The sequence below is a fragment of the Mobilicoccus sp. genome, from assembly GCF_032060985.1.
Classification (GTDB): Bacteria; Actinomycetota; Actinomycetes; order Actinomycetales; family Dermatophilaceae; genus Mobilicoccus.
Genome location: NZ_DAMBGD010000019.1, coordinates 28116 through 85786, shown reverse-complemented (window position 1 = coordinate 85786; position 57671 = coordinate 28116). Strand labels below are relative to the sequence as shown.

The window sequence follows — 57671 nt, the reverse complement described above, 5'->3', positions numbered from 1 at the left end:
CGGGGTGGCGTCGGCTCGGGGGCGCGTGACACCTCGAGCCGCCTCCCGGTCGGTCGACGGGTGGGAATGCGGGGGCCCCCGCCGCCCTTACACTGCACGAGCGATCCACCGGAAGAGGAGCCATGCCCACCTACGCCTACGCCTGCACCACCTGCCCGCACCGTTTCGACGTCGTGCAGTCGTTCACCGACGACGCCCTCACGACGTGCCCCGAGTGCGAGGGACGTCTGCGCAAGGTCTTCAACTCGGTCGGTGTCGTCTTCAAGGGGTCCGGGTTCTATCGCACCGACTCGCGGAGCAACGGCGCGAACGGCACCTCGACGACCGCGGGCGACAGCTCCTCCACCACCTCGAGCTCCGCGAAAAACGCCGCGTCCTCGAGCTCGTCCGACTCGACCGGCAACAGCTCCGGCGCGACGAAGACCGCCGCGGCAGCACCCTCGGCCGCAGCGAGCTGACCCGGCCGCCCTCGCACGGCGACGATCCGCCCGCCTCGTCCGATCCCGACGGACCGACGGGCCCCGGGCAGCGCAGACTGAGCGGGCCACCCAGGCCGCGCCCGAGGGTGGCCCGTCGCCCCCGGGGCGTGTGACCCTCCTGATCCGCTCACCCGCGCCGAGCGGATTCCTCGCCTCGACGGCGTCGGCGTCCCCATCCCGAGGGAGCGGGCGGTGTCATCCACAGGTGTCGCCGGGATCCGGGCGTGAGGACGGGGGGCCTCCTACCGTTTCGGTCATGCCGTCCGCACCGACCCTTCCATGGCTCACGTCGGCCCCACCCCCGGCGACCCGCCGCGTGGGGGCGCCGCGCCGTCGCCTGTCGGTGCGCAAGGTGCGACTCGCCGCCGCGGCGGTGTGCGCGTTCCTCGCCACGTGGCTGCTCGCCGGTCTCCTCGCCCCCGACCCGCCGCCGCACGTCGTCCTCACCCCCGTTCGCGATCTGCCGGCCGGGCACGCGCTCGTCGCGGGAGATCTCATGCCGGTGCGGGTCACCGACGACCTCCGACCCGCAGATGCACCGTCGGACGTGACGGCCGCGGTGGGTCGGCGCCTCGCCCGTCCGGTCCTCGCCCGCGAGATCCTCACCGCTTCCGCCCTCACCGTCGTCACGGCCCTCGCCGCGAACGAACGCGCCGTCCACGTGCCGATCGCCGACCCGGGAGCCGTCGCCACGCTTCACATCGGCGATCGCGTCGACCTCGTCGAGGGTGCGGCCGGACGCGTGGTCGCGGCGTCGGCGCGCATCTTGTCGGTCGACGACATCACCACCGACAGGGGCGGGCACGGTATCGTCATCGCCGTTCCGTACGACAGGATCTCGGGCCTCGTGCCCGCGATGGGCGCCGAGGGCCCTGGCGTCACCCCGGTGCTGCGCGACGCCCGAGCCGCAGGCGCGGCTCGGTGACCGGCAGCACCACCACCTCCCGCCACGCTCGCGGGGCACCCACGTACCCACCCATACAGAAGGGATCGCCCGCCCGTGCTCACCGGCTTCAAGGAATTCATCCTCCGCGGCAACGTCATCGAACTCGCTGTCGCCGTCGTCATCGGCTCGGCCTTCCAGAAGGTCGTCGACACCGTCGTCACCAACCTCGTCACCCCGGTCATCAACGCCGCCGGCAACCCGCAGACCGAGGGCCTCGGCTTCCACCTGCGGCCCGACATGCCGCAGGCCACCTACATGGACGTCTCCGCGATCATCAACGCGCTCATCGTCTTCCTGCTCACGGCCGCGGTCGTCTACTTCGTCTTCGTCCTGCCGATGAACAAGCTCGCCGAGCGCCGCAACCGCGGTGAGGAGCCCGAGGCCGAGCCCATCTCCGAGGATGTCGCCCTCCTCCGCGAGATCCGCGACCTGCTCGAGTCGCAGCGCGGCACCGGCACGAGCACCGACCGACGCTGAGGTTCGCGAGGAGCGAGCACGCCCCTCCCCACGCGCGACGAAGGCGCCCACTGATCTCAGGTGGGCGCCTTCACCCGTGTCGGCGCTCGGCGTGGGCGGGTCGATGGCTCGACCCTGGTGGCCGGTCCGGCGAGGTCACCGGGCTCCTCGACCGCATCACCGGTGGTCCCGCTCTCCGGCAGTGTCGAGCCCCGGTGGTCGGTCTCCCGGGTGCTCAGTCCCAGTGCGGAGGCCGCTGGTCGAGGATCCAGCGGTCGCGGTCCTCCCGATCGCGCCAGTCACCCCAGCCCTCGTCGGTGTCGTCGCGGGTCTGCTCGGGCGTGGCCATGCGCGGGCGGCGGGAGGACCGACCCGTCGACGTGCCGTCGCTGTCGGAGGCGGCATCGTCGCCGCCCCGCTCCTCGTCAGCGCCGACGACGGGCTCCTCACTCATGCCCGCCCCGCCCCCTGCCGACGACGGCGCAGAACGGTGCGGGCGTCGACGGCGCGGATACCGGCGCGGATCATCGGGACGGCGGCGCCGGCGACGGTGAGCAGGTCGGCGCTCCAGACGCGGACGACCTCCCAACCCGCCCGGTCGAGCAGCTCGGCCCGCACACGCTCGCGGTCGCGGATGTCGCGGATGGCCGCGTGCTCGCGCCCGTCGACCTGGACCGCGACGACGGGGCGCGGCGCCTCGGGCTCGGCGACGGCGAGATCGATGCGGCGCGGGCCGGTGCCGAACCGCGGGTGCACGACGAGCCCGTCCTCGGTGATCGCGGCCGACAGCCCCCGCAGGAGCAGGGCCGTCTCGCTCGCCGCGGGGGGCTCCGATGCCGGGGTCGCGGTGGGGTCGGTGCTGCCGGGCTTCTCGGAGACCTCGGCCTGGTGATGCTGAAGCCCGATGTGGGAGAGGAAGTCCCGCAGCAGCGCAGCCCCGGGCGTCGAGGGTCGGCGCTCGCCGAAGTCCGTCGGCGAGATCTCGCTGACGACGGTCGCGCGACGGCGAGCGATGGCGAGCGCGGCGGCGAGGGCACGGTCGCCGCCCTCGGCGTCGAGACGACCGAACCGGCGCGGCAACGATCCGTCCGGCCCGGGACCGTAACCGAGCGCGAGGATCACCGCGTCGCGGCGCTCCCCCACGACACGGTCGACGTGGACGATGCGTTCGGCGTCCGAGCCCGTCGTCGTGAGCCAGGCGCGCAGCTCGGTGTCGAGCTCGGCGGCCGTCTCCATGGCCGCCCGCAGCGCCTCGGCCCGGGCGCTGCTGAGCGTGACGACGAGCAGCGACTCCTCGTGACGTTCGCGCAGGTGCTCGCGCACGAGGCGGATGACCGTGGTGGCCTCGGGGCTCTCGAGCGCGGGGGCGTCGAGCATCACGTCACCGTCGCGGACGGGGACGGTGAGACCTCCCCCGTCACCGTCGTCGGTGCCGTCGCGGCCGGCGACGACGAGCGTGAGCGGCGAGGTGGGCGAGGTGCCGGGGGTCGTGAGCAGTGCACTGTCGTACACGACGTGGTTGGCGAACGAGAGCAGAGACTCGTCGACGTCGGCGTGCACCGTCGTGAGACGTCGGACGCCCAGCACGTCGGTGGCGGCGTCGAGCAGCGTCGGGCCGGAGGCGACGGGGACGGCGTCGTCGGGGTCGGCCTGCTCACCGAGCTGCGCGGACGCCGTGGCGTACGGCATCGGCGCGGGCTGCCGATCGTCGCCGACGACGACGACATGACGCCCGCGTGAGATCGCGGAGACGGCGTGGGACACGAGCATCTGGGCCGCGTCGTCGACGATCACGACGTCGAACCATTGCCCGAGCGGCACGAGCGAGGCCACGACCTGCGGACTCATCGCCCAGCACGGCTTGACGTCGAGCAGCAGGTCGGAGGCCTGCGCGAACAGTTCACGGGCCGGAACCCCGGTGCCGGTACCCGAGGCCGCGTATCGCACGATCTGCTGCGCTCGCTCGTGCCCCGAGGCCGCGTCGTGCAGCCGCTGGGCGACCGCGACGCGCACCTCGTCGCGGGAGGCGCGCACGTGGTCGTGGTCGAGGCGTACGTACTCCTCGACGAGAGCGCGCAGCCGATCGCCGTCGTGGGCGCCGACGCGCGGGTCGTCGAGGGCGATCTGCGACAGGAGCGACCGCCACCAGATGCGTTCGATCTCCGCGGGGATCTGGGCGGCGGGCACGTGGCGCGAGGCGAGATCGGCGACGGCGGGCTCGAACCCGGCCGCGAGGGCCCGGTCGAGCGCCGGCGCGACCCTCGGCAGCACGGCGATGCGGTCGGCGTGGGCGGCGAGATCGTCGACGCGTGCGACGAGTTCGTCGACGGTGAGGGTGAACAGGTCTCCCCCGGCGGACGTCGTCTCCAGACGCTCCGAGAGCCACCGGAGGTCGGCCTCGAGGTCGTCCCACAGCGTGCGCGACGCGTCGAGACCGGCGGGGACGCGGGGCGGGTCCTCGGTGCCGCTCCACGCGACCCACGCGGTGCGCTGTTCGTGCGCGGCGCTCAGCAGGTCGTGCAACTCGTCGAGGGGGGTGTCGGGGTTGAGCAGCGACTCAGCACGTCGGCGCAGGTCACGGCGGGTGCGCCAGCTGATGAACAGGCCTCTGTCCTGACGGTACTGCCGGTCGGCGGTGGCGCCGAGGAGGTAGTCGAGCGGCTGCAGATACACGTCCTCGGGCAGGACCTGGAGGGTCTTGCGGACCCCGAACATGAGGTCGAGCGCCCCGTCCCAGTGGTCGGGGGTCTCGGCGGGCGGGAGGCCGGCGTCGACGAGCGTGGCGTCGAGGGCGGTGCGAGCCTCGGCGAGACGGCCACCGGCGAGGTCCTCGACGATGCGACGGGCCTTGGCGGCCTCCTCCTCGGACACCACCCAGGCGCGGTACCACGGGTCGGCCGGCCAGTCCTCGCTCCACCCGTCGGCGGCGGCGACCGACGCGAGCAGCTCACCGACGACCTGCACCTGGTCGGCGTCGAGGCCCGTGAGGGTGGCCGGGTCGAGCACGACCTCGGAGGTGGGGCGGACGGGCAACTCGCTCTGCGCGGCGAGCGCCTCGCGGATCTGGAACACGCTGACGCCCCAGGGAGCGCGCTCGGCGTGCACGGCGGACAGTGCGCTCTCGACCTCGGCGCTGACGTCGCGGAGCTGTTCGCGCAGGCCACGGGTGTCGGGTTCGCGAGCCGGTCGACGTCGGTCCAGTGCCGTGACGACCTCGCGGGCGACGGTCTGGGAGTCGGGCAGGTCACCGTGGGCGTCGAGGACGAGGCCACCGAGACCCGCCTCGTCGAGCTGGGCGGTGACGGCCTCGAGCGAGCGGCGGGCGGAGGCGACGTACAACACGCTGCGACCCTCGGCCGCGAGCGCGGCGACGATGTTGGCGATCGTGCGGCTCTTGCCCGTGCCGGGACCGCCGACGAGCGCGACGTCGCGTCCGCGCCGCGCGTCGATGACCGCGCGGGACTGCACGGAGTCGGCGTCGAGGGCGAGGAGTTCCTCGCCGGGGTCGAGGGGGCCGTCCTCGGCGGGGCCGTCGAGCCTGGAGGCGCCGGGCACCGCGGCGAGCGCGGCGAGCACCGGGTGGTCACCGAGATCCATGCCCTGCTGGGTGAGGTCGGAGACCATCGGCAGCTTGGTGTAGGAGAACGTCGAGACGACGCGGCGGTCGTGGACCGTGAACCCGGGGATGAACGAGCACACCCGGGACAGCTCGCGGAACACCCGGATGGGGTCGAAGCGTGTGGACACGGCGGCGAGGGACGCGAGCGCGACGGGGTCGAGGTCGACGCCCTGTTCGTGGCTCAGGTAGTTGAGCAGCACCGGGTTGACCTCGACGTCGGTGCCGAGGTCGAGGTCGAAATCGGAACCGGCGGCGTCGACGGGGTGGATCTCGCAGCGGCGCAACAACACCGGCGCCTGCGGGGCGCGCGGGCCGGGCACGTCCCACGTCGCCATGCCGAGCGCCATGAAGCAGGTGACGAGACCGCGTTCGTGTCGCAGCTCGAGGCTCTTCTCACGGATGGCGTGTGCACGACGACGGGCCTCGACGAAGGCGCTGCGCTCTCGGACGAGGTGAGAGAGGCGCGTGGAACCGCCGGCCATGAGCATCGAGACGCCGCCGGGGTGCACGGTGGTGAGGTCGAGGGTGCCTGCGGGCAGGTCGCGGTACCAGAGCAGCGTGTTGGGGCCGCCGAGGTCGGCGAGTTCGTGTCGCCACCCCTTGACGACGTCCGCGACGATCTCGTCGCGGAATCCGCCGGCAGGCGTGCGGGCGCCGCCGCCGTCGGCCGACCTCGGGGTGGCGGAGGCGGACCCCGTGGACGCGGTCGCCACCTCGGGACTCGAGTCGCCGCCGTGCGCAGGGGTGGCGTCGGCGTTCCCGGCCTGCGCGGGCGTGTGCGCTCGCGACGGCGCGCCGGTGGCGGAGGGCGGCGCAGGGGACGGGCCGACCGGGGTCGGCTCGGGCAGGGAGGGGCTTCGACTCACGCCTGCGATGGTACCGGCGGGGGCTGACAACCCTTTCCCCTCCCGAGTCAACGTCGGGTAAGGAGCTGGTGTGGGAAAACCCTTACCTCAGAGCGTCATCGCAGGTCAGGGCATGAAGACGACGGCATCGCCGACGGCGCGCTCACGCCCTCCCGCGGGGGTGTTGGCGAGTCGGCCGCGCATGGCCATCGCCGTGGACCCGCCTCCGTCGAGGTTCACCGCATCGACGAGGCCGAGCGAGGCGGCGATGCGGGCCTCCTCGGCGAGGGTCACGCCCACGCTGCGGGTGGAGCGTCCGTCGATGGTGACGAGGGCGACGGACCCACCGGGGGTGCGTCCGATGAAGGTCCGCGGCTGTCGGGAGAAGAAGCCGCTCGTGGACTGGGGCGCGACGATCTCGCCGTCTCGGATGAGGCGGTAGCGGCCGACGACACCGAACGTCGTCGACCGCAGCGCGACCGGCGAGCCGTCCTTCGCGGTGAGCTGTTCGCGGTAGGTGGGGCAGCCGGTGCCCGCGACGCGCAGGAGTTCGGCGGCCTTGGTGCCGGTGGCCTGATAGGAGACCTGCGCCGGGGTGATGCGTACGCCGCGCCGGGGCTGCGCGGAGACGACGCACCCGTCCCGCCCGACGACGACCTCCGCGCCCGGCCCACTCGGGGTGCGGGCAGCGTAGTGCGGGGTGAAGCGCACGAACCGGCCCGGAGTCCCGCACTGCGCGGGGTCGACGTTCTCGCACCCGGGCGGCGCGGCGAGCGGGGTGTTGACCGCGTCCATGCGCAGCTCTCCCTGCTGGCTCGACAGCCTCCCGGTCCACCGGAAGTCGTCCATCCGCAGCTGTTTGGTGCGGGAATCCATGAGGACGCCCATGTGCCCGGCCACGCGCTGCGGCTCGGAGATGACCGTGCCGCCGTTCACGGCGAGGCCGACCATGTCGCCCGGGGCGGTCGCGCGCCCCTGCGAGAAGTAGCTGCCGTTGACGGCGACGAGCGAGCCGCTCCAGAGACCCAGCGTCGAGACCCCCTCGCGTCGGGCGATGTCGGTGCCGATGGCCGTGCGCAGCTGGCCCTTGGCCGACGGGGCGATCATCGCGACCTGCACCCGCCACGGACCCCGCTGGGTCGTGCCACGGGTGGCGTTCGTCGCGGGCTTGTCACCCCGGACGATCGACGTCACCGAGACCCCTGGTGCCAGCCTCGTCACGCGTCGGGTCTCGGGGAGCCCGGGATCGCCGACGTCCAGCCGCGGGGACGCCTTCGTCGCCGTGCGGGCGGCGGGGCGGGGTGCGGCCTCGGCCATGGCGACCGGAACGAGCATTCCGGCGGCCACGAGTGCGGCGATCGACACCGGGACGACGCCCCGCGACCGGGACGGCACGCGTCCGTGGGCATCGAGGCGACGGCCCGTGGCGTCGACGTCGGCGATGGGCGGAGTCTGACGGGTCATGCGGGTGCCCCCTGGGGTCGATGTGGCGCACCGGTTTTCCCCGCCGGTGGCGCTTCCACCGTAGAGGGCAGGATGGGGTGTGGGTGGTCGGCCACGCAGGCCTCCGCCCACGGGTTGCATGCATGGCGCCGAGGGCCGCCGGCCGCGACGTCGCACCCGCGGCGGTCGACGAACCCAGAACCCAGAGCCCAGAGCTGAAGCTCAGAGCTCAGAGCTCAGAGCGGGTGGGCGGGTCGGCGCCGTCACGGGACACGGTGATCGCCGCGCAGCGGGTGGCACGCTCGACGGCGGGCAGGACGGCGGCGAGATCGGCGCGGCGGAGGGAGGCGGCGGCCTCCCGGCTGCCGAGGAACCCGGCGTCGAGGAGCCCCGAGATCAGCCCCGACATGAACGCGTCCCCCGCCCCCACGGTGTCGGCGACGACGATGTCGGCCACCGGCGCGACGTCCGCCCACTCGTCGCCACGCGGGACGTGGACACGGGCACCGTCGGCCCCACGGGTGACGACGACGAGCGCGGCGCCCAGGGCGGCGAACCGTCGCATGACCGCATCGGCGTCGAGGGTCGTGTGCGCGTCGTACAACCAGGCGAGGTCCTCGTCACTGGCCTTGACGACGTCGGCGACCCCGACGAGCGCCTCGACGCGGGCGCGGGCCTGCGCCGGGTCGCCCATGAGGCTGGGGCGGGCGTTGGGGTCGTAGGAGACGGTGCCGCTCTCGTGGGCACGGCGGGCGGTGTCGAGGACGGCGTCGGCGCCCGGGCCGAGGGTCGCGGCGATGGAGCCGGTGTGCAGGTGCCCGATGGGGTCCTTGTCGAGTGCGACGGCGACGTCCCAGACGAGGTCGAACTCGTAGGTCGCGGCGCCGTCCTCGTCGAGGGTGGCCGTGGCCGTGGACGTCGACGGCGCGGAGGCGGTGCCGCGCGTGAGGGTGATGTGGGGTTCCCGTTCGAGGTGGGCGCGGATCGCGTGGCCGTGCAGGTCGTCGCCGAACCGCGACGCGAAGTGCACCGGGTGCCCGAGCCGCGCGAGCCCGATCGCGACGTTGAGGGGGCTGCCGCCGGGGTGCTCCTCCACGCTCCCGTCGGTGCGATGGACGATGTCGACGAGGGCCTCGCCGACCACGAGAGTGCGCTGAGTCATCGCGTCCTGCCTCCTCGACGAGGAACGTGTGGTCGCCTCCGACACTACGGCGCGGGCGTGACCCGGGCGACGGAGGCGACGGCGCGGCGCCTCTCGTCCTCGAGGCGTCGGGGCGTTGAGGCGTCGAGGCGTCGAGGCGGTGCGAGGGCTGCTGTCCGTGCGTGACCACTCTCGTCCCCCGGCGGGCAGCGAAGCCTGACGTGCGGGCTCCTGATCGAACGACGGCACTCCCCCTCGCACCCGCCACCCCGACGGCACCGTGACCGACGTTGTCCCCGCTCGTGAGAAGATGGTCCGCGCGGCGCAACCACCGCCCGCCCAGCCCTCGTAGCTCAGGGGATAGAGCACCGCTCTCCTAAAGCGGGTGTCGCAGGTTCGAATCCTGCCGGGGGCACACAGTGGATCGGCTGGTCAGGACGCATGCGGCGGCATGACCGATCCGCCCCTCATGGGGCCTGCGAGCCCCGCTGTGGCCCATGCCGCCGGGCGAGCGCCCCACGGCGTCGAGATCGTCGGGGACCGGCGGACACGTCGAGCGTCATCGCCGACGAGGCGTGGCCGAGCATCCGCTGCCCGGCCTCGACGTTCGCGCCCGCTGCGATGGCCAGAGACGCGGCCGTGTGGCGCCACCCCAACGCCCCCGCCATGAACACCTAACCTCGCGCTTTCACGCGGCGTCGGTTTGAGTGGTAGAACAGTGCAGAAAGGTGCCCTTGACCTGGGAGGATGGTGATTGTCGAAGTCTCCATCAAGCAGGACGGAAGGGCACCCTTCAGGTGAAGAAGCGTAGCGGGTTCTACCCGATGGTGAAGGTTGGGACGGCGCCGGTGACGGCGGTAGGTGCCGCCGGTGGGGTGTTGTTGACCGGCACGGTGGCCGCCAGTGGCTTGGATCGGGCGTTGAGTGCGGCGTTGGAGCCGTTTCGCTCGCCGTGGGCGCGTCATGGTCCGGGCAAGGTGTTGACCGATTTGGCGATCACGCTGGCCCTGGGCGGGGACGCGTGCAGTGATGCAGCGGTGTTTCGGGCCGAACCGGGGGTCTACGGGCCGGTCGCCTCGGACCCCACGATCTTGCGCACGATCACCGCTTGGCTCGCGACGCCGACCGCGCCCTGGCCGCGATCGCTGCCGCTCGCAAGGCCTCCCGCGCGCACGTGTGGGCCGCTGCCCGGGCGGATGCTCCCAGCCATGAGATCGATGAGCGGGCGCCGCTGGTCATCGATCTGGACGCAACGTTGGTGAGCGCGCACAGCGAAAAGGAGCAGGCCGCGCCGACCTACAAGCGGGGGTTCGGGCTCCACCCGTTGTGCGCCTTCGTCGATCACGGACCCGCCGGTACCGCAGAAGCGTTGGCGGTCCTGTTGCGCCCGGGCAACGCCGGGTCGAACACCGCTGCCGATCACATCAGCCTGACCCCTCAGGCGCTGGCTGCCGTGCCGGGGATCCACGCCTCCCGGCCGGGACGAAAGGTGTTGATCCGCACCGACTCCGGCGGTGGCACCCATGCCTTCATGGACTGGCTGGCCCGCCGCGGCCTGCAGTACTCGATCGGCTTCGTGCTGCCAGCGGACATTCCCGCCCAGTATGCGAAGATCTCGGCTGCGGCGTGGACCCCGGCCTACGACCCCCAGGGCCGTGCGCGTGAAGGCGCCGACGTCGCCCACATCACCGGCCTGCTGGACCTGAACGGCTACCCCGACCGGATGCGAGTCATCATCCGCCGGGAACGTCCCCATCCCGGTGCGCAACTGCCCGCCCACCTGTCATTGAATCTCGGCGAACATCACCGGGACGCCTCTTTGAGTAGTATGTTAACAGCTCTGACGCCTGCTGGGAAACTCTCAACAAGCTCTAGTACGAATGGAGTCGTGCGCATGGCGATTGCCGCCAGACCGTAACAAGCGACTCACCCTTGCTTGGCTGGCATAGAGAGAGGGACAGACTGTCCGACATTGCAGTGGCCCACCCGAGCCCTCAGGTCCAAGAATCGCGCGCGGCGCACCGACCACTCTCAACACTGCTCGCCCATGAGCCTCTTCGCCAGCCGCCAACCTAAGGATACTGCCCTGCGGAACGAACCCAAGACGCCAGAACGCACGGAGCACGAGCGCATTCGGGCGAGCTTTCTCACAACGCTCATCAGTTGCTCCACATGTTTTGTTGCCATCTTGATTTTCATCGGCGCAGCTACATTCTGGACGCAACCAGGCCGCACCTTGAGCCCCTTGCGACTAATTGATGAATGGCTGGCCAGTGCTGGACGACTCTCCAACTTCCTGCTCGAACGAGTGGACCCAGTTTCCACGTCCATCTCGACCGCCACACTTGCTACGGCCTTAGTGCTTGCATGTGCCTTTAGCCGAAAGCCCGACAGCCTCCTCATGCCCACGGAGGTGATTCGCCTCCAATTCCTTGAAACTGTTACCAGCGCAACGAGCTTAATCGCCGGAAGCGCTCTTGTCGTCTGCAGCGCCTTACTCACGTTTGGCGGCACAGATACGACTGTCGGCGCTGGCGTCTCTTTTGGCTGCGGCCTACTGACCCTAAGCCTTGGCACCCTTGTCCCTGTATCTCCACGCTACTGGGAGAGGGCCATCGAGAACGAACGACGCGCATTAACCAGACTGGAGAGGGGGCGCCCTCATAGTGCGCAAGCAATGGTAAGCATCACGACATGGCTGCAACTCATGTTCATAAATGCTTTGCTGAGAACCGCCTGGCTGGTAAGCAGCTTCCATCTAATAGCCGCGCAGCACGGGCAGCACTTGCACTGGACTCCCGTAATTGGCATTGCCATCCCGCTAGCACTCGGCACGGGCCTCGCGTGGGACCTCTCTATAACGTGGGCAAGACTCTACCTTTCAACAACACTGCTTACCGACCGCTGGATCGCAATTCCGATCTATTTGATTTGGGCATGCGCCATCTCACTCCTCTCGATTTCAGTCATTCGGATCGCAATGCAAACTACATGGTTAATAGGCCTCTTCTTGGGTGGATGCCTATCGGTGCCATTCATAACTAACATTGCACCGATTCTCGGACAGTACTGGAAGATGCTCCATGCAGCTCGCTTTGATTCTGCAATTCGAGATGCAAGAACCCGGATATCACGATTCGAAAGCCTTCAGCGACTGACTCAAGGCGAACAGGACACTCCAGCTACGCGGACTGTGAACCAGGACGCTCATGTTCTGAAGCGGTGCGGGGAATCATTTGACGCTGAAGGGATCCCAGAAGCCGCTGAGTGTAAGCGCCGAAAACGTTCACTCACGCGCAGGCGAGTCTATTCTTGGCTTATGCGCAGAAGGAGCCGATGACAGTGTATAACGAAGGCCTTCTGCGTGGCATCCGCAGCTGGGTTCACGATTATGTGCGACCTACACACTTCGGAGGATCCTCATGCAAGACCCCCAGGCGGTCGTCGATGACACAGTCGCGGGCAGCGCGATGTGATGGCGGACGGCTCTTACGGGCGTAATAGGAGCTGGGGGCGATCCGAATTCCGGCCTCTTTCAAGGTCTCGCAGATCGGCTCGACCCCGTGCTCGTCACGGTGCTCGTCGATCAAGGTGTCCACGTCTACAGCCGGCGGTCGAGCTCCGCCTGAGCGAAATACGCACTCGCCTGGCGAAGAATCGTGTTCGCACGCCGTAGTTCGCGGTTCTCTTTTTCCAGTTCGGCGATCCGTTGCGCGCCAGTGGTGGTCATGCCGGGGATCTGGCCCTCATCGATCCGGTCGCGCTTGACCCAGTTCCGCAGCGTGTCGGGGTTGATCCCGAGCTGCTCGCCGACCTGCCGACTCGCGCGGGAGACGGCCAGACCGGGCTCGTCGATCAGCTGACGCACCAGCCGGACAGCTCGCTCACACCGCTCATCGGGATGCTTCTTTGGTGCAGGCATGTCTCCATCCTCCTGGTGAGATCAAGCCCTCCACCCTTCCCGGGGCGATCCAGTCCGGCCAGTCGTTCCACAGCCAGACGTCGTCGAACTGCTCGGCCCACAGGGGATCAGACCGCAGGTACTGCAGCAGCAGCCGCTCGAGCATGCTGCCCTTGTCCCGCTCGGACGTCGCCATCTCGCGCAGCTCGTCCAGCACCCCGTACACCGTCGTCGACATGCGCCCATTCTGCCCAGGGGGCGGATGCCCCCAGAAACCAACATGCCTCGCACTGCAGGGAGGTGGCGCCCGTGAGGACTTTCTGTACGGGTTTCAAGGCGCCGCTAACGCGGCGCGGCGGCCCGGACGGACGCTGCGCTGCGGCCTGCGGCCGTTCTCGCGCCCACCCGGGCCGCACACACCAAAGGGGCCACTCATCAAATGACGAGAGGCCCCTTCGTTCGTTAGCTCAAGGAAGCCAGTGAGCTGCCAATTGCTCCAGCACCCGCCGCCCAAGATTGCTGCGATACATAGTCCCAGAGAGAACCCCCGAGAACACGTTCCCAGCTGATTGCGCGACTGCTTTTGACCCTCTTGATGTTCCTAAGCTGACGACCACTCATACGCTTCCCCTTTCGACTCTTACCGTTGGACCTACTGTTCAGACGGTTCCTGACAAAGAGGACGACGAGCGCCGCGAGCATCAGACCCGCCAACAGGCCTCCTGCTTGAGTACCCAAGGACTCGAACCCGGACCACTGGCTGCCTTCAACTAACGACAACACCTAGAGTACGACGAAGTCCAGGCGTTTGGTAGCCCCTCTTCCAAGGTTCCCGGGCTTCGCAGCCCGGACCCGCGACCCGCCGCGATTCGCCGACAGGCGGTCCAGCGTCTCGCCGCTTTCTACAGGTCGGCGAATCGCGCCGGACTGAACCGCGTGCACCTCAGAGGCAACCCGCGGTTGTGGCACATTCGTGGCACACGAGGTCGAGAATCAGCCCGATCCAGCGTCAGGCAACGAAAAGCATCCATGCAGGTCAGAGCCCGTTCCACGGCCTTGACCGGGCGGCCCGATGGCACTCCTAAAGCGGGTGTCGCAGGTTCGAATCCTGCCGGGGGCACACAGTGGATCCGCTGGTCAGGACGCATGCGGCGGCATGACCGATCCGCCCCTCATGGGGCCTGCGAGCCCCGTTGTGGCCCATGCCGCCGGGCGAGCGCCCCACGGCGTCGAGATCGTCGGGGACCAGCGGACACGTCGAGCGTCATCGCCGACGAGGCGTGGCCGAGTATCCGCTGCCCGGCCTCGACGTCAACGCCCGTCTGGGTCGCCGATGAGGCGGCCGTGTGGCGCACGTCGTGAACGCGGACGTCGTGAACCTCCGCCGCGGCACATGCCGATTCGAAGACACGCCTCCGCCAGGTGTCGAGGCGCAGCGGACCGCCCTCGGTCGAGCCGGACACGAGATCTTCCCCGCTCTTCCATGCGCAGGCGTCGCCGGGTGGCCCATGAGTACCGGCGGCACGGGGACAGGCAGAAGAGCGGCAGTCGCAAGAAACGATCAGGGCTGCGACTCGGCCGAGCGGACGAGGTCGCCCACCGCGATTCGCGCCGGCAAACCAGGCGCTTCCGGGTCCATACGGTAGGCGGTGCCGTCCACGACACGGTAAACGCCCGAGAACAGCCCCGTGATCGCCCATTGCCCCGTCGCCTTCCCACGCTCGAACTCGAAGGGGACCAAGAACAGCACCACCTTCTGCCCCGGGACAAGGGAGGTGCCGAGGCTGCCGTCGCCCAGCTCACGCACGGTCACGCGCGCAACCTCAGGCCCCTTGACCCTGGTTTCCACCACCACATCACGAAGGGTGAAAGGGACTCCGTGAATCACTTCGACCCTGGACTCCTCGACAGGGGTGCCGACCACGATCAGCTCGCTCGCCTTCGACATCTGGGCCACGGAATCCGGCACGAACGGTCGACTCACCTCGGGAAGACGTCGAGACGCACTCGCCTCGGGCACCACCTTCACCGCAGACGGGTTCGCCTCTGCCGGCATCGTCCGGCCCGCGATGCCGAACGCCCCACCCACCAGCAGCAATGCACTCGCCCCGAGCGCAACGTGAGTACGCATACCACAAGACTACCGCCTCTGCAAGACACCAGCCAGGCGTCATGGAGCACACCATCGGCCAGGCGCGGCTCTTGCACCCCACGGGGTCTCGGCCTCTCCCCCGGTGAGAGCGCAGGTCGGTTCTCTCCGACCGTGCACATGAACCGGCGCCTGAAGCCCACGTCCCCACTCCGGCAGTCGCCGCCCGGCTCCGACTGGCACCTCGAACGGCCCGGCACCAGACGCCGGCACGGCCTGCGCGGCAGCCCCGTCTTCGACCGGACACATCGGCGCCGGACTACTACTCTCGGGTCATGGCGAACCCCTCCCAGTCCCTGTCCCGCGACATCGCGGCCGAACCGGCCCGCGTGTGGTCGGTCCTCACCGACCTCGAGCGCGTCCCCGAGATCATGAGCGGCGTCTCCGGCATCGAGCGGCTCGACGACGGGCCCTTCCGCCTGGGCACCTCGTGGCGGGAGACCCGCTCCGCGGTGGGCCGGGACGGAATCCACGAGCGCACCGTCACAGAGCTCCAGGCCCTCGGCCTCATCCGCGTCGAGGAGAGCGACGGCACCACGCGGTCCGCGACCACCTACAAGCTCGAAGCGCTGCACCCCGGCACCCGTCTCACGATCTCTCACGAGGACGAGCCGGGCGACGAGGCCGGAACCCTCGCCAAGGTCGCGATGAAGGTCATGGCACCCGTCGAGCACCAGCGGGCCAAGCGGTCTCTCACCTCCCACATGGACGACATCGCCACGGCTGCGGAGTCGCGGGACTGACGAGCGCGGCACCGACGGTCACCGCACCGGGCTCGGGACCCGGCGGAACGGGTCCGGGACGACACCCACCCGGGCAGGGGCCTCACCCCGAGGACACCGGGGCGAGGGTGCGTCGCATGACGGTGTTCCGCTGCCCCTTGGCGCGGATGAAGTCGAACCCGGCTCGCTCGTACACCGACCGGGTGCCGTTGTACAAGAAGGACGACGAGGTCGGCTTGTCGGTTCGGGGGATGTGGGGGTACCCCTCCACGATGCCCCCGCCGTCCGCGGCGATCATGTCGAGCGCACCCTGCAGGGCGGTCGTCACGAGGCCGTGCCGCCGGTAGCGCTTGTCGACGAAGATGCAGGTGATGCGGTAGTCGGGCTCGACCTCTCCGGCGGCTGCGAGATCCTTGAGGTACTGGGTGCGGTGGTGAATGGTGGGCAGCTGCTCGGGCGTCCCGAACTCGGCCCAGGCGATGGCCTCCTCACCGTCCTCCCCCTCGCGCACCACGAGTGCGGCACGAGCGACGCCCTCCTCGACCAGACGTCTCTTCAGGGCCCGGTTGCCCTCGGCACTCTGACCTCGCTCGGCACAGTCGGGGTGGAACCAGATGCACCAGCAGCCGCCGAAGATGCCGTTGTGGCGATCCACGAGCGCCTCGAAGAGCGGCCACGTGTCGGTCGTCAGCGCCGTGATCGTGGTCGGGCCCGGGTCCGTGGTCACCATGTCGGCGACTGTAGCCCGGATCACACCCTCGGCGGGCCGACATGCCACCGGACCGCGGCGGCGTCACCCGTGGGCCCGATCGCCGCGCCGGACGCCAGGTCTGACGCGGCGCCGGGTGACCGGGGCCCCGGTCAGACCTGGATGACGTGCGCGTCGGGGATCGCCGTGTAGCGGCCGGGGGTGCAGGTGAGAAGGATGATCTGTGCGCCTCCCCCGACCAGCGAGAACGCCGCGCACACCCGCTGCAGTCGCTCGGGGTCGGAGTACCCCATCGCGTCGTCGAGGATGACCGGGGCACCCTGCCGGGGATCCACGAGCGAGGCACACGCGAGGCGGGCGAGGATCGACATCTGCTCCTTGGCCCCCGAGGACAGCGCCTCGTAGGGGATGCGCTCCTCACCGAGGAGGCGGGCGTCGATGGTGAGCCCCGGGCCGATCTCGACGTCGAAGTCCGGCCCGTACACGACGCGGCCGAGGCGCGACACGGCCCGACCGAACGGCGCGACGTACGTGCTGCGGACCTCATCACGGTGGCGTGTGAGGGTCTCGTACAAGGTGCGCGCCGCCTCGGCACGCCGCCTCAGTGCCGCGAGCGACCGCTCGGCCCGGGCCACGTCCGACTCCGCCTCGGCGAGACGATCGGCGCGCCCCTGCTCCCCCGCGTGCCGCAGACGCGCCTCGATCTCGATCTTGTCGTCACGAGCCTGCGAGAACCGCCGCCGCATCGACGACGCCGCCGACAGCGCACCCTCGAGGCGCACTCGCAGGCTGTCCGGATCGAGCCTCGCGACCTCCGCCGCGACCTCGACCTCCTGGGCTCGCGCGCCCTCGAGCGCGGCGCGGGCATCGACGACCCGGGCCGAGAGGAGATCGTCACCCTCGTGCTCGCGCGCACGGGTCAGCCGTTCGGTGACGGCCGCCAGCGTGCATCGGGCGGACTCGACGGCGACCTCCGCCCGTGCCACCCGCAGTCGCGCCGCCTCGACGCCTGCCCGCACGGCCTCCACCTCCGCGTCGGCGGCGGCGATCGCCGCTTCCGCGTCGGCCTCACGCACGCGGGCCTGCGCGGCGACGGCTCGCAGCACCGGCCCCGACTCAGCCATGGGAACCGGGGCGGACGCCGGACGGTCAGCCCCCGCGCGGGCTCCGGCCCCCGGGTCGTGGGCACCGACGGTCTCGCTCGGCGCCATGCCGTGCGCAGCGACCGGCGCGCGACCGGCGGCACCACTGTCGCCACCGACGGTCGCGAGGATCCACGCGGTGATGCGGGCTGCGGACTCGGCCGTCACCTCGGCCGGCGACGACGCGATCAGCACGTCGAACGCGGGCGAGGTCGACATGCCCGGCTCCCTCACCAGGACGACGCTGCTCGTGGCGGAGGAGGTCGCCTCGTGCGCGGAGGCCACCGGGGATGTCGCCGGGGTCGAGGAGGTGGCGTCGCCTGCGTCGGTGGGATCATCGGACACACCCGCGCCGCTCCCGGGGCCGCCTGCCACGACCGGGGCCTCGCGGCGGCGCGTGACCAGCTCGACGACGTGCGCGTGCAGACGCTCCCCTCGGTCCCGCAACGCGTCGACCGTCGACGCCCCGAGGACCGCCGCCACCTCGGCCTCGGCGTCCGCGCAGGCCACCTCGGCTTCGGCGGCCCGCCCGGCCGCGGCCCGCGCGGCGGCGAGATCGGGCACCCCGGCCTCCGCGAGAAGCTCGGCGAGGACACGCTCGGCACGGGCGACGACCTCGGCCCGCTCGTCCGCTCCGACGGCGGGCTCGATCGACACCTCGATGAGACCGGGGACCTCGATCCGCACCGGTCCTCCGACGACCCCGTCGAGCCCGGCGCCCACCTCGTTGCGTCGACCGTCGACGACCACCTCGACGTCGGTGTCGTCGACACCCGCCACCGGAGCGATCCGCCACGTCGGACTCCCCGCACGCCACTCGGCCCGCGCGATGTCGAGCGCCCGCTCGGCCGCCTCCAACCGCGTCAGCGACCCGTCGAAGCGCGCCGCCCGGGCCGCGTCCCGCGCCGCGCGACGGCGGACGAGTGCCTCCTCGAGCCGCCGCAGACGAGCGCCGAGCTCGACGAGATCGGCGAGATCGCCGACGAGGGCGAGATCCGACTCTGCGCCCGACGCCGCGCGCCGCGCCGCCCGCTGACGTGAGCGTGCCTGCTCGGCGGCGGCGAGCGCCGCGGCGAGCGACGACTCCCGCGGATCCACGTCCGCGCGGCACGTCGCCAGCTCCTCCTCCGAGCCGGCGAGCGCTCCCGCCGACCGCGTGACCTCATCGGCCAGCTCGCTCCGTCGGCGCACCGCCTCGGAGGCCGCCTCGTAAGCCTGGCGGGCCACGGCGGTGCGCGTCGCGAGGCTCTCGGCCTCGCGAACCACCTGTTGTGAGGCCTCCCACTGCTCCCGCAGCTCAACCGCGGCCACGTCGGTGGAGTCGAGCTGCGCAGCCAACCGGTCGACCTCGCCGACGGCGCTCGCGTGTCGCGCGACGTCCTCCGCGACCTCGTGGACGGCGGCGGCGGCCTCCTGCCGACTCGTGCGGGCCGACTCCAGGCGGATCTCGGCCTCGCGGTACGCACCCGTCGGCCGCCCCGTGGCGGTGAAGAACTCGCGGTAGACCGCCTCGGCCGCCTCCACGAGGGAGTCCCCTTCACCACCGGCGGAACCCGCCTGCCCCGCCGCCTCGTCGAGCGCGGTCGACAGGGCCGCACTCTCCGAGAGGTCGGTGGCGGTGAGCGGCGTGGCCTGCATGAGCCGCAACGCGCTCCACAGATTGGCGTCGGTGGTCTCGGCGAGGATCTCTCGGACCCGGTCGTGTGCCGCGGAACCGGTGAGCTGCTCGAGGCGGGGGGCGTGCACCGTGAGCACCGTGGAAGGCTTGCGGAACCACTGTTTGCGGTAGGTGAACCGATAAGGACCACTGCTGATCTCGGCCTCGACGGCACTGGACACGTCGCGGCCCACGGGTCGCATCGCGAGCACGTGCCGCTTCTTGGAGGAGTCCTTCTCGTCCAGCAGGAGGTCGAGGGCCTCGATCATCGTGGTCTTGCCCGCCTCGTTCTGCCCTTCGACGACGACGATGCCCTCGTCGGGGAAGTCGATCCGACGGTCGGCGACGCCCTTGATGTGGCTGAGGGTCATGCGGTGCACCCTCATCGCGCCGCCCCCAGCCGGTACAGCAGCGCCAACGCGTCTCGGGCCGACTGCTCCCCCTCCCCGCCGCCTGCCCGGGCGAGGAGTTCCTCGACCGCGCTGCTCACGAAGCCGCCGACCCCGAGGTCGGTGAGTTCGCTGCCCTCGACACGAACGGCGACGTCGTCGTGCCCCGCCCACGTGAACCGGGCCGCGAGACTGTCGTCCCAGCGTTCGAGGAGGTCGTCGAGGCGGGCCTTGTTCGCGAGCGACAGCGTGCCGACGAACGCAGTGCGCACCACCGTGCGGTCCTTGGGGTCGAGTGCGGCGATCTCTTCCTCCAGTGCGTCGAGGTCCTCGCCGGTGTCGAGGTGGCGCCGCATCGTGGTGAATCTCCACGTGCCCACGTGGTGCTCTCGCACCGCATGGGCGCCGCTGCTCGCGTCGGCGTCGACGACGAGGACGTCGCCGGGCACCTCGTCACGGAACGCCGTGACCTCGGGTGAGCCCGAGTAGTGCACCCGACCGGTCCGCCCCACCGAGAGCCGGGAGTGCCGGTCCCCGAGCGCGACGTGATGCAGCCGGTCGGCCTCGATCTCAGACTCGAGGGCGGCGAGGGAGAGACGGGCGGGATCGTCGTCGTCGGGGCTGAGGACGTCGAGGGGTCCGTGGGCGAGCAGGAGGCGCGTGACCCCCGGGTCGGGCTCCCCGGCCTCGCGCAGCGCCTGCGCCGCGAGGTCGGTGAGTGCGGGCTTGTGGAACCACGGTGCCGCGACGATCTCGACCCCCGTGGCGACACGGTGCACACCCGCCCGGTCGAGGACGACGACACCGGGCGGGCAGGCGCGCCGGAACGCCGCCGAGGTGTAGACCGAGGCCGCGTCGAGCGGATCGTGGTTGCCGGGCAGGAGGTAGACCGGGCACCCGATGCTTCCCATCGCCTCCAGCGACCGCGCCACCGTGCGGGTGGAGACGAGGTTGGACTCGAACACGTCGCCGGCCACGAGGACGAAGTCGCACCGCTGCACCCGGGCCACCTCGCCGATCGCGCGCACCGCGTCGATGCGGGCTGCGGTGTACCGAGCCTGGGCCTCGCCCTCGAGGAAATAGCGCGTCATGCCCAGCTGCCAGTCACTCGTCTGGACGAACCTCACCATCGACGCCACCTCCTCTCGCCTCGTGTGGCCCCGGCACCACTCAGGCTAGAGGGACCCACCGACAACACGTGCGACCTGCGGTTTCGGCACCCGACGCGTGTCGAGGCCCGACGGATCACGGTCGACCGTAGGTGACGTTCGAGGACCAGATGCGGTGCAACCCGGTCGTGCGCCCACGGCGGGGAGCGTCGTACATCCGCCCGTGGCCCGCGTAGATCCCCACGTGATGCGCCGGCGAGCCGAAGAACACGAGGTCGCCCGGCTTCGGTGAGCGCACCCGCCTCACCGCCCGCTGCTGCTGCGCCGCCGTGCGCGGGAGTGAGACGCCGGCTCGGCCGTACACGTGTCGGGTGTATCCGGAGCAGTCGAAGCCCCGCACCGACGTGCCACCCCACACGTAGGGGATCCCCGTGAGCGAGGCTGCGGCGTCCAGGATCCGATGCCCACCAGGCTTCTGCGCGCGTGGGCGTGACGACCTCCGCTCGGCGCTCGGTGCAGTTCGCCGCGTGGTCCGCTCGGTCCGACCGTCCGGCGTCGCCACCGTCTCGGCCGCGGCCGTCCTCGGCTGCGCGCTCGTTCGAGGTGTGCTCGTCCGCGCGCGTGCCGCCTCCCGTTCGCGCCTCGCCTCCCGCTCGCGCCTCACCTCCCGCTCGCGCGTCGCCTCCCGTTCGCGCGCCGCCTCCCGTTCGCGCCTCACCTCCCGCTCGCGCCGCGCCTCCGTCGTATCGGGCGACTCCGGCGTACGGGACGTGGGGTCGGAACGGGGTTCCTCGCGGGTGGGCGTCGCCGCCGCGTCATCCGCCTGGTCAGGAGTCGGCGGCGTCGGCGGAGTGGGGGCGGGTCGCTCAGGGCGTCGCAGGACCTCGGCAGGCCCCGGTTCCTCGAGTGGGCGGGGTTCGGTGAGGTCGGGCTCCCACCCGACCTCGGGTGCCGCCGCGTCCGCGACGCCTCCTCCCGGCGACGACCCCGCCGGCGCCTGACCGGATGTCCCCACTCCGTCGCCGGACGGCCACGCGGTGCCGTCGGGCATGGTCGGGGGCGGCGTGCTCGGCCCCGGTGCGCCCGCGCTCGGAGGGGTGGGGTCGGCGCGCGCCGGCGCGACGACCGCATCGAGAAGGCCGCCGGTGAGCAGCAGCACGGCGCCCGCCCGCACGGCACGCACGCCCGGCCCGGGCGAGCGCGGAGGGCGATGGCGCCCGAAGTACGGCGTCGACATGTGAACCTCCCCACGCCGGAGTGCGTGCGGGCGGCGAAGCGACCGTCGTCGACCCCGCTGCGAACCCGCACGGCCCGTCGAGAGGAGGCTCGGCCCCCACTCTGCCGCGGCGTGACACGGGAGCCGTCGACGGTGGCAGGACGGGCACGGCCGTGACGGAGTCACCGGGACGGCGACGCAGGAAACGTACCGAGATCGCCGCGCCCGGCATCGGGCGCGATCCCGCCCTGTGGAGGACGACGCGCACCTCCTGTCGCCGCAGGTCAGCACCTGTGGACGAGGACCAGACCCATATCCGAGGCGACCGTTCGCCGGGCTCCCCCGGTCGGCTCGGCTCTCAGAGGACCCGCCCGAACAGGTGCCCGGCCTGTTCGCGGTCGAGGGTCACCTCACCGTCGGGACCGGTGAGGGTGACGGCGTCGCCGTCGGAGGCGACACCGACCTGCACGCCGGGCATGACCCCGGTGTCGGTCATGCGGGCGAGGAGGTCGTGATCCAGCTGCAGCGGCTCCCCCACGCGCTCGAGGACGAACTGCTCGACCGGACCGGCGGTGAGCGAGACCGTGTCACCCGAGCCGGCGGACGGGGACAGTCCCAACTCCTCGAGACCCGGCACGGGATTGCCGTAGGGGCTCACCTCGACCTCTCCGAGGAGGCGGAGGATCTTGCGCTCCACCCGCTCGCTCATCACGTGCTCCCAGCGACACGCCTCGTCGTGGACGTAGGGGTATTCCAACCCGATGACGTCGCTGAGCAGCCGCTCGGCCAGCCGGTGCTTGCGCATCACCCGGGTCGCGAGCAGACGGCCCTTCTCCGAGAGTTCGATGCTGCGATCGGGACGGACGGTGAGCAGGCCGTCACGCTCCATCCTCGCGACCGTCTGCGACACGGTGGGCCCGGAGTGCCCCAACCGGTCGACGATGCGGGCACGCAGCACCGGGATCCCCTCTTCTTCGAGCTCGAAGACGGTCCGGAGATACATCTCGGTGGTGTCGATCAGGTCGGTCACGGCCCCAGCATCGCATCCCGCGGGGGCCCAGACACCCGGCGGAGTCCCTCACCGTGGCCCCGCGCCGACGACGCGCCACCCGCCCCCCGCGTCCCGACGGGGCGCCGATCCCGAGCCCTCGACCGGCCCCGTCGTCCCCGGCGCGCCCGTGGTCAGGAAAGTCTTGTGAGGCGGTGCTCCTCGGCCTAGGATCGAGGTCGGCTGGCAGCCGGTGCGGAACCCCCGACCGCATCGTCACGAGTCCAGCCGATGCATGACGCCGACACCCCCTGGTCGGCGATCCGCGCCAGCTTCCCCCGGGCGGTCGCGGAGACGGCGAGGTCGTTCCCCGACGGCCTCGCCGTCGGCATTTCTACGGTGCGTTCCGAACCACCCCGTGGCTGCGCGCCCGCTCGCGCCCGGGGTGTGCGCGCACCCCGGGCCGCCCGCGGGGCGTTCCGCACGTCGACACCCGGTCCCATTACGCTGGGCCGACATCGCACGTCCGTTCCAGGAGGCTCCGCCGCATGGCCCGTCAGAGCTCGGTCCGCACGCTCGTCACCTTCGGGGTGAAGTACGCCCCGCTCGCGTACGAGGGGCTGAGGCGCGGCCGTGGCCCGGCCACCCCCTTCGCCGAACGCCAGGTGAGCCGTCGCGCGGCGCGCGGCATCGCCATGGAGCACGCGGCGCATCTGGTCGACGGATCGGTGCTGCCGGTCTACGACGGCGACCTGCGCGTCTGGGTGGTCTTCAGCGGCGACCGCCCGGTGGGGACACATCCCGTCGTCACCACGCCCGTCGAGGACCTTCTCGCCCACTACGACCTGGCCAAACGCCTTCGACCGGCACACGTCAGGCGACGCCGCCTCCCGGTGCCGCGCCGCGCCGGCCGGGCCCCGGGACCCGAGCAGGTCGCGATCAGCGACCAGCCCGACGCGTGATGCCGGACACGTCGTCGGCAGACTGAGCACCATGACCACACCGGGTGAGCCGCCCCCCTTGACCGGGACCATGCCGCGGACGACCGCCATCGCGGAGGCCGATCCCGACGGCGGGGTGCTGCGGTACCGCGGCGTCGACATCCGTGAGCTCGTCGGGGTCGTCCCGTTCGACCGGGTCTGGGGGTTGCTCGTCGTCGACGACCTGCGCCATCGCCTCCCGCCCGCCGACATCTTCCCGCTGCCGGCCCGCACCGGCGACATGAGTGCGGACGTCGTCAGTGCGCTCGCCTCGGTCTCGCCCGTGTGGGGTTTCGGGCCGCTGCACGACATCGACGACGCGACCGCGGTCGACCACCTCGCGCGGGCCTCGGTACTGATGTTGTCGTTCGTCGCCCAATCCGCCCGTGGACCGGACCTTCCCGTCGTCCCCCAACGTGTCGTCGACACCGCGGGCTCGGTCGCGGAGCGCTTCCTCGTGCGGTGGCGCGGCGAGGCCGATCCGCGTCACGTCGAGGCCCTCGACGCCTACTTCGTCACCGCCGCCGAACACGGGTTCAACGCCTCGACGGCGACGACCCGGCTCGTGGCCTCGACGGGCGCCGACGTCGCGACGTGCCTCGCCGCCGGCATGAGCGCGATCAGCGGACCGCTGCACGGCGGCGCCCCGGCACGCGTGCTGCGGCTGTTGGAGGCCGTCGCCGACCTCGACGACCCGACGCCCTACCTCACCGCCAGACTCGACTCCGGGCGCAGGATCATGGGGTTCGGGCACAGCGTCTACCGCGCCCGCGACCCGCGCGCCGACGTCATCCGAGAGGTCTGCCGCCGCCTCGACGCGCCGCTGTTCGAGGTCGCCGACGCCGTCGACCGCACCGCCACGGCCCTCCTCACCGAACGCCACCCGGGCCACGACCTGCACACCAACCTCGACTTCTGGGCGGCGGTCCTCCTCTCCTTCGCCGAGGTGCCGCCCAATGCGTTCAGCTCGCTGTTCGGCTGCGCACGCTCGGCAGGATGGTCGGCGCACATCCTCGAGCAGAAGCGCCTCGGCATCGTGATCCGGCCCTACGCGCAGTACGTGGGCCGCCCACCACGTCCGGTCACCGACGTCGCAGGATGGGAGGATCGACCCCCACCCCCCACGTCCGAAGGACCGCCGTGAGCGACATCCCCACCATCCCGCCAGGTCTGCTGCCCACCGACGGACGCTTCGGCAGCGGCCCCAGCCGCGTGCGTGGCGCGCAGGTCGAGCGCCTCGTCGAGGTCCAGCGCACCGTCCTCGGCACGTCGCATCGCCAGGCGCCCGTACGGCGCCTGGTCGGGGAGGTGCGCGAGGGTCTCGCGTCGTTGTTCTCGCTGCCGGAGGGGTATGAGGTCGTCCTCGGCTGCGGCGGGTCGACGGCGTTCTGGGACGTCGCGACGTTCTCCCTCGTGCGGGAGCGCGCCCAACACCTCGTGTTCGGGGAGTTCTCCGCCAAGTTCGCCGCCGCGACCAGCGCGGCGCCCTTCCTCGCCGACCCCGCCGTCGTCCGGGCCGAGCCCGGCTCCCTGCCGACGCCGCACGCCGACGACGTCGACGTGTACGCGTGGCCGCACAACGAGACCTCGACAGGCGTCATGGCCCCCGTCGCGCGCGTGCCCGGGGCGGTCGACGATGCGCTCGTCGTCATCGACGGCACCTCCGGTGCGGGTGGCCTGCCGGTGGACCTGTCGCAGGCCGACGTCTACTACTTCGCTCCGCAGAAGGGCTTCGCCTCCGACGGCGGGCTGTGGTTCGCCGTGTTGTCCCCCGCGGCGCTCGAGCGCACGGCCGAGATCGCCGCGTCCGGCCGGTACGTCCCCGCGTTCCTCGACCTGTCGACCGCCGTGGCGAACTCCCGCAAGGACCAGACGTACAACACCCCTGCCCTGGCGACGCTCGTCATGATGGCCGACCAACTCCGGTGGATGAACGCCCAGGGCGGACTCGCGTGGTCGAGCGCACGCACCGCCGACAGCGCCTCCCGGCTCTACGGCTGGGCCGAGCGCTCGGCCTACGCGACGCCGTTCGTCGCGGAGCCCACGTGGCGTTCGAACGTCGTCGGCACCATCGACCTCGACGACGCCGTCGACGGCCCCGCCGTCATCGCCGCGCTCCGGGCGAACGGCATCGTCGACGTCGACCCCTACCGGAGCCTCGGCCGCAACCAGCTCCGCGTCGGGATGTTTCCCGCCGTCGACCCCGCCGACGTCGAGGCCCTCACCGCCTGCATCGACCACGTCGTCGTCGCCCTCTCCTGACGAGGCGCTCACCTCACGTCCCGAGCACGCGCCCTGGGTCTCTGGGCCCTGGGGTTCTGCAGCCCTGCGACCCACAGGCCGCGGCCGCCCCGGCCCGGACACCCACGACGCCGCCCGCCGGATCGCGATGATCCGGCGGGCGGCGTCGGTCGGGCTCGTCGAGGGGCCGGCCGGGCAGGGAGCGGAGCTCAGAAGAGCGGTGCCACCACCACCGCGACGATCATCGCCACGAGGGCGACGAGCACGACGAGGCGTCGGGTACGAGGAGTCATGAGGGCAAGCCTGTCACTGCTCAGTGGGGGCCGAGCAGGAGGGTCTTGATCGGGTCGATGGCGAAGTACAGCACGAACAGCAGCGAGATCAGCCACATGAGCGGGTGCAGCGTGCGCGCCTGGCCGCGGGCGATCTTGATGGCGACGTACGCGACGAACCCGGCGCCGATGCCCGCTGTGATCGAGTACGTGAACGGCATGAGCACGATCGTGAGGAACGCCGGGATGGCGATGTCGATGTCGTGCCAGTCGATGCCGACCACCTGCTGCATCATGAGGAAGCCGACGATGACCAACGCCGGCGTCGCGGCCTCGTACGGCACGACGGCGACCAGCGGGGACAGGAACATCGCGACGAGGAACAGCAGGCCGGTGACGACGCTCGCGAGGCCGGTGCGCGCCCCTTCCCCGACGCCCGAGGCGGACTCGATGTAGGCGGTGTTGCTCGACACGCTGCCCATCCCGCCCGCGACGGCGGAGAGGGAGTCGACGACGAGGATCCGCTGGCTGTTCGGCGGGTTGCCCTCCTCGTCGAGCAGCCCCGCCTCGGCGCCGATGGCCACCATCGTGCCCATCGTGTCGAAGAAGTCGGCGAGCATGAGCGTGAAGATCAGCAGGCCGGCGGCGATGACACCGATGTTCGTGAACGAGCCGAGAAGGTTGAAGTGGCCCAGGAGACCGAGATCCGGTGTGTCGAAGACGTGGGTGGGCAGCCGCGGGACGTTGAGGCCCCACCCGGTGGGGTTGACGACCTTGCCTCCTGCGTCGGTCTGGCTGCCGACCTGCACGACGGCCTCGACGGCGATGGCGAGCACGGTGCCGCCGATGATGCCGTAGAGGATCGAGCCCGAGACTCCGCGCACCATCATGACGATGATCGCGAGGAGCACGACGACGAAGACGAGCGTCGGCCAGCCGGCGAGGAATCCACCGACCCCGAGTTGCACCGGCGTCGCCGGGGCCTTGCGCACGATGCCCGCGTCGAAGAGGCCGATGAGCGTGATGAACAGGCCGATGCCGACACTGATCGCCGTCTTGAGCTGGGCGGGGATCGCGTGGAACACCGCGCGCCGGAACCCGGTGAGGACGAGCACGAGGATGAGGACACCCTCGAGGACGACGAGACCCATCGCATCGGCCCACGTCATGCTCGGCAGTGACGCGATGCCGTAGGCGACGAACGCGTTGAGACCGAGACCCGCGGCGATCGCGAGCGGGTAGTTCGCGTACACACCCATGAAGATCGACATGAGACCGGCGACCAGAGCCGTGCCCGCCGCGACCATCGCGAGGTTGGGCTCGCTGCCGCCGCCGAGGTAGGCGCCCGAGCCGTCCTTGACCGTGCCGATGATGAGGGGGTTGAGGACGACGATGTACGCCATCGTGAAGAAGGTGGCGAAACCACCCCGGATCTCACGGGTGAGTGTGGACCCGCGCTCGGTGATCTTGAAATAACGATCGAGACCACCAGAGGGGGCGACCGTCTCCGTAGTGCTGGACATGCGTCACAGAGTATTCGCAGGAACGAGCGCCTCCGTACACGCCGTCGGGCGGCCCGGGAGGGGGCGTGTTCGTCGTGCGGGACGGCACGCGACCTCGGTGTCGGGACGGAAGGCGCGCCCGGGTGCCCCGAGGGGTTCCGGAGCGGTCGGCGACGACGGATCCGGTCCGGTCGGTCAGCCGAGGACGTCGACTGCGAGATCGTCGACCACCGGCGCGGATACCGAGGCGCGGTCGGACTGTCGCACGTCGGATTCGCTGTGTGCGCCGCACCCGTGGTCGCGGCTCACGACCTTGCCGTCCGAGGGTGACCACGCGTTCGCGCAGACTCCGAACATCACGCGCAACGCGCCGGCGAGCGGGAGGTAGTACCCGCACGTGAGGCACATCTCACGAGATTTCTCGGCGACCTCGGCGTGCGGGCCGTGGTCGCCGTCGTACCAGCGTTGCGCCGCCGTGTCGCGCCCCTCGGCCGACAGGACGCGCGCACGACCGAGGCCGAGCTCCCACTGGGCCATCTGGTCGACGTCCTCCTCGCCCGTCGCCTCGAATCCGGGCTCGAGGTTCTCGTCGTCCTCGGTGTAGGGCAGGACGTCGCCGGGGCCCACGTCGCCGGGCTGGAGGCGCTGGACGTAGGGCACCCACTCGGGCGCGAGGAGAGCGTCGGGACCCGGCAGCAGGTTGGTCTCGCAGATCGTCACCTTGCGGCTGCGGGCGACGCGGGTGACGACGACGGCCCACCGCCACCCGCGATAGGCGGGCGTCGTGCAGGCGAAGGAGTGCGTCGCCAGACGCTCGTCGTCCATCGTCATGCCGAGGTGGTCGCCCACCGCGCCCGGCTCGGCGATGCTCTCCGCCGCCTCGCGCGCGAGGTCGACCGCCTCGGCGAGGGTCTGGTCCTTCTTGACCGCCATGTCACACACCGTCCAGTTGCGCGGCGACCGCCCGGAGGACGGACGCGACCCTGGCTGCCTCCCGCGGCTCGGGGTAGCGGCCCCGGCGGAAATCGTTCGACGTCTTGTCGAGCAGCTTGATGAGGTCCTCGACGATGACCGCCATCTCGTCGGCGGGCCGACGGTGCTTGGCGTGCGTGGCCTGGGCGACCGACGGCAGCGGGTCGAGGACGCTGACGTGCATCGCCTGGGCGCCACGACGGCCCGAGGCGATGCTGTAGTCGAGACGGGTGCCGGCCTTGAGCGTGCTCGTCCCCTCCGGCAGCGCCGCGGCAGGCAGGAACACGTCCTGGCCGTCGTCGCCGGAGACGAAGCCGAACCCCTTGTCGGCGTCGTAGAACTTGACCTTCCCCGTCGGCACCGTTCACCTCTTCGTCGGATCCACCCGCGCGTCCGCCACGGGCACTCCCAGGCTACCGTCCCGTGCCGTCCGGCCTTTCGGCGCGAGGGGGCTCGGAGACGGGCCTCCTCCACCGGGCATCGGGGCCGGCGTGCCGGCGGCCCGCCGGCGCAGGCCGCCGCGTCACCGGCCGCCGCGTCACCGGCCGCCGCGTCACCGGCCGGCGCGTCAGCGCTGCAGCCCCAGGAGGGCGATGGCCTCCTGGCGCATGTCGACCTTGCGGATCTTGCCGGTGACGGTCATCGGGAAGCTCTCGACGCAGTGGACGTACCGGGGCACCTTGTAGTGGGCGAGCTTGCCGTCCGCGAACTCCTTGATGTCCTGCACCGTGAGCGGGTCGTGGCCGGGCGCGGTGATGATCCACGCCATGAGCTCCTCGCCGAACTTCTCGTCCGGCACCCCCACGACCGAGACGTCGGCGATCGCCTCGTGCGTGTAGAGGAACTCCTCGATCTCCCGCGGGTAGATGTTCTCCCCGCCGCGGATGACCATGTCCTTGATGCGCCCGACGATCGCGCAGTAGCCGTCCTCGTCCATCGTCGCGAGGTCGCCGGTGTGCATCCACCCGTCCTCGTCGATGGCCTCGGCGGTCTTGTCCGGGGAGTTCCAGTACCCCGTCATCACCGAGTAGCCGCGGGTGCAGAACTCGCCGGTCTCCCCACGCGGCACCCGCTCCCCGGTGACGGGGTCGATGATCTGGATCTCGACGTGCGGCATCACGCGACCCACCGTCTCGGTGCGGCGACGCAGGTCGTCGTCGGTGCGGGTCGACGTCGACACCGGCGAGGTCTCGGTCATGCCGTAGTTGATCGCGACCTCGCTCATGTTCATGCGGTCGATGACCTGCTTCATCACCGCGACCGGGCACGGCGATCCGGCCATGATCCCGGTGCGCAGCGTCGACAGGTCGACGTCGCCGATGTCCGTGAGACCGAGCTCGGCGATGAACATCGTCGGGACGCCGTACAGCGACGTGCACTTCTCCTGGGAGACCGCCGTCAGTGCCTCCTGCGGCGTGAACGTCGGCGAGGGAATCACCATGCAGGCGCCGTGGCTCGTGCACGCGAGGTTGCCCATGACCATGCCGAAGCAGTGGTAGAAGGGCACCGGGATGCAGACCCGGTCCTGCTCGCTGTAGTGGATCATCTCGCCGACGAAGAAGCCGTTGTTGAGGATGTTGCGGTGGCTGAGGGTCGCGCCCTTGGGGAATCCCGTGGTGCCCGACGTGTACTGGATGTTGATGGGGTCCTCGGGGGCGAGGGAGTCGCTGCGCTCGCGGAGCTGCGCGTCGGTGACCGACTCCCCCGCGGCGAGCAACTCCTGCCAGCTCTCGTCGCCGATGTAGAACGCCCTCTCCAGGGCCGGTCGCTTCGCGCGGGTCTGCTCGACCATGTCGCGGTAGCGCGACGACTTGTACTCGACCGCGGCACCGATCATCCGCATCCCCGACTGCTCGACGACGTAGTCGAACTCGTGCGTGCGGTAGGCGGGGTTGACGTTGACGAGGATGACCCCGGCCTTCGCGGTCGCGTACTGCAGGAGCGTCCACTCGGGACAGTTCGGCGACCACATCCCCATGCGGTCGCCCTTCTCCAGGCCCACACCGATGAGCCCCTTGGCCAGCCGGTTCACGTCGGCGTCGAACTCCGCGTACGTCCACCGTCGTCCGCTCGGGACGTCGACCAGCGCGTCACGGTCGCCGTGGGCGGCGACCGTGTTCTCGAGGTTGGCGCCGATCGTCTCCTCGAGAAGCGGCGTGGTGGACTCGCCCTTGTCGTAGGACAGTTCGGTGTTCGACATTCACGGACCTCCGGCTCTCATGTGATCTACGAGACATCCTGGCCGCGGCCGGTGGAGGGGGCGGTGCCCTGACCGGGGACTCCGCCGAACGGGCGGTCATTCGCGCCGAGCGGTGGGCGGCATCAGGTGGCGTCGGTCCGGGACACCGTGCTGGTGGCGAGCAGGTGGTGACTGCGTGGTTGCCGAGGGACGTGGGGTCGGGACGGCGGCGGGGACGCAGTGGCGGTACCGACGGCGTGGTGGGGTCGGTGGTCGGGACGGTCGCGTGGGGGCGCCGTGCCGGAGGGGGTGGCGACCGCCGACCTCTCGTGCCGCCCCGTCCGCACCTGCGCCGGGACGGACATAACGTGACACCGTGCCGACCGCCCGCAGACCCGCCTCCGCATCGCCCCACCGGGCGGGCAGACCCGATGCCGCCGTGATCGCGGGAGATCTGTCGTCGCGCTCGGACGCCGACCTCGTCACCCTCCTCCGGAACCGGCCCGACCTCGCCCACCCCGCACCCCGCACGGTCGAGGCCCTGGCTGCCCGGGCGCTGTCCCCGGGCAGCCTGCGGCGAGCGCTCGACGGGCTCGACCGCGCCCACCTCGCCGCGCTCGAGGCGGCGATCGTCGCCGCGGACCTCCCACCGGGTACCGAGACCGATGTCGTGACGGGTCGTGCGGGATCGGGGTCCGGTGCGGGACGCGGGGCGCCCCCGGCCGCCCGCGCCCACGGGGCCGTGACGACGACGGAGGTGGCCACGCTCCTCGGCTGTGCGCCGACGTCGGCGGAGGCCCTCCTCGCCGACCTTCACACGCGGGCGTTGATCCTCCTCGACGGCACGGGCGTCGGGGTGCCGGGACCCCTGCTCGAGGTCGTCGGACCCGTCGCCGATCTCGCACCGACACACCCCGACGATGCCGAGATCCGCCGTCGTCTGCACGTGGATCTCGAGGCGGCGGGAGGCACCGTCCCGGTCGATCCTCCGCGCGACGACCCCGACGATCCTCGGCGCCGCGACGCCACCGTGGCCCCCGTCGCGCCCGTCTCGCCCGTCGCGCCCGATGCCGCGGGTGACGCCGACCCCGGCGCCCGAGGGTCGCGGTCGCCCTCGGACGTGAGGACGTCGCACGGCGGCGAGTCGGGACGGGGCACCAGGTCGGAATCGGCTCTCGCCGCCCTCACCGACGGCTCCCCCGCCGGGGCCCGGGAGGTCCTCGCGCGCCTCACCTGGGGACCGGCGGAAGGGCGGTTCGACCCCGACGGGCCGCTCGGACCGGCGGTGCGTCACCTCGTGGCGCACGGATCGTTGCGCCTCCACGAGGCCGACCCGGGAGCCGTCACCCTGCCCCGGCCCGTCGCCCTCGCGTTGCGGGGCGGTCGCCTGTGGCAGGAGTCGCCGATCGCCCCGCCCCCCGCGACGCCACGACCGGTCCGCGACCTCGACGCCTCGGCCGGGGCGCAGGCCGGCGACGTCCTCACGCTCGTCGAGGAGATCGCGACGGCGTGGGGAGAGGACCCACCGCGCGCCCTGCGTGGCGGCGGGCTCTCCGTGCGCGACCTCGCCGCCACCACCCGCCTCGTCGGCCTCGACACGCCGCTCACGGCTCTCATCCTCGAGGTGGGCCACGCGGCCGGACTCCTCGGGCGCGACGGCGGCAACGAGCCCGTCTGGGCCCCGACCAAGGCGTACGACACGTGGCTCGACGCCGACGACGCCCACCGATGGGCCGTGCTCGCCCTGGCCTGGCGCGATCTGCCCCGTGCTCCCGGGCGGGTCGGTGGCCGGGGTGACTCCGGACCGATCAAGGTGTTCACGCCCGAGGTCACCGTCGGCGCCGTCCTCGTCGATCTGCGGCGGCGGGTGCTCAGCGTGCTCGCCGACCTCGATCCGGGACTGGGGCTCGGCGAGGAGGACGTCCTCGCCCGGCTGAGGTGGGCGTCTCCGCGCCTGCCGGATGGTGTGGCCGAGCAGGTCGTCCACGACACCCTCGCCGAGGCCGAGGTCCTGGGGGTGAGCGTCGGCCGGGCGATCGCCGCCCCCGGTCGGGCCCTCCTCACCACCGCGGAGCGCGACCATGACGCCGACGTGCGAGCCCTCGGGGCCACGCTCGAGCTCCCCGACCCCGTCGATCACCTCTACCTGCAGGCCGACCTCACCGCGATCGCCCCCGGGCGACTCGACACCCGGACGGCGACCTTCCTTCGTCTCGCGGCCGACCTCGAGTCCCGTGGCGGGGGCGCGACCTACCGCTTCTCCTCGGCGAGCGTGCGTCGGCTCCTCGACGCCGGGTGGGAGGTGGACGACGTCCTCCAGGAGCTGACCCGGCTCAGCCGGTCGGGGGTGCCGCAGCCGTTGGAGTTCCTCGTGCGGGACGCCGCCCGGGGATACGGCGCGGCCCGCGTCGGGAGCTGCCGGAGCTACCTGCGCAGTGACGACGTCGCCGCCCTCGACGCGCTCCTCGCCCGGCCGGAGGCCGCTCCCGCGCGTCTTCGCCGGCTCGCGCCCACCGTGCTCGTGTCGTCGCTCGCGGGGTCACAACTGCGCACGTTGCTCCGCGGCGTGGACGTGCACGCGGTGATCGAGGGGGTGGACGGGACGGTCGCCCCCGACGTGAGTGCGCCCGCGCGCGCTCTCGTGCCACGCGCGTTCCGCTACACCCCTCCGGCCCCGCCCGATGTCGAGGCCGTGGTCGCCGCGCTGCGCTCCTCACCGTCCGACGCCGACGCGGGGAGGGGGGCCGGCACCGCGCCCGCCTCCGGATCCGACCCGGAGATCGTGCTGTCCCGTCTGCGCCAGGCGGCGGCCGAGGGCACTCCCATGCGGATCGGCGTCGTGCATGCCGGAGGTCAGGTCATCACCCATGCCGTTCGGGTCACGCACGTGGCCGACGGCCGCGTCGGAGCCACCGACCTCATCACTCGCCGCCCCACGTCGTGGCCGATCAGTCACGTCACCGACGTGAGCGGCCTCCACGACCCCCGACCTCCGGTCACGCCGCCGCACCGGCCCTCCTGAACGAGCCGCACGCGCGGCGTCCGGGCCCGCGTCCGGCCCGCGTCCGGGCAACCGTACGCGGGGGCGCGGCGGGGACGGTGGGGTGAGCTGGGCCGGCGACGTGGGCAGGTGAGGCGGTCGCGCCCTCCGCGTCACCCGCACCACGTCACCCCCGCCGCCTCACCAGATGCGGACCCGTTCGGCCGGGTCGAGCCACATGCCGTCGCCGGGACGGACGTCGTAGGCCTCGACGAACTCGGTGAGGTTGCGGACGATCGTGGCCCGGAGATCGGACGGCGAGTGCGGGTCGATCGAGAGGAGTCGCTTGGCCTCCTCGGGGCGGGCCTTGCCACGCCAGACCTGTGCCCAGCCCGCGAACAACCGCTGGTCACCGGTGAGGTCGTCGATGACCGGGGCGGAGTCGAGGCCGCCGTCGCCGAGGCTGAGGCGGTAGGCGAGGTGGGCGATGGTGACGCCGCCGAGGTCGCCGATGTTCTCCCCGACGGTGAGGGCGCCGTTGACCTTCTCGCCCGGCAGGTCACGCGGTTCGAGGGCGTCGTACTGGGCGATGAGCTTGTTCGTGAGCTCGTCGAAGGCGGCCCGGTCCTTCTCGGTCCACCAGTCGTCGAGGTTTCCGAGACCGTCGTACTTGGAGCCCTGATCGTCGAAGCCGTGACCGATCTCGTGGCCGATGACAGATCCGATCGCGCCGTAGTTGACGGCGTCGTCGTCGGCGTCGACGTCGAAGAACGGCGGCTGCAGGATCGCGGCGGGGAAGACGATCTCGTTCATGCCGGGGTTGTAGTAGGCGTTGACCGTCTGCGGCGGCATGAACCACTCCCCGCGGTCGACGGGCGAGCCGAGCTTGCGCCAGTCCCGGTCCATCTCGAAGGCGCGGGCACGGCGGACGTTGCCGACGAGGTCACCCTCGACGACCTCGAGCGCGGAGTAGTCGCGCCACTCGTCGGGGTAGCCGATCTTGGGGACGAACGTGCCGAGCTTGTCGAGGGCCTTGGCCTTGGTCTCCTCGCTCATCCAATCGAGGTCGCCGATGTCGATGCGGTAGGCCTCGATGAGGTTGTCGACGAGCTCGACCATGCGCTCCTTGGCGCGGGGAGGGAAGTGCTTGTCCACGTAGAGGCGACCGACGGCCTCCCCCAGCACGGCGCCCACGAGGTCGACGCCACGCTTCCACCGGTCCCGCTGCTCCGGGGTTCCGGTGAGGGTGCGGCCGTAGAACTCGAAGTTCTCGGCGACGATCGCTGCGGACAGGAAGGGCGCCATCGACCCGATGACGCGGCGCACCGCCCACTCCTTCCACCGCTCCAGCGGCACGCTCGTGCAGGCCTCGGACAACGCCTCGAGGTAGCTCGGCTGCCGCACGACGACGTGCGTGAGCCGGTCCATGGGCGCCCCGAGGGCCTCGAACCACACCCGCCAGGGGACGTTCGGGGCGTGCCTCTCGATCTCCTCGATCGAGAACTTCGTGTAGGTGGCCACCGCATCGCGGCAACGCACCCGGTCCCAGTGCCCGGAGGCGAGGAGCCGCTCGACCTCGACGACCTCCGCCGCGTCGAACCCACCGGATGCGGCGAGACCCTCTCCCACGAGCGCGCTCATCGTGGCGAGGTGACGGGCGTAGGCCTCGCGCAGCTCCGCGTAGTCCTCCTCGCGGTAGTACGACTCGTCGGGCAACCCGAGGCCGGACTGTTCGAGGTGGGCGATGTAGGAGGACGAGTCCTTGGCGTCGGTGTCGACGAACACCTCGACCGCGCCGCCCACGCCCTCGCGCTGCAGCCGCCCGAGGATCCGCCACAGGTCCGTGAGGTCGGCGGCCCCGCGGATCGCGGTGAGGTCGTCGGCGACGGGGGCGAGGCCGAGCTCCTCCACGCGCGCCTCGTCGAGGAAGGACCGGTAGAACGCCCCGACCTTGCCGCGGACCTCCGCGTCCGACTCCGGCCCGCCGGACTCGGACGCGCCCTCGCCCTCACCGACCGCAGCGCTGACGAGTTCCTCGAGGATCACGCGGACGTCGTCGGCGGCCTTCTCGCGGAGGATGTCGAACGAGCCGTACCGGCCCTTGTCGGCGGGGATCTCCGTCTTCTCCAGCCACGTACCGTTGACGAACTCGAACAGGTCGTCCTGGGGCCGCACCGAGCGGTCCATCGCGCCGACATCGAGGCCCGAGCGCAGCCCGGCACCGTTGTCATCCATCTGCATCTCCTCGTCCATCTCTCCTCGTCGAGCTGGTTTCCCTCACCGTAACGGTGACCTCCGACAATGGTTCCCGCCTGCGAGGATCTCGGCCGAACCCCGACGGCGCAACGAGCGTCCGGCCTCACCCCGTCAGGACCTGGCCTCCTCGAGCATCCGAGCGAGTTCGGCGAGATCATTCAGGCGCAGGTCACCGTCATCCCGATGAAGCATGGCGACCCGCGCCCCGGCCGCCCGCCCCGCCGCCAGACCGGTACCGCTGTCCTCGACCACGAGGCAGTCCTCGATCGGCACCCCGAGGCGTTCCGCCCCGAGCCGATAGCTCGCCGGATCCGGCTTGCCGACCTCCACGTCGTCCACAGAGACGAGGTGGACGGGGTCGAAACCCGCGGCCCCGAGCCGGGCGCGCGCCAGCGGTGTGTCGGCGTTCGTCACGACCGCCCACGGCACGTCGAACCGTGCACACGTCTCCAGCAGATCGACCGCACCCGCGGCCGCGACGACGTCACTCACGTCGCCGGTCTCCTGAGCGAGGTGGGCGGCGTTCTCCGCGGCGATCGTCTCGTCGTCGAGGTCGGGGCGGAAGCGACGCATCGTCTCGTCGCCCGTCGCCCCGTGGCACACGGCGACGACGGCCTCGGGGTCGACTCCGTACCTCTCGGCCCAGATCCGCCACGACCGCTCGACCGAACGATGCGAGTCCACGAGGGTCCCGTCCATGTCGAGCAACAGTGCCCGGACGGGGGCGAGATCGAGCGGACCAGGAGCAGGCAGAACGACCATGCCGCCAGCGTAGGTGGAGCCGCGCCAGGCGTTCCCACGGGTCGTGGAGCACCCTCGCGCCGGGACCGGCGTGGGTGGAGTCGAGGCACGAACCCGCCCTGGGCCGGACGCGCGATCATGCAGGCCCTCGGCCTCGCCGCCGTCGGTCTCGGCGCGGCCACCTCGATGCTCTCCAGTGCGACGGCCTGGGAGTTCTGGTGGGACTGACCCGGCCCCACCGCACGTGACCGATCTCGGCGTGGACTGACGACCGACTCCGCCCTCGGCCCTCTGCCACCCCTCGACCACCACAACGGTTCACTCGGCACCCTCGGGCTCACCCCACCACGCCCCCGACCACCACAACGGTTCACTCGGCACCCTCGTGGTGGCCCTGCCGCGTCCCCGACCACCACAACGGTTCACTCAGTGCCGGCATCGAGGCCGAGCCGGTCGCACGCCTCAGAGGTCGCGCTTGAACCCCGTGTGGCTGGCGACGAATCCGAGGTGTTCGTAGAAGCGGTGGGCGTTTCCGCGAGAGGTGTCGGAGGTGAGCTGCACGAGCCCGGCGCCGCGCCGGCGGGCCTCGTCGAACGCCCACGCGAAGAGGGTCTCGCCGATGCCCCGGCCCCGCAGGCTCGACAGGGTGCCCACCCCTTCGATCTGCGCCCGGGTCGTGCCGCGGCGGGTGAGGCTGGGGATGATGGACAGCTGCAGCGTGCCCACGACCTGCCCCGACAGCTCGGCGACGGCCTGGGTCTGACCGGGGTCGGCGGTCATCCGCGCGAACGCCGCCGCGTAGGGCGCGAGGTCGCCACCCTCACGACGGGCGCCGAGGGGGTCGTCGGCGAGCAGGTCGACGATGGCCTCGAGGTCCTCGATCCGAGCCGCCCGCACGGTGACCTCGGCCTCCGCTCCCTGCCCTGCGGCGTCTCGGCCGCCGTCTGAGTCAGGGGAGGGCAGCTGCCGCTCCTCGGTGGTCATCCGCGCGCCCCCAGGGCCCGCACGACCGCGGAGGCGCTGGGCCGACCGAGCTGCTCGGCCATCCACATGCTCGTGGCGACCAGCTTCTCCAGGTCGATGCCGGTCTCGATCCCGAGGCCGTGGAGCATCCAGACCAGGTCCTCGGTGGCGAGGTTGCCGGTCGCGCTCTTGGCGTAGGGGCAGCCGCCGAGACCCCCCGCGGAGGAGTCGACGATGCTCACGCCCTTGCGCAGGGCGGTGAGGGTGTTCGCGAGGGCCTGGCCGTACGTGTCGTGGACGTGGACGGCGATGCTCGACAGGTCGATCCCCGCGGCGACGAGCCCGTCGAGGACGGCCTCCATCTGTCCCGGCGTCCCCACGCCGATGGTGTCGCCGATCGAGAGTTCGTCGCAACCGAGATCCGTGAGGCGCCGGGAGACCGCGACGACCTGCTCCGCGGCCACGTCGCCCTCCCACGGGTCCCCGAAGCACATCGACACGTAGCACCGCACCCACAGCCCCTCGGCCTTCGCGCGGTCGACGACGGGGCCGAACATGTCGAATTGCCCGTCGAGGGTGGAGTTGAGGTTCTTCGCCGCGAAGGTCTCGGTGGCCGACCCGAAGATCGCGATGGACGAGACTCCTGCCTCGAGGGCGCGGTCGAGGCCGCGGGCGTTCGGGACGAGCACGGGGCGCTGCGGCGCGCGGCCCGAGTCGCCGAGGTCGGCGAGGAGGTCGGCGGCGTCAGCGACCTGTGGCACCCACCTCGGGGACACGAACGACGTCGTCTCGATGGTCTCGACCCCGGCGCTCTCCAGCCTCCGGACGAACTCGGCCTTGACGTCGACGGGCACGATCGACTTCTCGTTCTGCAGCCCGTCACGCACCCCGACCTCGTAGATCCGGACGCGCGACGGCAGCCCCTCGGCGGGCTGGACTTGGGGGGATCGCATCGCTCGTCTCCTGACGTCGTCGTCGCGGGTCGGTCGTTACCACCCATCCTCCCTGATCCCACCGGCGGATCGCGCCCGGGCGCCCACGCCTCGCCCGCGACGACGTCATCGATTCGGGGGTCATGGCCCCGATCGGACGAGGTCAGCGAGGACGTCATCCGACCTGGCAGGGCGAGGTGGGGTGGGGTGGGGTGGAGTGCGGCGGGGGTGGGCGGGGTCAGGTCCCGGCGTAGGCGAGGGCGGCGCCGACGGCCCCGAGGGCGAGCATCCCGGCGAGGGCGAGCCAGAGGGAGGCGCGGGTGTTCTGCTTGAGACCGGGGATGTAGCGGCTCGCGTCCTCGACCCACTTCTGCCACACATGCCCGAGCAGGAGCGACAGACCGAGGAGGAGCAGGCGACGCGGCGCACCGATGCCGCTCCACGCGGCCTCGGCGAACGGGATGAGCGGCCAGTGCCACAGGTACACGGAGTAGGAGATGAGCCCGAGCCACTGCACCGGGCGCCACCCCACGACGGCGTCCATGAACGTCCCGCGCCGGGTGCCGCCCGCGATGATGACGAGGGCCGTGCCGAGCACCGCGGGCAGCGCCATCGGCCCGGGGAATGCATCGGGTGCGGCGAGCACTCCTGGCCCGGGCAGGACGTCGGGCACGGCGAGGAGGAGCGACCCGGGGAGGATGAGCACGAGCCCGATCCATCGCAGCACCGTGGCCGTGCCCTCGGTCGGAGCCCAGCGACGCAGCACGATCGTGACGAGGCCACCCGCCGCGAACTCCCACACACGGGTCGGCGTCATGAAGTAGGCGATCCGAGGGTCGGCGAGAGTCCATGCCACCGACCAGACGAACGAGATCGACGCGACGATCGCCAGGGTCACGCCGATCGCGCTCACCGTGCCGACGGTGCGGCCACGACGCCGAAGAGCGGCGGCGATCGCCACGGCGAGCAGGATGAGCGGCGGCCAGACGAGGTAGAACTGCTCCTCCGCCGACAGCGACCAGTAGTGGACGCTCGGCAGGGAGTGGATGTGGACGCCGGGGTCACGGGCCACCTCGGCTGCGGCGAAGAGGTTGAAACCGTAGAACGCGGCGGTGACGATCGCGCGCCCGACCAGACCCCACTCGTCCCGCGGGAGGAGGAGCACCGACCCGATCGCCACGACGAACAGGACCGACAGACTCGCCGGCAGCAGCCGTCGTGCGCGCCGCGCGTAGAAGGCGGGGAGACGCACGCTTCCCGTGCGGTCGACCTCGGCGATCAGGTGGCTGCTGATGAGGAAGCCCGAGATCACGAAGAAGACGTCCACACCGACGAACGACCCCTGGGTGGCGAACAACCCTGAGCCGTAGTGGAACAGCAGCACCATGCCGATCGCCACGGCGCGCAGGGCCTGAACCTCGGGATAGAACCGTCGTTGCGCCCGCTGACGCACCCGCTCCGCGCGACCACCGGTGACCGGTGCCTCGCCGCTCACCTCGGCCGATACCGGAGGCCGCGTGCTCCACAACGTCATGTCGTCCCCCCTTCCGGCGCCCCCCGAGAGCACCCCCGAACCCGCCGCCGGCTCAGCGTCCTGGACGGTCGACCCGGTTGTCCAGCATGGCCAGGCTTACCTTGCCTCTCGCCACGTCATCGTTACCGGCCGGTCCCTCTCCGCGGCGCCCGAGATCGCGGGTCCTCCGCCTCGTCGGACAGCCCCACCCCCCGGAACAACGAGGCGCCCGAGGCCGTTGTGAATCCTCGTGCCGGGTGCGTTGATCGTCCAGAGCGACAAGACCGTCCTCCTCGAGGTGGATCACGAGGACGCGACGTCCGCGCGTCGCGCGATCGCGCCGTTCGCCGAACTGGAACGCGCCCCCGAGCACGTGCACACCTATCGCGTCACCCCGCTGGGATTGTGGAACGCACGTGCCGCGGGCTTCGACGCCGAGCAGGTGGTCGACGCCCTGGTCACCCACAGCCGGTTCCCCGTGCCGCACGCGCTGCTCATCGACGTCGCCGACACGATGGACCGGTACGGCCGTCTCACGCTCGAGGTCGTCGACGGACGGCTCGTCCTGCGAGCCACCGATCGGCCGGTCCTCGAGGAGGTCCGACGCCACAAGGCGATCGCGCCACTGCTCGGCGAGGCCCTCGACGACCTCACGATCGTCGTCCACCCGAGCGAGCGCGGTCACCTCAAACAGGAGCTCCTCAAGGTCGGCTGGCCCGCCGAGGACCGCGCGGGGCACGTCGACGGGGAGTCGCACCCCATCGCGCTTCGCGAGGAAGGGTGGTCCCTGCGCCCCTATCAGGAGCACGCCGTCGACGGGTTCTGGCACGGCGGTTCGGGAGTCGTCGTGCTCCCGTGCGGCGCGGGCAAGACCCTCGTGGGCGCGGCGGCGATGGCGCGGGCCCAGGCGACGACGCTGATCCTCGTGACGAACACCGTCGCCGCCCGGCAGTGGCGAGACGAACTCCTGCGGCGCACGAGCCTCACCGAGGACGAGATCGGTGAGTACTCCGGTGCGCGCAAGGAGGTCCGCCCGGTGACCATCGCGACGTACCAGCTGCTCACGACTCGGCGGAAGGGCGTCTACCCCCACCTCGAACTCCTCGACGCCCGTGACTGGGGTCTCGTCGTGTACGACGAGGTGCACCTGTTGCCGGCGCCGGTGTTCCGGATGACGGCTCAGCTGCAGAGCCGGCGCCGCCTCGGCCTCACCGCGACCCTCGTCCGCGAGGACGGCCGCGAGGACGACGTCTTCTCCCTCATCGGCCCCAAGCGGTACGACGCGCCGTGGAAGGAGATCGAGGCGCAGGGGTGGATCGCGCCGGCGGAGTGCACCGAGGTACGCGTGGCCCTGAGCGAGGCCGAACGTCTCGCGTACGCGACCGCCGAGCCGAAGGAGCGTTACCGACTCGCCGCGTGTGCGCCGATCAAGGACGCCGTCGTCGAACGGCTCGTCGCGCGTCACCCCGACGAGCCGGTGCTCGTCATTGGTCAGTACCTCGACCAGCTCGAGACCCTCGCCGCCCGCCTCGACGCACCGCTCCTCACCGGCGAGACCACGGTGCGGGGCCGCACCCGCCTGTACGAGCAGTTCCGCGCGGGAGCGATCACCCGCCTCGTCGTGAGCAAGGTCGCCAACTTCTCCGTGGACCTCCCCGACGCATCGGTCGCCATCCAGGTCAGCGGCGCGTTCGGCTCGCGGCAGGAGGAGGCCCAGCGCCTCGGCCGCGTGCTCCGTCCCAAGAGCGACGGACGCGCGGCCACCTTCTACACGGTCGTCACCCGCGACACCGTCGACACCGACTTCGCCGCCCACCGCCAACGCTTCCTCGCCGAGCAGGGGTACGCCTACCGGATCCTCGACGCCGACGACCTGTGATCACGTCCGCGCGGCGCCGAAGGCCCCGCGCGGGGCACGCGTGGGCGAAGATTCAGGCATCCGCCCGAGCCGTCCGAGAAAGCCCCCACATGACGTACCTGCCGGTCCCGCCGCTGGCGCAGACCCTCGCCCGTTATCAAGAGGTCGTCTCCCCCCTGCTGGAGGAGCACGAGGCCGCGCGCACGGCCGAGATCTGCGCGGAGTTCGAGGCCGGCGACGGCCCACGACTGCAGGAGGCGTTGGAGCGCAACGCCGAGGCGGCGAACGGCGACGGCACGAGTTGGCTCACCGACCTCTGGTACGCGGCCTATCTCGCGAGCCGCACTCCCCTCACGCTCACGAGCAACGTCGGGTTCGAGCTCGCGTGGCCGGAGGAGGACGAGGGTCTGAACCGCGCGACCCGGCTCGCCCACCGTCTGGCCCGCATCCACCTGCACCACACCCGCGGTGAGATCGAACCGCAGACCTCCCCCCGCGGGGAGGCGTTGTGCATGCGCCAGTGGAGTTACCTCGCGGGCGGCATGCGTCGCCCGGGCGCGGAGATCGACGAGATCGTCCCCGGGCCCGAGGACCCGGCCCGCCGCGAGATCGTCGTGCTCCACCGCGGCCGTGCGTTCGCGGTGCCCGTGAGCGACGAGCACGGAGACGTCATCCCCCTGTCCGCGCTCCGCACGGCGTTCGAGCGCGTCCTGGCGACGACGGCCGACGCACCCGCCACCGGCTGGGGCGAGGGCGAGGAGACGCCGTTCTCCGCCTGGTCCTACCTCGGCAGCGTCGAGGCGGCGGCGTACGAGCGCGAGCTCCTCGCCGACTCCCACAACGCCGACACCTACGACCGGCTGCTGCGCGCGTTCTTCGTGTTCACGCTGCTCGACGACGCGGCGACGCCAGAGGAACACGCCCTCGACACCGCCTTCACCTACGGCCGCACGTGGCCGTTCAAGCCGGTGGGTTACCTCGCCTGCCTCGCCGACCGCTACGCGGGCATGCACATCGAGCACACCGTCGCGGACGGCGGCACGCTGCAGACCGCGATCGGACTCGCGCAGGAACTCCCCGACGACCCCGACACCCCCCGGGACGAGATCGACGAGGCCGCCGCCGGGTCCGGTGAGGCGGACTCCCCTCACGAGGCGGGCGTCGGGGGCCCCGAGCCCCTCACGTGGACCCTCACCGACGACCAGCGCGCCCGCCTCGCCGCGGACGTGGCCGTGTACGAGGAGGAGGCGGCCCACGTGCGGCTGCGGGTCGTGCGTGGCCCGATCATCGACGGCGGTGGACGCAGGATCTCCGCGGACGCCGTGCAGCAGCTGGCGATCCTCTACGCCCAGCTCCGCACGTACGGGCGGGTGCGCAGCACGTACGAGTCCGTCGACATGCGCGAGTTCCAGGCCGGACGCACCGAGGCGATGCGCCCGGTGACCCCCGAGGCCGTGACGCTCGCGCAGGCGATGGTGGCGGACGCCGCGACGCCCGGGCAGCTCGACGCCGCCTTCGCCGCGCACAAGCGGCGGATCATCCAGTGCAAGAAGGGAGAGGGTGTCGACCGCCACCTGCTCGGCCTGCGCGTCATGGCCGGCGAGCTCGGGCTCTCGACCGCGTTGTTCGAGGACGCGGCCTACCGTCGGCTCACCACCGACTTCCTCTCGACGACGTCGCTCGGCACCGACGACCGGATCGTGCGGTACATCTTCGCGCCCACGACCGACGGCGGCATCGGCGTCGATTACTCCCGTCGCAGCACCGGTGAGTACGAGTTCGTCCTCATCCACGGCCCGAAGCGCGACGGCGACATCGAGGAGTTCGCCGCCGCGCTGGAGGACGGGATCAGTCGGATCGCCGCACTCGTCGCCACCACCGGCTGAGCCGCGCGCCGCTGCGGCGACCGGGCGGCGCACCCTGCTCGGACCCCGGCCCGCCGGTGGGGCCGGCCTGGGGTGCCCTCGCATCGCCGGTCCGCGTGGCGGCACCCACGGCCGTCGATCCCCCGCCGTCCCCCGCTGCGGATGCGGGGCTCCCGCCCGGGCTGCGGTCGACGTCGAGGGTCGGGGTGTCGGCGAGCAGCGCCCTCGTGTACTCCTCCCGGGGGTGGTCGAGGACCTCGGCGGTGAGCCCGGATTCGACGACCCGCCCCTGGTGGAGGACGAGCACCCGGTCGGCGATGGAACGCACGAGCGCGAGGTCGTGGGTGACGAAGACCATCGCGAGGCCGTGCTCGTTCTTGATGCGGGTGAGCAGGTCGACGATCGCCGCCTGGATGGACACGTCCAGCGCCGAGGTGATCTCGTCGCAGACGAGCACCTCGGGCTGGGCGGCCAGCGCACGGGCGATGGCCACGCGCTGACGCTCACCGCCGGAGAGACCCCCGGCGCGCTTGCCCATCGTCGCGTCACGCAGCTGCACCGAGTCCAGCAACCGCACGACCCGGTCGCGCGCCTCCGCGCCCTTCGCGATGCCGAACAGGGCGAGCGGGCGCCGGAGGATCTGCTCCACCGTGCGGCGCGGGTTGAGTGAGCCGTAGGGGTTCTGGAAGACGTATTGGATCTTCTGCCGCTGCTTCTGCGTGCGCTTGCGGGCGCCGGTGGCGAGTCGGTCACCGCGGTAGGTGATCGTCCCGTCCCACTGGTCGTGCAGGCCGCCGAGGGAACGGGAGATCGTCGTCTTGCCCGAACCGGACTCGCCGACGAGCGCGACGACCTCACGCACCGCGACGTCGAAGCTCACGTCGTGGACGACGTGCGCGCCTCCGTAGTACACGTTCAGGCCCTCGATCGAGAGGACGACCTCGCGGTGGGCGTCGGGATCCGTGTCGCGGACGACGCGGTCGTCGGGGTCCCACGCGGGGAGGGTGTCGGTGTGGAAGCAGGCCGCGACGTGGTCGGGGCCGATCTCGTACGGCGGCGGCTCGCTCGCCGCGCACTCCTCCGTGGCGAACTCACACCGGTCGTGGAACCGGCATCCGGAGGGCCGCGACCCGGGGGGTGGGGTCCGGCCGGGGATGCCGTCGAGTTCGACCGGCGCATGCAGCCGCGGGATCGCCCGCAGGAGCGCCCGGGTGTAGGGGTGCGAGGGTCGCGCGAAGATCGACCGCGTCGTCCCGTGCTCGACGATCCGTCCGGCATACATGACGGCGACCTCGTTCGCGATCCGCGAGACGACGGCGAGGTCGTGGGTGACGTAGAGCGCCGCGACGGAGTACCTGTCGCACAGCTCCTGCAGCGTGCGCAGCACCATGCCCTGCGTGGTGACGTCGAGACCCGTCGTCGGCTCGTCGAGGACGAGGACCTTGGGTCGCGGCAGGAAGACCATCGCGAGCGCGACGCGCTGCACCTGGCCCCCGGAGAGCTGGTGGGGGTAGCGCCGCAGGAACTCGTCGTCGGCGGGGAGGCCGACCTCGGGGAGGATCTGTCGGATGGACGCCTCGCGCTCCTCCGCCGATCCGATCTCGTGCATGTCGAGCAGTTCGCGCAGCTGGACGCCGATGCGGTGCGCCGGGTTCAGCGCGGAGCTCGGGTCCTGCGGCACGTACCCGATGTCGACGCCGCGGATACGGCGGACGTCGTCGTCGTCCATCGCGCGGATCTCGTGGCCGGCGACCTCCACGTCACCGTCGGTGAGGCGGGCACCGGCACGGGCGAAGCCGAGCAGGGCGGTGCCGGCCGTCGTCTTGCCCGAGCCGGACTCGCCGACGAGTCCGACGATCTCGCCGGGCACGAGGGTGAGGTCGACCTGGTCGACGACGTCGGCCCCGGAGGTGAGTCCCACGGTGAGTCCGCGCACGGTGCAGACGGGGGCCTCCGACGGAGGGCGGGAGGTAGTGGCGTCGATCGTGGTCATGAGGACGTCCCCTTCGCGGCGTGGTCGCCGAGGCCGTCGGCGATGAGGTTCGTGCCGATCGTGAACACGGCGATGAGGATGACGGGCGCGAGCACGCCCCAGGGCTGGACGAGGAGGGCGAGCCTGTTCTCGTTCGTCATCTGCCCCCAGTCGGCGGCGCCGGGGTCGGTGGCGAAGCCGAGGAAGCCGATGCCCGCGACCATGCCGATGGAGTACGTGAGGCGCAGACCGGCCTCGGCGAGCAGCGGCACCACGAGGTTGGGGCCCAGTTCGGTGACGGCGATGCGGAGTCGTGACTCGCCCATGGCCTCGGCGGCGGCGACGAAGTCACGGGAGACGTACGTGAGCGCGACGCCTCGGGCGACCCGGGCCACTCGGGGGATGTGCGCGAGGGCGACGAGGAGCGCGATCATCCACCACGTCGGCTGCTCCACCGCGGACAGGACGACGAGCGCGAGGAGGATCTGCGGGAAGGCGAGCAGGACGTCGCCGGCCCGCATGACGACCTCGTCCAGCCATCCGCCCGCGTAGGCGGCGATGACGCCCGCGAGGGTGCCGACGACGACGCCGAGGAGCGTCGCGACCAGGGAGATGAGGAGCACGGACCGGCCGCCGTAGAGCACGCGGCTCCACACGTCCTGGCCGAGGTAGTCGGTGCCGAGGAACGCACCGTCGTGCGTGAACGGCCGCCCGACGATCTGCTGCTCCCCGTAGGGCGCGATCCAGGGCCCGAAGAGGGCGAGGAGCACGACCGCGAGGGTGAGCAGGGCGCCGATGAGGATGCGCGGGTCGCGGAGCATCCGCTGGATTCGCTCGCTCATGCCGCCATCCCCGTCCGTGCGCGGGGCAGGAGGAGGATCGAGAGCACGTCGGCGACGAGGTTCACGACGACGTACGCGGCGGCGATGATCATCGTGAGCGCCTGGACCATCGGGAAGTCGGAGTTGCGCACCGAGTCCACGAGCATCGCTCCGATCCCCGGGTAGTTGAACAGGTACTCGATGAGGACGATGCCGCCGACCAGCCATCCGAGCTGCAGCGCGGTGACCTGCACGGTCGGCACGATCGTGTTGGGCAGGACGTGACGGCGGAGCACGCGTCCCTCCGGGACGCCCTTGAGGCGGGCGAGTTCGGCGTAGTCGGAGTCCATCGCCTCGAGCATCGTCGAGCGCAGGATGCGGACGAGGTAGGGCACGATCGCGACGACGAGGGTGAGGACGGGAAGCACGAGACTGACCGGGCTCTGCCAGGCGAGGGCGCCGACCGGCAGCACCGTGACCGCGGGGAGCAACTGGAAGACCGTCGTCGACAGGAGCGCGACGAGCAGGATGCCGGTGACGAACTCCGGCACGCCGGCGAGTGCGAGGGTGACGACCTGGACGACCTGGTCGACCGCCGAGCCCCGGCGCCGCGCGCAGAGCATCGCGATGAGCAGCGACAGCGGGATCATGAAGAGCGCGACGAGGAACACGAGGAAGGCGCTGTTGAAGACCCGGCCGCCGATGAGCTCGGTGACCGGCAGACCGCTCGCGACGGATTCGCCGAGGTCACCCCGCAGCAGGCCGCCCAGCCAGGTGAGGTAGCGCTGCCACAGCGGCTGGTCGAGGTGCAGGGCGGCGGAGATCGCGGCGACCCGCTCCGGGCTGACGTTGTAGTCCTTGCCGAGGATGGCGCGGACGGGGTCGCCGAGCGCGGAGGTCGCGAAGAACACGATGAGGGAGACGACCCACAGCGTGATGATCGCGAGACCGACTCGGCGCAGCAGCCACTTGGCCCACCCGCGGCGCGCGGAGCGGGGGCGGGAGGTGCTCGTGTCCGCGGCCGAGGTCACGGGGATCGGTCCGGTTCTGGGGGTGAGACGGGCTCCGGTGTCGCTCATCGTTGCTCCACGGGCGAGAAGGTGTTGAAGCGGTAGGCGGAGACGGGCTGTTCTCGGGCCGGCGTGACGCCGGTGACGAACGGGCCGTACGCGTCGACCTGGTTCTGGAACGCCCAGATCAGATAGCCGCCCTTCTCGTACTCGATCTGTTGGGCGTCCTGCAGGAGGGTGCGCCGACGCGTCTCGTCCAGCTCGCGGAAGGCCGACCTGATGAGCCCGATGAACTTCTCGTCCTCGAAGTGGGTCTCGTTGTAGGGCGAGTTGGGCAGGGCACAGCTCGCGACCTGCGGCAGGTAGAGCCGGGTGTTCCAGAAGTCCTGGGCGAACACCCACGAGAGGTACTGGTCGCCGTAGAAGACGCTGGGGTCGACCTTCTTGACCCGCACCCGGACCCCGGCCTTACGGGCCTGCTGGGCGAAGAGGTTGGCGCTCTCGACGCCGCCGGTGCCGACGGCGGTCGAGGTGACGAGTTCGACCTGGAGGTCCTCGGCGCCCGCGGCCTTGAGCAACGACCTGGCCTGGTCGATGTCCTGCTCGCGCTGCGGTACGTCGTGACCGATGTAGGCGGGATCGAACGGCGCGTAGAGATCGTTGGCGAGACGGCCGTAGCCGCCGAGGGCCTGATCGATCATCTCCTGGCGATCGGCGATGAGACGCATCGCGGTGCGGACCCGCACGTCGGTGAACGGTGTGGTGTCGACGCGCATGGTGAACGGCACCCAGCCTCCGGTCTCGGAGACGAGGGTGTGCCCGCCCTGCTTCTCGATGGCCCCGGCGAGGTAGGTCGGCAGGTTGTCGATCGTCTGGACCTGACCGGCCAGCAACGCGTTGACCTTGGCGGCGTCGTCGGTGAAGTCGAGGATGACGAGTTCGTCGAACTGCGGCTTGGCCTCACCCCAGTAATGCTCGTTGCGGAGGAACCGACTGCGTTGCCCGGGGACGAACGACTCGTACCGGAAGGGCCCCGTGCCGATCGGCCGGGCGAGGTCGAAGTCCTCCGGGACGATGCCGACGGAGTAGTTCGCGAACATCTGATCGAGGATCGCGTACGGCTCCTTGAGGACGAGCCGGTAGGTGCGGCCGTCGAGGACGCGGCTGCTCTGCAGATCGGCGATCGGCGCCAGCTCGGCGAGGAACGGCGCGGGGTTCTCGGGGTCGAGCATGCGGGAGAGGCTCGCCCGGACGTCCTGCGCCCGCACCGGCCGCCCGTCGTGGAAGCGGAGCCCGGGACGCAACCGGATCGTCCACTGCGTCCCGTCGGCGTTGGGCGAGATCTCCTCGGCCAACGCGGGCTCGATCTGGTAGTCCGGGGTGAACCGGTAGAGCGACTCGTACAGCTGCCGCACCCGCGCGATGTCCGGGATCGTCACCGGGAAGTGCGGGTCGAGGCTGTCCTTGAGTCCGCCGCCCGTCGCCCCGTGGACGAGCTGCTTGTTGACGGCGTCCGAGCTCGGCGTGCTGCAGGCGCTGACACCGGGTAGCGCGAGCCCCGCGAGTGCGCCGAGACCGAGCTGGGTGAATCGCCGTCGGGTGAGCTTCGGTATGTCTGCACCTGCCGTGGCCATGGACCGACCCCCTTGTCATCGGTGTGTCGGACTGTAGTGCGCTCAGGACGTGAATGTCCGTCGGTGGCCACGTGGATCTCGTCGCTCCGGGGTCGCGCACCCTGGACGTCACCCGTCCGGCAATCGTTCAGCGAACATTCAGCCTCGCCGCTCATCCTGGGTTTCGTGAGTACTCCGTCGACCCCCGAAGCCCGACTCCTCGTCGTCGAGGACGAACCGAACATCCGCGAACTCCTGGCGACGTCGCTGCGTTTCGCCGGGTTCGAGGTCTTCACCGCCGGTGACGGCGCCTCGGCGATCTCGGTCGCCACCTCCGAACAGCCCGACCTCATCGTCCTCGACGTGATGCTGCCCGACATGGACGGTTTCGCCGTGACCCGCCGCCTGCGGGAGACCGGGCGCCACATGCCTGTCGTGTTCGTCACGGCGCGGGACTCCCTCGAGGACAAGGTGACCGGGCTCACGGTCGGCGGCGACGACTACGTCACCAAGCCGTTCAGCCTCGAGGAGGTCATCGCCCGCATCCGCGCCGTGCTGCGACGGACGCGCGGCGACGAGCCGCAGGACGCGGTCCTGCGCTTCCACGACCTCGAACTCAACGAGGACTCCCACGAGGTGCGCCGTGGCACCCGCGTCATCGACGTCTCCCCCACCGAGTTCAAGCTGCTCCGCTACCTGCTGCTCAACCCCAACCGGGTGCTGAGCAAGGCGCAGATCCTCGACCACGTGTGGGACTACGACTTCCGCGGTGAGGCCGGCATCGTCGAGTCCTACATCTCCTACCTCCGGCGCAAGATCGACCGTCCGGACGCCCCGGCGCTCATCCACACCCGACGGGGTGTCGGGTACGTCCTGCGTCTTCCTCCGGAGACCACGTGAGCGGGCGGCGATGAGCCCCACGACGCCCGCACCCCCCGCCACCCCGACCACGGCGTCGGCCCCGGCCAGGCGGGGCGTGCGCGCCCGGATCGTCGACGGCCTGCGCCGGTGGTCGCTCACGTGGCGACTCATCGCGGTGCTCGTCGTCCTGCTCGTCCTCGCCCTCACGCTCTCGAACGTCGCGACCGGCGTCCTCATGCGCAGCTACCTGCTCGACCGCACCGACGCCGAGCTGCACATCGCCGCCGGCCCGGTGGCCGACAAGGTCCTCGAGCAGTACCGCTACCGCAGCAGCGTCGACATCCCCCGTTCGTACGCGGTCGTCGTCATGCGGGCCGACGGCTCCCCCGAGGCCGCGTTCTGGCCGATGGGCAGCGAGCGCCCCGACGTGCCGCGCCTGTCGCGCGACGACCCCCGTGTCATCACGCACACGACGTTCACCGTCGGCTCCGTCGACGGTGGCGGGGAGTGGCGGGTCACCTCGGGGCCGCTCGCGAACGGTACGGGCACGTACGCCGTCGCCGCGTCCCTCGAGGGTGTCGAGGAGACCGTGCGCCGGATGCTCGTCGTCAGCACCGTCATCGGGCTGCTCGTGGTGTCGGCCTGCGTCGTCGTCGGGTGGCTCGGGTTCCGGCGGGCGTTCCGGCCGCTGCGCGCCATCGAGGACACGGCCGCGGCCATCGCCGACGGTGACCTCACCTCCCGCGTGCCCGAGCACGCCGCGCACGACGAGGTCGCGAGTCTGTCCCGCTCGATCAACGTGATGCTCAGCCAGATCGAGGCCTCGTTCGCCGACCGGCAGGCCTCCGAGACCCGCATGCGGCGGTTCGTCACCGACGCGAGCCACGAGTTGCGCACGCCCCTCGCGACGATCCGCGGCTACGCCGAGCTGTACCGGCAGGGCGCGGCCACCTCCCCCGAGGCCGTCGCCTCGTCCATGCAACGGATCGAGGGGGAGGCGACCCGCATGAGCGACCTCGTCGAGGACCTGCTCACCCTCGCGCGCCTCGACAACCGGCGACCCATGCTGTTCGAACCCGTCGACCTCACGGTCATCGCGGGCGACGTCGTGCAGGACGCCCGCGCCCGCACGTCCACCCACACCCTGCGTCTCGCGGGGATCGCCGGGCGCCCCCTCGGGCCGGTCGTCGTCGACGGCGACGACGCCAAGCTCCGCCAGGTCGTCACGAACCTCGTCGCCAACGCGCTTCACCACACCCCCGAGGGCACGTCGGTGACCGTCCTCGTGGGCACCGAGGCCGGCCGCTGCCGAGTCGAGGTCATCGACGACGGCCCCGGCGTCGACCCCGAGGCCATGCCCCACCTGTTCGAGCGCTTCTACCGCACCGACCCGGCGCGTGGCCGCCGTCCCGCGGGCGGACACGGACTCGGCCTCGCGATCGTCGCGGCGATCGTCCAGGCCCATGGCGGCCGCACCGGAGTCGCCGCCACCCCCGGCGGGGGCGCGACGTTCCTCGTCGACCTCCCCGCGTCCACCTCGGCAGACGTCGCCGACCCCTTCGATCTCTCCGACCTGCCCGACCCCGTCGACCCTGCCGATCCCCCTGAGGAGACGCCATGAGCACCACCCCACCCACCGGACCCCCCAGCGGGTCGTCGCCGGAGCCCACGTGGCACGACGACCACTCCGCGGGGGGAGCGCCGCACACACCGCCCTCCCCGTGGGCGGCCCCCGGCGCCCAGGGCGCGGGCTCCGCACCGAGTACCTACCCGAGCACGCCACCGCGCCGCCGGAGGAGCGGATGGCTCGTGCTCGCGCTCGTCGCCCTCATCGTGCTGGCCCTCGGCGCGGCCTCGATGACCACGTTCATCCGCGACGAGCGGGCCCCCTCGAGCCTCGCCCAGAGCGGCGGGCTCCCTCAGGGCGAGCAGGCCCCGAACGCTCCCGTCGCACAGGCCGACGCGTCGGCTCCCGATTGGTCGGCCACGGCCGCTGCCGTCTCCCCCAGCGTCGTGTCGATCACCGTCGAGGCCGGCAACTCCGGCGGCGAGGGCTCGGGCGTCATCTACGACCGCAAGGGCCACGTCCTCACCAACAACCACGTCATCGCCGCCGGTGGCCGCGGCGCCGACATCCTCGTGACCCTCGCCGACAAGCGGGTGTTCAAGGCCCGCGTCGTCGGCAGCGACGCCGCCACCGACCTCGCGGTCATCGCCCTGCAGAACGCCCCGGACGACCTCCGCAACATCACCCCCGGCGACGACCGCGCCCTGCAGGTCGGTCAACCCGTCATGGCGATCGGCAACCCGCTCGGTCTCTCCGGGACCGTGACCACCGGCATCGTCAGCGCACTCAACCGCCCCGTCGTCACCGCGCAGGAGAGTCAGGCCGGTCGAAGCGGCGAGGGCGGCGAGCCCGTCGTCACCAACGCCATCCAGACGAGCGCCGCGATCAACCCAGGCAACTCCGGCGGTGCCCTCGTCGACGCCTCCGGCAAGCTCGTCGGCATCAACTCCGCCATCGCGTCGATGGGTGAGGGCAACGGTGGCCAGTCGGGGAACATCGGCATCGGCTTCGCCATCCCCGTCACCGAGGCGCAGTCGGTCGCCAACCAGCTCATCGAGAAGCAGGTCGTGGCGCACCCCTACCTCGGTGTGCAACTGCGCAACGCGATGGCGACCGAGGGGTCGACCACGCGCCGCGCCGCCGGTGTGGCGAAGGTCCTCCCGGGCACTGCCGCCGCCGAGGGCGGGCTTCAGGCCGGGGACGCGGTCATCGCGATCGACGGTGCGGCGGTCGATTCCGCGCTCTCCCTCACCGCGCAGGTACGCGCCCGCGAGGTGGGCACCCCGACGACCCTGACGATCGTCCGCGACGGGAGCCGTCAGGACGTCAAGGTCACGCTGGCCCGCAAACCCTGACCCCACCCCGAACACGACCGCGCCCCCGACGACATGTCGGGGGCTCGGTCGTTCATGCTCGACCCGCCGCAGGACCCGACCAAGGCGCCCTCGGCCCGACGAGCCTCAGAGACCCGGCGGCTCCGCAGCCGGTCGCTGACGGGGCCGGTCGTGCGTCCGGCCCCACCCTGTGCCGACGCCGAGGGCCATGAGGACGCCGAGGATGACGACCCCACCACCGATCAGCCCGAGGAGCCCGGGGATCTCGCCGCTGTAGGCGTACGCCGCGACCATGCCGATCGGCGGCACGAGCATCGACCAGGGGGCGACCGACGACGCGGCGTGCCGGGAGAGCAGGGCGTTCCAGATGCCGTAGCCGGCCATCGAGGCGAGGTAGGTGATGAAGCCGAGCCCGAGCAGGGCCATGGGCGTGACGTGGGTGAACGCGTGGGCGATGGCCTCAGGGCCCTCGAGGAGATAGGAGCCGAGGAACAGCGGGATCGGCGGGACGAGCGCTGACCACACGACGAGGGAGAAGCCGTCCCGCGGGGGCCGACGCCGCACGAGGACGTTGCCGAGCGCCCAGGAGGCGGCGGCCGCGACGGTCATGAGGAACGGCAGCGCGGGCGCGGTGCTCATGTGGCGCCACCCGACGAGCACCATCCCGCCGATGCCGATGAGGATCCCCGTCACCTGGTAGGCCGTCGGCCGCTCCCGCAGCAGGACGGCCGCGATGACGACCGTGAAGACGGTCTGCACCTGAAGCACGAGGGAGGCGAGGCCGGCGGGCATGCCGAAGTGCATGGCGGAGTACAGGAGACCGAACTGCAGGACGCCCATGGTCAGGCCGGCGCCGACGACCGTCCGCAGGCCGTTGCCCGGTGGGCGGACGAAGAAGACGGCGGGGATCGCGACCAACGTGAATCGGAGGGCGGCCAGCAGGAGCGGCGGAAAGGAATCCATCCCGAATTGGGCGGCCACGAAGTTGACCCCCCAGATGAGGGCGACCAAGCCGGCCATCACCCTGTCGCGTCGTGACATCACCGGCTCACGGTATCGGGGCCCCGCGGCGCGGCCGTCGGCCGGCCGGTCCGTGGTCACGGCGCACCTCACCGGATGAAGGGGCGTCGCTGCGACGTCATGAGGCGCATCTCCCGGCGGATCGCCGTGCCGTGGGGGCGACGCGGGGTCGTGCGTCGGGATCCGGGCGTCGTCCGAGAACCGCGACGAGGGCCTCGGGCATGAATTTCCAGAGCGCGTTGAGTAGACGGTGCACCAACGCCGCATGAACTCCCGGCAAACATGCAGGTCGATGCTGGACTTCGAGGCCCCCGGACGTCCTCCCCCTCCCTCCCGGGCACGGAGGTGTCGGACCGGGGGTCCACAATGACAGGCGTGGACGTAGCGCTTCTTCTCGTCGCCCTCGTGGTGATCGCCGCATTGGCCTTCGACTTCACCAACGGCTTCCACGACACCGGGAACGCGATGGCGACGTCCATCGCGACCGGCGCGTTGAGACCCAAGACCGCCGTGGCTCTGTCGGCCATCCTCAACCTCGTCGGCGCGTTCCTCTCCGTCGAGGTCGCACTCACGGTGACCAACGCGGTGGTCCGGGTGCAGGACAAGACCGGGGCGCCGAGACCCGAATTCCTCGCCGACGGCGGGCAGGCCCTGCTCATGATCGTGCTGTGCGGTCTCGTCGGCGGGATCGTGTGGAACCTCCTCACCTGGCTGCTCGGTCTCCCCTCGAGCTCGTCGCACGCGCTGTTCGGCGGCCTCATCGGCGCCACCGCGGCCGGGCTCGGGTGGTCGAGCGTCAACTGGGCGGGCGACGGCACCAAGCTCGACGGCGTCCTCGGCAAGGTCGTCCTCCCCGCACTCGTGTCCCCGGTCATCGCCGGCCTCGCCGCGGCGGTCGGCACGTGGCTGGTCTTCCGGATCACCGGCGGGGTCGCCGAGAGGTACAAGGAGCGCGGGTTCCGCTGGGGCCAGATCGGCACCGCGTCGCTCGTCTCCCTCGCCCACGGCACCAACGACGCCCAGAAGACCATGGGTGTCATCACCCTTGCCCTCATCGCCTCCGGGGCGTGGACCGACACCGGGAGCATCCCGCTCTGGGTCAAGGTGTCCTGCGCGCTCGCCATCGCGCTCGGCACCTGGATCGGCGGCTGGCGCATCATCCGCACCCTCGGCAAGGGACTCGTCGAGATCTCCAGCCCGCAGGGCATGGCCGCCGAGTCCGCCTCGGCGGCGGTCATCCTCACCTCCAGCCACCTCGGGTTCGCGCTCTCGACCACCCACGTCGCCACCGGCTCGATCCTCGGCACCGGCCTCGGCCGCCCGGGGGCGCAGGTGCGTTGGGGCGTGGCGGGGCGCATGGTCGCCGCGTGGCTCATCACCCTCCCCTCGGCGGGGGTCGTCGGCGCGCTCATGTGGTGGATCGGCCACACGATCGGCGGCGCGGTCGGCGCGCTCGTCGTCTTCGGCATCCTGCTCGCCCTGTCGTTCTTCATGTGGCACCGCTCGCGCCAGGCACCGGTCGACCACAGCAACGTCAACGCCGACTGGGAGGGGCGCCTCGCCCCGGCACCCGCCGGCTCCGCCGCGTCCGTTCCCGTCGGTACGGACGCCGCACCCCCCACCACCACGTCGGCGCAGACGCACTCGGCGTCGGCGCACCCCCAGGAGGTCTGATCATGGCGGGTCTGTTCGCCGACGCGGTCTGGAAGGTCGCGGCCGTGTCGATCCTCGTGGGCGCCGGACTGCCCGCGCTGTTCGCGGTCGGCATCAGGGCGATGGCCTACGGGGTCGGCGGCGACGCCGAGGTCGGGATGCCGGAGGGCCACCCCGTGGGCAAGGTCGTCGGCTATCTGATCTTCGCGCTCGTGCTCGCGTTCATCCTCACGGGGATCGCGATCATCGTGTCCTCCGGGCTCGGCATGAAGGTCAGCTTCGAGCACGTGTACCCGACCTTCGCGCCCAAGGGGCACTGACCGTGCGCTTCTCCGCGTCGGCGATCCTCGACTGGCTGCGCGCCGGCTACCCGCGGGGTGTGCCCCAACAGGACTACATCGCGCTCCTCGGCGTGCTGCAGCGACACCTCACCGACGACGAGGTCGTCCACGTCGCCCGCGCCCTCCTCGCCCAGACCGACGGCCGGGACGTCGACGAGGACCTGATCCGTGCCCGCATCCATGAGCACGTCAAGGGCGCCCCGAGTGATGAGGACGTCCGGCGGGTGGCCGCACACCTCGCCGCCGGTGGTTGGCCCCTCGCCGGGCCGCACGCCGGGGACTCCGAGCCCGGAGTGGACTGAGCGACCCCGACGAGCCGACAGGTCGCCTCCCAGCGATACTGAAAGACGGTTCTCGGCAGACCAAGGAGTGCTGGATGGGCGCCCTCGACCGATTTCTCGGCTGGCTCCGCGCGGGCTACCCGACCGGTGTGCCCGAAGCGGACTACGTCCCCCTCATCGCCCTGCTGCGCCGCCGCCTCACCGACGAGGAGATCACCGACCTCGGACGTGAACTCATCGACAAGGACCTCATCCCCGCCGACCGCGTCGACATCGGCGTCGGCATCCTCTCGCGCACCGACGAGGTCCCGAGCCCTGAGGAGATGCACCGCGTCGGGGAACGCCTCCGCGCCGCCGGCTGGGAGGTCGAGGGGCCGGCCCGCCCCGCCGAGCAGGGTGACACCGGACAGGGCCCCTCGATCCCGACCTGACGCCCCCGCCCTCCGCCCGCCCCCCACACCCGAGATGGCAGAGGCGAGCCCGCGGAACATCGGAGGACTCGCCCTCACCTCACTGGCCCGCACGGTCATCGACACGGCGCGGTGGACGCAGGATGACCGAGCCGCCGAGGCTGTCGTCATCGACTCGTGTCAACGGTGCCTCCTGATCCGACGCACGTGCCCGCGAGCTGTGACGCCACGGACGCGCCCCGGGAACCGGCCGAGCCCGGCGGGCGCTCGAGATCGCCGAGGCAGGCGCCTGGTCCGTCGCGGAGGGCGACCTCACAGGGTGCTGCGACGCTCCCCCGCCTGCCACGTGCCTGGCTCAACCCTGTTCTGCGGACACTGACAGGGCGTCGACTCATCACCCCCGACGTGTGGTTCGACGACGTCGCCCTCGCCATCATGGTCCACTCGAAGGCGCACCCTCTTCTCGGCGACGACTGGGGGCGCGCGAACCTCGAGATGGCAGGGCGTGGGGACGGGCGAGGGCCCGGCCGCTGTCGCGGCCGGGCCCTCGTTCCGTGGTCAGTACGGTCGGCTCGGAAGCGCTGTTCGATCCGGCTTCCTCGTCGCCCTCAGCCTCCGCGAGG

46 protein-coding genes, 1 tRNA gene, 1 pseudogene and 1 other annotated feature (1 of these 49 only partly in view) are annotated in these 57671 nt (G+C 71.4%); of the genes and pseudogenes, 20 read left to right on the top strand and 28 right to left on the bottom strand.

Translation table 11 applies throughout. The features are described from left to right. From RT054_RS13985 to mscL, 4 genes are all read left to right on the top strand, one after another. Positions 1 to 29, top strand: partial view of a 5-formyltetrahydrofolate cyclo-ligase gene (locus RT054_RS13985; protein ID WP_313024676.1) — the final stretch only. The gene continues 916 nt to the left of window position 1, outside the view; the window shows 29 of its 945 coding nt (coding positions 917-945); its start codon lies beyond the left edge, outside the window; it ends in the stop codon at positions 27 to 29. Between the two features lie 93 nt (positions 30 to 122). Further along, on the top strand, positions 123 to 458 hold the full coding sequence (locus tag RT054_RS13980) for an FmdB family zinc ribbon protein (protein WP_313024674.1): 336 nt from the start codon (positions 123 to 125) through the stop codon (positions 456 to 458). Between the two features lie 277 nt (positions 459 to 735). Beyond that, positions 736 to 1404 (top strand): SAF domain-containing protein, encoded by a 669-nt coding sequence (locus tag RT054_RS13975; RefSeq protein WP_312720623.1) that lies wholly within the window; start codon positions 736 to 738, stop codon positions 1402 to 1404. A gap of 75 nt (positions 1405 to 1479) precedes the next feature. Next, a complete protein-coding gene (gene mscL / locus RT054_RS13970; RefSeq protein WP_313024671.1) occupies positions 1480 to 1902 on the top strand; it encodes a large conductance mechanosensitive channel protein MscL in 423 nt (140 codons plus the stop codon). A 214-nt stretch (positions 1903 to 2116) separates the two neighbouring features. Here the strand turns inward: mscL and RT054_RS13965 are convergent, their stop codons facing one another. The 4 genes from RT054_RS13965 to RT054_RS13950 all read right to left on the bottom strand — a co-directional run bounded on the left by RT054_RS13965 (position 2117) and on the right by RT054_RS13950 (position 8950). Continuing rightward, positions 2117 to 2335, bottom strand: coding sequence for a hypothetical protein (locus RT054_RS13965; protein WP_313024668.1), 219 nt, complete (start codon positions 2333 to 2335; stop codon positions 2117 to 2119). Continuing rightward, positions 2332 to 6366, bottom strand: coding sequence for an AAA family ATPase (locus RT054_RS13960; RefSeq protein WP_313024665.1), 4035 nt, complete (start codon positions 6364 to 6366; stop codon positions 2332 to 2334). The genes RT054_RS13965 and RT054_RS13960 overlap by 4 nt, the downstream gene beginning before the upstream one ends. 105 nt (positions 6367 to 6471) lie before the next feature. Next, on the bottom strand, positions 6472 to 7809 hold the full coding sequence (locus RT054_RS13955) for a phosphodiester glycosidase family protein (RefSeq protein WP_313024663.1): 1338 nt from the start codon (positions 7807 to 7809) through the stop codon (positions 6472 to 6474). Between the two features lie 208 nt (positions 7810 to 8017). Continuing rightward, positions 8018 to 8950: a carbohydrate kinase gene (locus tag RT054_RS13950; RefSeq protein ID WP_313024660.1), complete on the bottom strand. Its 933-nt coding sequence runs from the start codon at positions 8948 to 8950 to the stop codon at positions 8018 to 8020. A gap of 321 nt (positions 8951 to 9271) precedes the next feature. Here RT054_RS13950 and RT054_RS13945 point away from each other — a divergent pair. Further along, positions 9272 to 9344 (top strand) — tRNA-Arg (locus RT054_RS13945). Positions 9345 to 9471: 127 nt separating this feature from the next. On the opposite strand, the pseudogene RT054_RS16550 reads toward RT054_RS13945, so the two are convergent. After that, positions 9472 to 9576 (bottom strand): annotated as a pseudogene (locus RT054_RS16550) (integrase); the annotation flags it as partial. 461 nt (positions 9577 to 10037) lie between these two features. On the opposite strand from RT054_RS16550, the gene RT054_RS13935 reads away from it, so the two are divergent. Beyond that, positions 10038 to 10847, top strand: coding sequence for a transposase (locus RT054_RS13935; RefSeq protein ID WP_396837309.1), 810 nt, complete (start codon positions 10038 to 10040; stop codon positions 10845 to 10847). A gap of 1591 nt (positions 10848 to 12438) precedes the next feature. Then, positions 12439 to 12570 (bottom strand) — a sequence feature (AL1L pseudoknot). Here the strand turns inward: RT054_RS13935 and RT054_RS13930 are convergent. The 4 genes from RT054_RS13930 to RT054_RS13915 form a co-directional block, all read right to left on the bottom strand. Continuing rightward, positions 12531 to 12851 (bottom strand): transposase, encoded by a 321-nt coding sequence (locus RT054_RS13930; RefSeq protein WP_313024658.1) that lies wholly within the window; start codon positions 12849 to 12851, stop codon positions 12531 to 12533. It overlaps the preceding feature by 40 nt. After that, positions 12823 to 13068 carry a hypothetical protein gene (locus RT054_RS13925; RefSeq protein ID WP_313024655.1) on the bottom strand — a complete coding sequence of 82 codons (246 nt, stop codon included), beginning with the start codon at positions 13066 to 13068 and terminating at the stop codon, positions 12823 to 12825. Before RT054_RS13925 ends, RT054_RS13930 begins: the two co-directional genes overlap by 29 nt. Before the next feature lie 934 nt (positions 13069 to 14002). Continuing rightward, complete coding sequence (locus tag RT054_RS16545) at positions 14003 to 14293, bottom strand: tyrosine-type recombinase/integrase (protein WP_396837308.1); 291 nt, start codon at positions 14291 to 14293, stop codon at positions 14003 to 14005. 98 nt (positions 14294 to 14391) lie between these two features. Then, a complete protein-coding gene (locus tag RT054_RS13915; RefSeq protein ID WP_313024653.1) occupies positions 14392 to 14961 on the bottom strand; it encodes a hypothetical protein in 570 nt (189 codons plus the stop codon). Between the two features lie 293 nt (positions 14962 to 15254). Between RT054_RS13915 and RT054_RS13910 the strand changes: the two genes are divergently transcribed. Then, positions 15255 to 15722 (top strand): SRPBCC family protein, encoded by a 468-nt coding sequence (locus RT054_RS13910; RefSeq protein WP_312720613.1) that lies wholly within the window; start codon positions 15255 to 15257, stop codon positions 15720 to 15722. Between the two features lie 82 nt (positions 15723 to 15804). Here the strand turns inward: RT054_RS13910 and RT054_RS13905 are convergent, their stop codons facing one another. From RT054_RS13905 to RT054_RS13885, 5 genes are all read right to left on the bottom strand, one after another. Then, positions 15805 to 16431 (bottom strand): GNAT family N-acetyltransferase, encoded by a 627-nt coding sequence (locus tag RT054_RS13905; protein WP_313024649.1) that lies wholly within the window; start codon positions 16429 to 16431, stop codon positions 15805 to 15807. Positions 16432 to 16562: 131 nt separating this feature from the next. Beyond that, the gene (locus RT054_RS13900; RefSeq protein ID WP_313024646.1) at positions 16563 to 19580 is read right to left on the bottom strand and encodes an AAA family ATPase; all 3018 of its coding nucleotides are present in this window, start codon (positions 19578 to 19580) and stop codon (positions 16563 to 16565) included. Positions 19581 to 19591: 11 nt separating this feature from the next. Next, on the bottom strand, positions 19592 to 20728 hold the full coding sequence (locus tag RT054_RS13895; RefSeq protein WP_313024643.1) for a metallophosphoesterase: 1137 nt from the start codon (positions 20726 to 20728) through the stop codon (positions 19592 to 19594). A 115-nt stretch (positions 20729 to 20843) separates the two neighbouring features. After that, complete coding sequence (locus RT054_RS13890) at positions 20844 to 21758, bottom strand: C40 family peptidase (protein WP_313024718.1); 915 nt, start codon at positions 21756 to 21758, stop codon at positions 20844 to 20846. A 523-nt stretch (positions 21759 to 22281) separates the two neighbouring features. Next, positions 22282 to 22953 (bottom strand): iron dependent repressor, metal binding and dimerization domain protein, encoded by a 672-nt coding sequence (locus RT054_RS13885; RefSeq protein WP_312720607.1) that lies wholly within the window; start codon positions 22951 to 22953, stop codon positions 22282 to 22284. A 506-nt stretch (positions 22954 to 23459) separates the two neighbouring features. Here RT054_RS13885 and RT054_RS13880 point away from each other — a divergent pair. The 3 genes from RT054_RS13880 to serC are packed head-to-tail and all read left to right on the top strand — an operon-like array spanning position 23460 to position 26153. Further along, a complete protein-coding gene (locus tag RT054_RS13880) occupies positions 23460 to 23873 on the top strand; it encodes a hypothetical protein (RefSeq protein ID WP_313024640.1) in 414 nt (137 codons plus the stop codon). Between the two features lie 31 nt (positions 23874 to 23904). Next, the gene (locus tag RT054_RS13875) at positions 23905 to 25035 is read left to right on the top strand and encodes a citrate synthase 2 (protein WP_313024637.1); all 1131 of its coding nucleotides are present in this window, start codon (positions 23905 to 23907) and stop codon (positions 25033 to 25035) included. Beyond that, positions 24990 to 26153, top strand: coding sequence for a phosphoserine transaminase (gene serC, locus RT054_RS13870; RefSeq protein ID WP_313024635.1), 1164 nt, complete (start codon positions 24990 to 24992; stop codon positions 26151 to 26153). Before RT054_RS13875 ends, serC begins: the two co-directional genes overlap by 46 nt. A 292-nt stretch (positions 26154 to 26445) precedes the next feature. Here the strand turns inward: serC and RT054_RS13865 are convergent, their stop codons facing one another. The 4 genes from RT054_RS13865 to RT054_RS13850 all read right to left on the bottom strand — a co-directional run bounded on the left by RT054_RS13865 (position 26446) and on the right by RT054_RS13850 (position 31078). Beyond that, on the bottom strand, positions 26446 to 27927 hold the full coding sequence (locus RT054_RS13865; RefSeq protein ID WP_312720599.1) for an NCS2 family permease: 1482 nt from the start codon (positions 27925 to 27927) through the stop codon (positions 26446 to 26448). Positions 27928 to 28101: 174 nt separating this feature from the next. After that, a complete protein-coding gene (locus tag RT054_RS13860; RefSeq protein ID WP_313024631.1) occupies positions 28102 to 28839 on the bottom strand; it encodes a DUF3027 domain-containing protein in 738 nt (245 codons plus the stop codon). Between the two features lies 1 nt (position 28840). Continuing rightward, a complete protein-coding gene (locus RT054_RS13855; protein ID WP_313024628.1) occupies positions 28841 to 29239 on the bottom strand; it encodes a cold shock domain-containing protein in 399 nt (132 codons plus the stop codon). 207 nt (positions 29240 to 29446) lie between these two features. Further along, positions 29447 to 31078, bottom strand: a complete 1632-nt coding sequence (locus RT054_RS13850; protein ID WP_313024626.1) for an AMP-binding protein — start codon at positions 31076 to 31078, stop codon at positions 29447 to 29449. A gap of 418 nt (positions 31079 to 31496) precedes the next feature. Between RT054_RS13850 and RT054_RS13845 the strand changes: the two genes are divergently transcribed. Next, on the top strand, positions 31497 to 34079 hold the full coding sequence (locus RT054_RS13845) for a helicase-associated domain-containing protein (protein WP_313024622.1): 2583 nt from the start codon (positions 31497 to 31499) through the stop codon (positions 34077 to 34079). 159 nt (positions 34080 to 34238) lie between these two features. Here RT054_RS13845 and RT054_RS13840 read toward each other — a convergent pair whose 3' ends face one another. From RT054_RS13840 to RT054_RS13820, 5 genes are all read right to left on the bottom strand, one after another. After that, on the bottom strand, positions 34239 to 36272 hold the full coding sequence (locus RT054_RS13840; protein ID WP_313024620.1) for a M13-type metalloendopeptidase: 2034 nt from the start codon (positions 36270 to 36272) through the stop codon (positions 34239 to 34241). A 132-nt stretch (positions 36273 to 36404) separates the two neighbouring features. Beyond that, on the bottom strand, positions 36405 to 37055 hold the full coding sequence (locus tag RT054_RS13835; RefSeq protein ID WP_312720589.1) for an HAD-IA family hydrolase: 651 nt from the start codon (positions 37053 to 37055) through the stop codon (positions 36405 to 36407). A gap of 441 nt (positions 37056 to 37496) precedes the next feature. Continuing rightward, positions 37497 to 38018, bottom strand: coding sequence for a GNAT family N-acetyltransferase (locus RT054_RS13830; RefSeq protein ID WP_313024617.1), 522 nt, complete (start codon positions 38016 to 38018; stop codon positions 37497 to 37499). Then, a complete protein-coding gene (locus RT054_RS13825; protein ID WP_313024614.1) occupies positions 38015 to 38950 on the bottom strand; it encodes a hydroxymethylglutaryl-CoA lyase in 936 nt (311 codons plus the stop codon). Before RT054_RS13825 ends, RT054_RS13830 begins: the two co-directional genes overlap by 4 nt. A 217-nt stretch (positions 38951 to 39167) precedes the next feature. After that, positions 39168 to 40463: an acyltransferase gene (locus RT054_RS13820; protein WP_313024612.1), complete on the bottom strand. Its 1296-nt coding sequence runs from the start codon at positions 40461 to 40463 to the stop codon at positions 39168 to 39170. Positions 40464 to 40692: 229 nt separating this feature from the next. On the opposite strand from RT054_RS13820, the gene RT054_RS13815 reads away from it, so the two are divergent. Together RT054_RS13815 and RT054_RS13810 are read left to right on the top strand one after the other, a co-directional pair. Continuing rightward, entirely contained in the window at positions 40693 to 42321 is a 1629-nt protein-coding gene (locus tag RT054_RS13815; protein ID WP_313024610.1) for a DNA repair helicase XPB, read from the top strand. Between the two features lie 89 nt (positions 42322 to 42410). Beyond that, entirely contained in the window at positions 42411 to 44186 is a 1776-nt protein-coding gene (locus tag RT054_RS13810; RefSeq protein WP_313024606.1) for a choline/carnitine O-acyltransferase, read from the top strand. Here RT054_RS13810 and RT054_RS13805 read toward each other — a convergent pair. Genes RT054_RS13805 through RT054_RS13790 form a run of 4 tightly spaced genes read right to left on the bottom strand, consistent with a single transcriptional unit; the run spans position 44149 to position 49602 of the window. Beyond that, a complete protein-coding gene (locus RT054_RS13805; RefSeq protein ID WP_313024603.1) occupies positions 44149 to 46158 on the bottom strand; it encodes an ABC transporter ATP-binding protein in 2010 nt (669 codons plus the stop codon). The two genes, RT054_RS13810 and RT054_RS13805, sit on opposite strands and share 38 nt — an antisense overlap. Continuing rightward, positions 46155 to 46979, bottom strand: coding sequence for an ABC transporter permease (locus RT054_RS13800; protein WP_312717790.1), 825 nt, complete (start codon positions 46977 to 46979; stop codon positions 46155 to 46157). The genes RT054_RS13805 and RT054_RS13800 overlap by 4 nt, the downstream gene beginning before the upstream one ends. Further along, positions 46976 to 48037, bottom strand: coding sequence for an ABC transporter permease (locus RT054_RS13795; RefSeq protein WP_313024600.1), 1062 nt, complete (start codon positions 48035 to 48037; stop codon positions 46976 to 46978). The genes RT054_RS13800 and RT054_RS13795 overlap by 4 nt, the downstream gene beginning before the upstream one ends. Then, positions 48034 to 49602: an ABC transporter substrate-binding protein gene (locus tag RT054_RS13790; RefSeq protein WP_313024596.1), complete on the bottom strand. Its 1569-nt coding sequence runs from the start codon at positions 49600 to 49602 to the stop codon at positions 48034 to 48036. The genes RT054_RS13795 and RT054_RS13790 overlap by 4 nt, the downstream gene beginning before the upstream one ends. A gap of 165 nt (positions 49603 to 49767) precedes the next feature. Here RT054_RS13790 and RT054_RS13785 point away from each other — a divergent pair, with 165 nt between their 5' ends. The 3 genes from RT054_RS13785 to RT054_RS13775 are packed head-to-tail and all read left to right on the top strand — an operon-like array spanning position 49768 to position 53364. After that, positions 49768 to 50481, top strand: a complete 714-nt coding sequence (locus tag RT054_RS13785) for a response regulator transcription factor (RefSeq protein WP_312717784.1) — start codon at positions 49768 to 49770, stop codon at positions 50479 to 50481. A 10-nt stretch (positions 50482 to 50491) separates the two neighbouring features. After that, positions 50492 to 52063, top strand: coding sequence for a HAMP domain-containing sensor histidine kinase (locus RT054_RS13780; RefSeq protein ID WP_312717782.1), 1572 nt, complete (start codon positions 50492 to 50494; stop codon positions 52061 to 52063). Then, positions 52060 to 53364 carry a trypsin-like peptidase domain-containing protein gene (locus RT054_RS13775; RefSeq protein ID WP_313024592.1) on the top strand — a complete coding sequence of 435 codons (1305 nt, stop codon included), beginning with the start codon at positions 52060 to 52062 and terminating at the stop codon, positions 53362 to 53364. The genes RT054_RS13780 and RT054_RS13775 overlap by 4 nt, the downstream gene beginning before the upstream one ends. Before the next feature lie 105 nt (positions 53365 to 53469). Here the strand turns inward: RT054_RS13775 and RT054_RS13770 are convergent, their stop codons facing one another. Then, positions 53470 to 54384, bottom strand: coding sequence for an EamA family transporter (locus RT054_RS13770; protein WP_313024716.1), 915 nt, complete (start codon positions 54382 to 54384; stop codon positions 53470 to 53472). A 354-nt stretch (positions 54385 to 54738) separates the two neighbouring features. On the opposite strand from RT054_RS13770, the gene RT054_RS13765 reads away from it, so the two are divergent. From RT054_RS13765 to RT054_RS13750, 4 genes are all read left to right on the top strand, one after another. Beyond that, the gene (locus tag RT054_RS13765; RefSeq protein WP_313024590.1) at positions 54739 to 56037 is read left to right on the top strand and encodes an inorganic phosphate transporter; all 1299 of its coding nucleotides are present in this window, start codon (positions 54739 to 54741) and stop codon (positions 56035 to 56037) included. Positions 56038 to 56039: 2 nt separating this feature from the next. Further along, complete coding sequence (locus RT054_RS13760; protein ID WP_312717775.1) at positions 56040 to 56336, top strand: hypothetical protein; 297 nt, start codon at positions 56040 to 56042, stop codon at positions 56334 to 56336. Between the two features lie 2 nt (positions 56337 to 56338). After that, positions 56339 to 56659, top strand: a complete 321-nt coding sequence (locus RT054_RS13755; RefSeq protein WP_312717774.1) for a DUF3349 domain-containing protein — start codon at positions 56339 to 56341, stop codon at positions 56657 to 56659. A gap of 74 nt (positions 56660 to 56733) precedes the next feature. Then, complete coding sequence (locus RT054_RS13750) at positions 56734 to 57069, top strand: DUF3349 domain-containing protein (protein ID WP_313024586.1); 336 nt, start codon at positions 56734 to 56736, stop codon at positions 57067 to 57069. Positions 57070 to 57671 lie beyond the last annotated feature (602 nt).

Coding starts and splice junctions, on each gene's coding strand:
- RT054_RS13780 (WP_312717782.1), top strand. CDS start 50,492: ATGAGCCCCACGACGCCCGCACCCCCCGCCACCCCGACCACGGCGTCG.
- RT054_RS13915 (WP_313024653.1), bottom strand. CDS start 14,961: ATGCGTACTCACGTTGCGCTCGGGGCGAGTGCATTGCTGCTGGTGGGT.
- RT054_RS13820 (WP_313024612.1), bottom strand. CDS start 40,463: ATGACGTTGTGGAGCACGCGGCCTCCGGTATCGGCCGAGGTGAGCGGC.
- RT054_RS13835 (WP_312720589.1), bottom strand. CDS start 37,055: ATGGTCGTTCTGCCTGCTCCTGGTCCGCTCGATCTCGCCCCCGTCCGG.
- RT054_RS13830 (WP_313024617.1), bottom strand. CDS start 38,018: ATGACCACCGAGGAGCGGCAGCTGCCCTCCCCTGACTCAGACGGCGGC.
- RT054_RS13775 (WP_313024592.1), top strand. CDS start 52,060: ATGAGCACCACCCCACCCACCGGACCCCCCAGCGGGTCGTCGCCGGAG.
- RT054_RS13900 (WP_313024646.1), bottom strand. CDS start 19,580: ATGACCCTCAGCCACATCAAGGGCGTCGCCGACCGTCGGATCGACTTC.
- RT054_RS13890 (WP_313024718.1), bottom strand. CDS start 21,758: ATGCCCGACGGCACCGCGTGGCCGTCCGGCGACGGAGTGGGGACATCC.
- RT054_RS13910 (WP_312720613.1), top strand. CDS start 15,255: ATGGCGAACCCCTCCCAGTCCCTGTCCCGCGACATCGCGGCCGAACCG.
- RT054_RS13860 (WP_313024631.1), bottom strand. CDS start 28,839: ATGGCGGTCAAGAAGGACCAGACCCTCGCCGAGGCGGTCGACCTCGCG.
- RT054_RS13795 (WP_313024600.1), bottom strand. CDS start 48,037: ATGAGCGACACCGGAGCCCGTCTCACCCCCAGAACCGGACCGATCCCC.
- RT054_RS13850 (WP_313024626.1), bottom strand. CDS start 31,078: ATGTCGAACACCGAACTGTCCTACGACAAGGGCGAGTCCACCACGCCG.
- RT054_RS13975 (WP_312720623.1), top strand. CDS start 736: ATGCCGTCCGCACCGACCCTTCCATGGCTCACGTCGGCCCCACCCCCG.
- RT054_RS13895 (WP_313024643.1), bottom strand. CDS start 20,728: ATGGTGAGGTTCGTCCAGACGAGTGACTGGCAGCTGGGCATGACGCGC.
- RT054_RS13865 (WP_312720599.1), bottom strand. CDS start 27,927: ATGTCCAGCACTACGGAGACGGTCGCCCCCTCTGGTGGTCTCGATCGT.
- RT054_RS13965 (WP_313024668.1), bottom strand. CDS start 2,335: ATGAGTGAGGAGCCCGTCGTCGGCGCTGACGAGGAGCGGGGCGGCGAC.
- RT054_RS13750 (WP_313024586.1), top strand. CDS start 56,734: ATGGGCGCCCTCGACCGATTTCTCGGCTGGCTCCGCGCGGGCTACCCG.
- RT054_RS13805 (WP_313024603.1), bottom strand. CDS start 46,158: ATGACCACGATCGACGCCACTACCTCCCGCCCTCCGTCGGAGGCCCCC.
- RT054_RS13770 (WP_313024716.1), bottom strand. CDS start 54,384: ATGTCACGACGCGACAGGGTGATGGCCGGCTTGGTCGCCCTCATCTGG.
- RT054_RS13955 (WP_313024663.1), bottom strand. CDS start 7,809: ATGACCCGTCAGACTCCGCCCATCGCCGACGTCGACGCCACGGGCCGT.
- RT054_RS13825 (WP_313024614.1), bottom strand. CDS start 38,950: ATGCGATCCCCCCAAGTCCAGCCCGCCGAGGGGCTGCCGTCGCGCGTC.
- RT054_RS13875 (WP_313024637.1), top strand. CDS start 23,905: ATGACCACACCGGGTGAGCCGCCCCCCTTGACCGGGACCATGCCGCGG.
- RT054_RS13880 (WP_313024640.1), top strand. CDS start 23,460: ATGGCCCGTCAGAGCTCGGTCCGCACGCTCGTCACCTTCGGGGTGAAG.
- RT054_RS13905 (WP_313024649.1), bottom strand. CDS start 16,431: ATGGTGACCACGGACCCGGGCCCGACCACGATCACGGCGCTGACGACC.
- RT054_RS13950 (WP_313024660.1), bottom strand. CDS start 8,950: ATGACTCAGCGCACTCTCGTGGTCGGCGAGGCCCTCGTCGACATCGTC.
- RT054_RS13980 (WP_313024674.1), top strand. CDS start 123: ATGCCCACCTACGCCTACGCCTGCACCACCTGCCCGCACCGTTTCGAC.
- RT054_RS13810 (WP_313024606.1), top strand. CDS start 42,411: ATGACGTACCTGCCGGTCCCGCCGCTGGCGCAGACCCTCGCCCGTTAT.
- RT054_RS13760 (WP_312717775.1), top strand. CDS start 56,040: ATGGCGGGTCTGTTCGCCGACGCGGTCTGGAAGGTCGCGGCCGTGTCG.
- serC (WP_313024635.1), top strand. CDS start 24,990: ATGGGAGGATCGACCCCCACCCCCCACGTCCGAAGGACCGCCGTGAGC.
- RT054_RS13790 (WP_313024596.1), bottom strand. CDS start 49,602: ATGGCCACGGCAGGTGCAGACATACCGAAGCTCACCCGACGGCGATTC.
- RT054_RS13930 (WP_313024658.1), bottom strand. CDS start 12,851: ATGCCTGCACCAAAGAAGCATCCCGATGAGCGGTGTGAGCGAGCTGTC.
- RT054_RS13800 (WP_312717790.1), bottom strand. CDS start 46,979: ATGAGCGAGCGAATCCAGCGGATGCTCCGCGACCCGCGCATCCTCATC.
- RT054_RS13925 (WP_313024655.1), bottom strand. CDS start 13,068: ATGTCGACGACGGTGTACGGGGTGCTGGACGAGCTGCGCGAGATGGCG.
- RT054_RS13840 (WP_313024620.1), bottom strand. CDS start 36,272: ATGGATGACAACGGTGCCGGGCTGCGCTCGGGCCTCGATGTCGGCGCG.